Source organism: Vibrio sp. Isolate33 (assembly GCF_022397895.1).
GTDB classification, from domain to species: Bacteria; Pseudomonadota; Gammaproteobacteria; order Enterobacterales; family Vibrionaceae; genus Vibrio; species Vibrio pomeroyi.
The window spans coordinates 57672-115342 of sequence record NZ_JAKEUP010000013.1 but is presented as its reverse complement, the minus strand read 5'-3'; the positions used below and the strand labels follow the sequence as shown (position 1 = coordinate 115342).

Below are 57671 nucleotides of genomic sequence, written 5' to 3'. Positions count from 1 at the left end.
GCTCTGATTATCTCGAATAAGAAATAGAATTAAAAAAATCGTGATTTTGTTCAAAAAGAGGTGATTTTTTCTTCGCTCTTCTCTATAATCCTGCGACCTACCGTTACTGCGGGCCTCTAGCGATGAGTAAAATCACGTTATGCCAAGAGTTTTCCAACACTCGAAGGGGTGATGAATGGTAACTCTTAGACAGTGGGAATACGCGAGTATTCCTTAAGTGTAAATTTTTTAAATAGGTAATTATTAGCATGAAAACTTTCGTTGCTAAACCAGAAACTGTAAAACGCGACTGGTATGTTGTAGACGCTGAAGGCAAAACTCTTGGCCGTCTAGCAAGTGAAATCGCTTCTCGCCTACGCGGCAAGCACAAAGCAGAATACACTCCTCACGTAGACACTGGTGATTACATCATCGTTGTTAACGCTGAGAAAGTTGCTGTAACTGGTAACAAAGCTAAGGGTAAGGTTTACTACCGTCACTCTGAGTTCCCAGGTGGTCTTAAAACTATCACTTTTGAAAAGCTAATTGCTAAGAAACCAGAAATGGTTCTAGAACTAGCAGTTAAAGGTATGCTTCCACGTGGTCCTCTAGGCCGCGCGATGTACCGTAAGCTTAAAGTGTACGCTGGTACTGAGCACAACCATGTTGCTCAACAGCCACAAGTACTAGACATCTAAGGGGATTATGAAAATGGCAGAGAATCAATACTACGGCACTGGTCGTCGCAAAAGCTCAGCAGCTCGTGTTTTCATCAAACCAGGCTCTGGTGAGATCGTAATCAACAAGCGTAGCCTTGATGTTTACTTCGGTCGTCCAACTTCTCGTATGGTTGTTAAGCAACCTCTTGAGCTAGTTGAACTAACTGAGAAACTTGACCTTTACATCACTGTTTCTGGTGGTGGTATTTCTGGTCAAGCTGGCGCAATCCGCCACGGTATCACTCGCGCTCTTATGGAGTACGATGAAACTCTACGTCCTGCTCTACGTGCAGCTGGCTACGTTACTCGTGACGCTCGTTGCGTTGAACGTAAGAAAGTTGGTCTACGTAAAGCACGTCGTAAACCTCAATTCTCTAAGCGTTAATTTTTCTTTACGAAAAAGTACACGCTCCCAGTTTTATTACTGGAATTGTGGTTCAAAGCTCGGCTATATGCCGGGCTTTTTGTTTTTATACCCCCGCTAAACGCTTTCCCTCCCTCGTTTTATTTCCAAATTCTTATATTTTGAAAGCTTTTGTAACCCAATGTGCGCTTTGCCTCATGATTGTTACAAAAAGGTAGCTTTATCTTGTCAAAAAGTAGGGTTTTATTTATCATTTGCCGTCAATAAATAGAACTAAATACATATTTTGTTAGCCATGCTCTTTAATCGGAATAATTTCAATCCATAAGGAGCAAATGGGAGAATGTTTGGATGAGCAACGCGCCTTTAAATAACGGTCGCAGGCGTTTCTTAACCGCAACAACAGCCGTTGTTGGTGGTTTAGGAGCAGCTGCTGTAGCCGTGCCTTTTATTAAATCATGGAATCCGAGTGCCAAGGCGAAAGCTGCGGGCGCGCCGGTGGAAGTGGAAGTCAGTAAGTTGGAACCGGGACAAATGGTTCGTGTCGAGTGGCAAGGTAAACCTGTATGGGTTGTTCGCCGTGCTGAATCGGTATTAGAAAACCTAAAGTCTATTGGTGGTCAACTTCGTGATCCTCAATCTGAAGCTGAACAACAACCTGAATACGCACAGAACGAATTCCGTTCAATTAAGCCGGAATTCTTCGTTGCTGTTGGTTTCTGTACGCACTTAGGTTGTTCTCCAACTTACCTGCCAGATTCTTTTGCAGAACAAGTTCAGGGTGTTAAGTCTGGTTTCTTCTGTCCGTGTCATGGTTCGAAATTTGATATGGCTGGTCGAGTATTCCAAGGCGTACCTGCACCGTTGAACCTTGTTGTGCCAAAGCATATGTATTTAAGCGACACCAAGATCCTTATCGGTATTGACGAGGGAGATGCATAATGCAAGGACTACTAGACTGGGTTGAAAAACGTATACCCGCGATGAATGCTTACAAAAAGCACTTATCTGAATACCCAATGCCTAAGAACTTTAACTTTTGGTACCTTTTCGGTTCTTTGGCAATGTTGGTGTTGGTTAACCAAATCGTTACAGGTATTTGGCTAACAATGAACTACGTACCGTCTGGCGACGGTGCATTTGCTTCTGTTGAATACATCATGCGTGATGTGGAATACGGCTGGCTACTACGTTACATGCACTCGACGGGTGCTTCGGCATTCTTCGTTGTTATCTACCTGCACATGTTCCGTGGTCTAATCTACGGTTCTTACCAAAAACCTCGTGAGCTACTTTGGATCTTCGGTATGTTGATCTTCTTAGTGCTTATGGCTGAGGCTTTCATGGGTTACTTACTACCATGGGGTCAAATGTCTTACTGGGGTGCTCAGGTAATCATTTCTCTGTTTGGTGCGATCCCTGTTATCGGTGATGACTTAACGCTTTGGATCCGTGGTGACTACATCATCTCTGGTGCAACCCTGAACCGTTTCTTCGCACTGCACGTTATCGCGCTACCAATTGTTCTTCTGCTGCTTATCGTACTTCACGTACTAGCTCTGCACGAAGTGGGTTCAAACAACCCAGATGGCATCGAGACTAAGCTTCCGAAAGGCACAATGGGCGACGACTACAAAACTCAGTTCCCATTCCACAAGGATTACACTAAGAAATACGACATCATCGACTCTATTCCTTTCCACCCATACGGGACTGTGAAAGATATGGTAGGTGTTGCTGGTTTCCTATTCTTGTTCTGTTATGTGCTGTTCTTTAACCCAGAGATGGGTGGATACTTCCTTGAGCCGCCTAACTTTGAAGCTGCAAACCCACTGAAAACACCAGAGCACATTGCTCCAGTTTGGTACTTCACGCCGTTCTACGCTGTACTTCGTGCTGTTCCTGATAAGCTGCTAGGTGTAGTAGCAATGGGTGCATCTATTGTTGTGCTATTCCTACTGCCATGGTTCGACCGTTGTAAAGTGCGCTCTTACCGTTACCGTAGCAAACTGCATTTGATTAACATCATCCAATTCACAATAAGCTTTATTGCACTTGGTGTACTTGGTGCGCTTCCTGCAACGCCAACATACACGCTACTAGCTCAAATCTTTAGCTTAGGTTACTTCATGTTCTTCGTTCTACTGTGGTTCTACAGTAAAAATGAAGCGACGAAACCATTACCAGAAAGGGTGACATTCAAATGAAAAAGTGGATTGTAATTTTATTTGCTATGTTGCCGTCATTGGTGATGGCAGCGGGTGCAAACGTACCATTAGACAAAGCAAACAACGACTTAACAGATAAAGCTTCATTGCAAAATGGCGCTAAGATGTTCATGAACTACTGTTTTGCTTGTCACTCAACGCAGTACCAGCGCTATGAACGTGTTGCGAATGATTTAGAGATCCCTGTTGATCTAATGAAGGAAAACCTGATTTTCGACCCTGAAGCGAAAATCGGTAGCTTGATGGTTAACGCTATGCCTTCAGAGCAAGCGGCAAGTTGGTTTGGTGCTCCGCCACCTGACCTAACTTTGGTTGCTCGTGTTCGTGGTGCCGATTGGCTATACACGTACCTTCGTACTTTCTATGAAGATCCATCACGTCCATTTGGTGTGAACAACATTGTTTTCCCAAGTGTTGGTATGCCGCACGTTCTTGAAGAGCTGCAAGGTATCCCGACACCAATCTACGATACTCACATGGTAGATGGTGAAGAGGTAACTGTGGTTGTTGGTACTGAAACTGACGGTTCTGGTGAACTAAGTTCTGGTGAATACGACGAAGCGGTTCGTGACCTTGTTAACTTTTTGGTTTACTCTGGCGACCCAGTTCAACTTGAGCGTCACGCTATGGGTTGGTGGGTAATGGCCTTCTTAGTCATCTTCACTATCATCGTGATTTTGCTTAAGAAAGAGTATTGGCGTGATGTGCACTAATTGTGCTATAATACCGTGCTAATTCCCAAATTATGTTAATGTTCAATGGAGGCTTTAGGCCTCCATTGTTTTTATTTAAAGTGTACTGGAGGGCTCCATGGCTGTAGCTGCCAATAAACGTTCTGTAATGACTCTTTTCTCAAGTGCTTCTGATATGTATAGCCATCAGGTGCGCATCGTTCTTGCTGAAAAAGGCGTAAGTGTTGAAGTTGAGTTGGTTGATGAGAAAAATCTACCAGCAGAGCTTGTTGAACTGAACCCGTACAAATCAGTACCAACTCTTGTTGATCGTGAGCTTGCTCTATATGACTCAAAGATCATCATGGAATACCTAGATGAGCGTTTTCCTCATCCACCATTGATGCCTGTATACCCGGTTGCTCGTGGTAACAGCCGTCTAATGATGTACCGCATTGAGCGTAACTGGTATTCAGTTGCAGAGAAGATCGTTAAAGGCAACGCTGAAGAATCTGAAGCAGCTCGCGTTAAACTACGCAACGACCTACTGACTCTTGCTCCAATCTTCGCTGAGTATGAATACTTCATGAGCGAAGAGTTTAGCCTAATTGATTGCTACCTAGCTCCGCTACTATGGCGTTTACCTGAGCTTGGTATTGAACTGATTGGCCCTGGTTCGAAAGAACTTAAAGTTTACATGAACCGCGTATTTGAACGTGATTCATTCCTAGCTTCTTTAACTGAAGCTGAGCGCGAGATGCGACTCGTTCGCTAAGCGTTATGGATATTTCAAATATGACACCACGCCGTCCATACATGCTTCGTGCATTTTACGATTGGCTGGTTGATAACGAATTAACTCCACACCTTGTTGTTGAAGCAACATTACCGGGTGTGCGAGTGCCAGAAGAGTTTGTTCAAGATGGTCAAATCATTCTGAACATCGCGCCTCGTGCTGTTGGACAACTTGAACTGGGTAACGAAGCTGTGACGTTTAGTGCACGCTTTAGTGGTCGTCCACACTCTGTGATCGTGCCACTTTACGCAGTACAAGCGATTTACGCTCGTGAGAACGGTGCTGGCACCATGTTTGAACCTGAAGAGGCTTACATGGATGCGTTTGAAGAAGGGATTGAAGAAACTCCTTTTGAAGAACCAGAAAAAGGCCCATCTTTGAGCGTAGCAACGGCAGACGTAGATGCTGAAGAGCCTGACTCAGACCCTGAGCCACCTCGTCCAGCAAAAGGTCGACCAAGCCTTCGTGTTATCAAATAACGTTAGTTAAATAACGAACCCGAATAAAAAAAGCAGCGACTCGTCGCTGCTTTTTCTTTTTGTGCAATACGCTGCTTTCTACAAAGCTTCAGATAAAACGCTAATTAACAGCTGTCTCTTCTTCGCCATATTCAAACGCTCGGATCACCTGTTTTACACCGGAGACATTACGCGCCACTTCGGTTGCGATATCTGCATGCTCGCGAGAAACCAGTCCAAGTAGGAAGACTTCTGAATCCTCAGTAATTACCTTCACTTTAATACCATTTAACTCAGCATTCGCCAGTAGTGCAGATTTCACCTTAGTAGTAATCCAACTGTCGTTACTGATGGCACTGATCGACAATGGCTGCTTAACACGAACCTGATTGTGGATGCTCTCTACGCCAGCCACATCTTTAGCTTGGCTTTCAAAAGCACGGCGCTCAGCGTCTGTGGTCGCTTGTCCCATCAGCACTACTGAACCTCGGTAAGAGCTCGCTGTGATGCGAACATTGCCACGGTAAGGTTGTTTGTTGGTGATGGCCGCGACTTCAAATTCGATATTGTTGTCGTTCCAAATCTCTTTGGTGGTTCGAGTGTCCGTGACTAGGTTTGCAGTGGTTGCTGCACCAGCAATGAAAATGCCAGCACAACCAGATAGGGACAGTGTAAGTAGCGAAACACTAATCAGCTTAAACAGCCTCATAGAGGTTAATGATTTCATTGTGATGCTCCGTATATCACTCTTCGTGAGCTGGGAAGAGTACTTGATCGATTAAGTCACATAGGCAGTGCAGTGTCACCATGTGTACTTCATGAATGCGCGCGGTACGGTGTGAAGGGATACGAATCTCTACATCGTGTTCACCAAGTAAACCTGCCATTTCACCACCATCTTTACCCGTAAAGGCGATGATCGTCATGTCACGAGTTACTGCCGCTTCCATTGCCTTGATGATGTTCTTGCTGTTACCGCTGGTAGATATAGCTAACAGGATATCGCCAGTTTGACCAAATGCGCGTACCTGCTTAGAGAAGATCTCTTCATAGTGGTAGTCGTTAGCAACTGCCGTTAGCGTGGTGTTGTCTGCCATTAGCGCCATCGCTGGAAGGCTAGGGCGCTCGGTTTCAAAGCGATTAAGTAGGCACGACACAAATTGCTGAGCATTCGATGCCGAACCACCATTACCACAACAAAGAATTTTGTTTCCGTTAAGCAAGGTCGCAACCATGGCTTGAGCGGCATGCGTGATTGCGTCTGGCAGTGCTTCTGCAGCCGCAATTTGGATTTGAATACTTTCTGTAAAACTTTCTTTAATGCTGTCTAGCATGTTTATCCTTGGGTAATCGCGTTTTGAATCCAATTGATATTGTCATTCGGCCCTTCAATGGCAACGATATCAAATCTGAAATCTGTAGAGTGCACCGACAGGCCTTGCTGCATCAGCCAAACATTAGCTGTTTTGAGTAGCTTCTGTGACTTCTTGGCTGTCACCATTTCTGCGGCATGTCCGTAGCGGGTTTGCTTGCGGTATTTTACCTCGGCAAACACAATCGTGTTGTTATGGCGCATTATAAGATCAATCTCGCCACATTTTGCTATGAAGTTTTCTTGAATTAACGATAAACCGTGGTTAATCAGATAAGATTTTGCCACGGCCTCGTATTTATCACCCACCTGTTTGTGGGTGATAGTTGGTTTCGCTAAGAATGTTCGGCTAAAAAGCCCCATGCTCTGCCCAGCTGATTTCACGTTGAACAACACAGTTGTTGTCGATAGTGAGCACACCTGTTTCACCAGGAATGCTGTAACCCTGAACGGCCTTCATCTGTGGAAGAGCATCCATTAGGTAGTAAGCATCCATCCCAAGTGCTTGCAGACGTTTTTGGCCATTTGAGTATGAAGGCCATAGGTCGTTTAGCTCTTTGTTAAGTTCGTTCTTGTTCTCCACCAATAGTGGGATATCGCTGTAGAACACACCTGTCAGGTCTTCATACTGCTTGTCACCGCTGTTGCTGCGTGAGTTTGAGAACAGAGCAGGCTGGCTAGCGTCTGGGTTGATCGCCACTTCAATGAAAGGTTTGATCAGCGTGAGCTCTGAGTTTTTCGCCACAATGTAGACAGAATCGATGTCACGACGGCTACGCGGCTCAGTTTCTAGGTCAAGGTTAAGCAGACCATCCATCTGAGCAATACGTTGTTGGCTCTCTTGTAAGCCGAATACCTGATTCACATTACGCTGTAGTTGGCGCTTGTCTGAGAAGAAGCTGATTGCTACATCGTTGCTGCTGTATTTTTTCCACTCTTCTTTAAACGCTTGTTCAACGCGATCACCTAAACGTCCTTTTGGAGCAAGGATAAGCGGGTACTTGTAGCCTTGAGCAAAAAGGTGCTTCGCTGCTTGAGCGACCTCTTGTTCAGGCGATAGAGCGAGATAGCAAATATTGGTATCCGGTTCTAGCTGCGTTGGAATGTTCAGAGCTAGGGCTGGAATCGAATTCTCGTGGTTTTTCTGTGCTTGCTGAAGCTTAGTGATGTTGCTCTTAATCAGCGGACCAACGATGAAATCAACGTTGTTCTCTTCCAGTGTCGCTTTAATCTCAGCAGCACTTTGCACGTTGGTATCCATGACTGTCAGCGTTGCATCTTCTTCGCGTTCTTTGTCGTTCATCATCGCAAAGATGAAGCCATCACGTACCAGTTGTGCTTGCTTACCGTACTTACCCGTTAGCGGCAGTAACAGTGCAGTGCTGGTTGGCTTACTGATCTCTAGCGCCAAGATGTCGGTGATCGCTTGAGGTGTGTAAGTAGCAGCAGGGTGCTGAGGGTTCTCGGCTAACCAATCAGACAGGGTTTCCTGTAGGTTTGGAAGATTCGAGTTCAGCGTCTTCATGTAGATAGCCAGTTGTAACCAGCCTGAAAGCACATCTTCTGTCGGCGATGTTTTCAGTTCTAGAATCTCGTATTGAGAGTAGCTATTCAGGTTTTGCCAAATACGGTCGGCAGTTTGCTGTTGAAGCTCGTCGTCAGCCTCTAGGTACTCTGAATAGAGCACTAACTCACGGCTTGCCTCGAAATACTCACTCTTCATCTCTGAGATGTTCGCACGTAGCTCGTGATAATCTTTCCACTGTTCGTCAGGTAGCTTCCACCAAGGCTGGAAGTTCAGTTGGCTATAAGCTTGATCCGGCTGTGAGTTATTGACTAACAGCTGAGCGCGAGCTAATTGCCATTCCGCTTGTTGAACTTCAGTTAGCTCTTGTTTTGCTAAGCGTTTGATAAGCAATGTTGCTTGATCGGTTTTTCCAGCTTGCACAGAAGACTTAAGCGCCATGATTAACCAGTCGTTTTGTAGACTTCCTTTGCTACTATCCGCCTGCATCATGTAACTTTCAGTTGATTGCGCTGGATCTAGTGTAATATCAACGCTCGTTGGTGCTTGAGGACCTGAAGAACAAGCCGCCAATGTAATTGCTAATGCAATTGGAGTTAGTAAGCGTGGTACACTGAGTCTCTTATGGTTCATCGTTGCCATGAGTTCTTTAAATTCCGTATAAATTTGTATCTATATTAATCGTTGAAGTGATGGTAAACAAATGACAGATAACAAAACCTTGCTCACAGAGAGCCCAACTCTCTACATTGTGCCAACCCCAATCGGAAATTTGGGAGATATCACTCAAAGAGCAATTGAAATTTTATCAAGTGTCGATGTTATTGCAGCCGAAGACACACGCCACACGGGTAAGCTGCTTGCTCACTTCAATATATCAACCAGAACGTTCGCTTTACATGATCATAATGAACAAACTAAAGCGCAAGTTCTAGTCGAAAGGTTATTAGAAGGTCAGTCTATCGCATTAGTCTCTGATGCGGGTACACCTTTAATCAGTGACCCAGGTTACCATCTTGTATCACAATGTCGTCAAGCGGGTGTGAGAGTTGTGCCACTTCCTGGTGCTTGTGCAGTGATTACGGCATTGAGTGCGTCTGGTTTACCGTCTGATCGTTTCAGCTTTGAAGGCTTTTTGCCGCCAAAGAGCAAAGGCCGTAAAGATAAGTTCTTAGAGATCGCGAAAGCAGAGCGCACGTGTATCTTCTACGAATCACCACACCGCATTTCTGACTCTCTACAAGACATGCTTGAGATCTTAGGCCCAGACCGCGAAGTTGTATTGGCGCGTGAGCTGACTAAGACATTCGAAACCATTCAAGGATTGCCACTGGGTGAGCTTATTGAGTGGATTGAAGAAGATTCGAACCGTAAGCGCGGTGAGATGGTGTTACTAATTCATGGTCATCGTGAAGAAGCGAGCACAGAACTGCCAGACGAAGCGACTCGTACGCTGGGTATCCTAACTAAAGAGTTACCTCTTAAAAAAGCGGCGGCAATGACAGCTGAAATCTACAACCTGAAAAAGAACGCGTTATACAAGTGGGGGCTTGAGCACCTAGATGGTTAACGCTGAATAACTAGATAACTAAACAGTTAAATAGCTGCTCAGTGTATAAGTCGCTAGAGCGCTATTTCAAAGAAAGCTTGTGAGGAATGAGGGCAAACCCTTCATTCCTCTTTTTTTTGTCTATGTTGTGTGAAATTTATGCGTTTACTTAGCGGTTTGCAGCATATTTGTGATCTCGCTAGACACTGCACTCTAATCTCTATACAATCCGCCCTCGGAGTTGAACGGGTAATCGCTGCTTTGCTGATGTCCTTCGGGAGACTGACGTTGAGGTCCTTCGGGAAACTGACGTTGAAGTCCTTCGGGAGACTGGCAGAGGGGAGGAACGTCCGGGCTCCATAGAGCAGGGTGCCAGATAACGTCTGGGGGGCGCGAGCCCACGACAAGTGCAGCAGAGAGAAGACCGCCGATGGCCTCATTTCTTCGGAAGAGGCACAGGTAAGGCTGAAAGGGTGCGGTAAGAGCGCACCGTGCGACTGGCAACAGTTCGTAGCAAGGTAAACTCCACCCGGAGCAAGATCAAATAGGCCCTCACATTGCGTTGCTCGCGTATGGGGGCGGGTAGATTGCTTGAGCCTGTGAGCGATTGCAGGCCTAGACGAATGGTTACCGCCGCGCAAGCGGAACAGAACCCGGCGTATGTGTCAACTCCACCTATCTAAAGAACCCATCATTACTTAACGGTAGTGATGGGTTTTTTGCTTTATATTGACGTAAATTATTTAGATTTCCTTAGAATCCTTCATCCTGATATGAGCTTGGGTCAAAAATTCCCAAAGCCTATACACAATATGGTGGAGATACAGCGCGAAATCAGTACACTAAAACGTTAACAGAACAAATTATTGCCGAACTATTGGCTCAATCCACTCACTGAGAAGACTATGACAGAAGCATTCAAACATATTTCAGTATTGCTTAACGAATCTATTGACGGACTTGCGATCAAACCTGACGGTACCTACATCGATGGTACCTTTGGCCGTGGTGGTCACAGCCGTACAATCCTGTCTAAACTGGGCGAGAATGGACGACTCTTTAGTATCGACCGCGATCCACAAGCGATTGCAGAAGCACAAAAGATTGATGACCCTCGCTTTACGATTATTCACGGCCCTTTCTCAGGTATGGCTGAATATGCAGAGCGTTATGACTTAGTCGGTCAAGTGGATGGCGTTTTACTGGATTTAGGTGTTTCTTCACCACAGTTAGATGACGCTGAGCGTGGCTTTAGCTTTATGAAAGATGGCCCGCTTGATATGCGTATGGATCCAACGTCAGGCATTCCTGTATCTCAGTGGTTGGTTGAAGCGGATCTAGATGACATCACATGGGTTATTCGTGAGTTCGGTGAAGACAAACACGCTCGTCGTATCGCGAAAGGCATCATTGCTTATCAAGAAAACGAAGAGAACGAACCGTTAACGCGTACTGGCCAGTTGGCTAAGCTTATCTCTGATGTGGCTCCAAAAAGCTTCAAAGAGAAAAAGCACCCTGCGACACGTGCTTTCCAAGCATTCCGCATCTACATCAACAGTGAGCTTGAAGAGATCGATACAGCACTAAAAGGCGCGGCAAGCATTCTTGCTCCAGAAGGCCGTTTGTCTGTTATCAGCTTCCACTCACTTGAAGACCGTATGGTGAAACGCTTTATCCGTAAAGAGAGCCAAGGCCCTCAAGTTCCACATGGCTTGCCTTTGACTGAAGAGCAGATCAAAGCGCTAGGCAGTGCAGATCTTAAGCCAGTAGGTAAAGCGATTAAACCATCGAAAGGCGAAGTGGATGAGAATACTCGTTCACGTAGCTCAGTATTACGAATCGCAGAAAAGCTATAGTCAATGAAGACCTCCAAACCAAACTTAGCCAAGATAATATTTTTTGATTTGATCTCCGTGGGTAAAGTCCCATTGGTGCTTCTTATCTGTATCTTTGCGAGTGCGATGGGGGTCGTTCTTACGACACATATGTCACGTCAGGCGATCACGCAAAAAGATATGGCATTAGTGGAGCGAGAACAGCTTGATGATGAGTGGCGAAATTTAATGCTTGAAGAGACGGCTCTGGCTGAACATAGCCGCGTTCAAGCATCGGCAAAACGAGAGCTAGACATGAAACGTCCAGACTCTGACAAAGAAGTTGTGATCACACTGAAATGACCGGTAAAAAGGAAAAAGCACCCGCGAAAACCGTTAAGAAACCAACGACAGAGCGTGTGAAGAGCGAAAAGGATTCGGATCCCATTCTGATTAAATGGCGTTTTAACGTTGTTATTGCTTTCGTGTTTCTTGCCTTTGCTGCACTCGTAGGTCGTGTGGCTTACATCCAAATCATTGAACCAGATAACTTAATTCGTCAGGGCGACCTTCGCTCGGTACGTGTTAAAGCTATTCCTTCCGCTCGCGGTATTATCTCTGACCGCAATGGCGAACCGCTTGCCGTCAGTGTTCCGGTAGAAGCGGTATGGGCCGATCCTAAGACCATTTTCGATAAAAATGGCATGGCTCAGATTGATCGTTGGTATGCGCTAGCCGATGTACTTGGTCTAGAACGTCAATCGATGATCGATAAGATCTCTAGCAACAAATCCCGCCGATTTATTTATCTACAGAGACAAGTTAGCCCTGCGATGGCTAAGTATATTCGTGAGCTAAAGCTGGTGGGTATTGGTCTGAAAGCAGAGTCTCGCCGTTATTACCCTGCCGGTGAAGTCAGTGCGCACCTTATTGGTGTGACCGGAATCGATGGTCACGGGCTAGAGGGTGTTGAGCGTAGCTATGACAAATGGCTAACGGGTGAAGCAGGTAAACGTACAATCCGTAAAGACCGTTACGGGCGAGTGGTTGAAAACATTGCACTAGAAGAGCGTGAAGAGGGTAAGCCTCTTGAATTAACTATCGATCAACGATTACAAGCGATTGCCTACCGAGCGATTAAACAGGCGGTGGCCGATCATAAGGCGACTTCTGGCTCTGCGATTTTATTGGATGTAAAAACCGGTGCCGTTTTGGCTATGGTTAATGCCCCTTCTTACAACCCGAACAATCGTGCTGACTTACAAAGTTTTAAAATGCGTAACCGCGTGCTCACTGATGCGATGGAACCCGGCTCTACAGTAAAACCGTTTGTGGTTTTGGCAGCATTAGAGAACGGTACCGCAGACCCTGATATCGTTATTGATACTGGCAACGGCATTATGCAAATTGGTGGTAGCCGTGTACGAGACTCTTCTAAAGTGGGTAAGGCTGATTTAGCTTTGATTCTTAAGAAGTCGAGTAACATCGGTGTGGCGAAATTGGCACTTAACATGCCACTCGAAGCCTTACTTGGAATGTACAGCTCTGTTGGTCTAGGCGAGATGTCTGGTCTGAACTTAATCGGTGAAACCAGTGGTATTTTCCCGAATCGACGTCGTTGGTCTAAGTTTGAAATTGCTACCTTATCATTCGGTTATGGCTTGTCGGTTACGCCGATGCAGTTAGCGCATGCTTATGCGACGTTGGCCAACAAAGGCATGTATGAACCGATTCATATTATTAAGAGTAACGACCAAGACTTTTCTAAGCAGATCATCAAGCGCGAGAACGCGGAACTGGTTTTGAATATGCTAGAAGGGGTGACTCAAAAAGGCGGTACGGCAACGAGAGCTGCGGTACCCGGTTACCGAGTTGCAGCCAAAACGGGTACATCTCGTAAGGCTGAAGCGGGCGGATACAGTGATGAATACATTGCGATAACCGCAGGTTTTGCCCCTGTTAGTGACCCAAGAGTCGCGTTGGTTGTGGTGGTTAACGAGCCTCAAGGTGACCTTTACTATGGCGGTTCAGTCGCAGCCCCCGTTTTTTCTGAAATCATGAAGGGTGCACTGCAAATTCTCAATGTCCCTGCTGATGAAAACAAATTTCAAGAATAGAGCCAATCAGGATTCAATATGAGTAATAGCCTCACGCTGTCATCTTTACTTTCTCCTTGGGGGGACTTCAGTTCTTCTGAGCTAGATGCGATTGCTGTTGAGCAGTTGGAGTTGGATAGCCGTGCTATCAAAGACGGTGATATCTTTGTTGCCATTGTTGGACATGCCGTTGATGGTCGTCGTTTTATCGAAAAAGCCGTCGCTCAAGGTGCGAAAGCCGTTATTGCACAGGCTGGTGATGATAAAGCTCATGGCTTGGTTGAGTGGTTAAATGCCATTCCTGTTGTTTATGTAGCAGAGCTAGATTCAATTCTCTCTGAACTGGCTGGTCGAGTTTACTCTTTTCAAGCGACCAAACTGATTGGTGTTACTGGCACCAATGGCAAAACCACCATCACTCAATTGATTGCTCAATGGCTAGATCTAGTCGGTCAACGCTCTGCGGTAATGGGCACTACAGGTAATGGCTTCTTAGATAATCTAAAAACAGCGGCTAACACCACAGGCAGTGCGATTGAAATACAGCGCACGCTGAGTGAGTTGGCTGAAGAAAATGCCGTTTATACCGCGATGGAAATCTCTTCTCATGGTTTGGTTCAAGGCCGCGTAAAAGCGTTGGATTTTGAGGTTGGTGTATTCACAAACCTGAGTCGTGATCACTTGGATTATCACGGCACTATGGAAGAGTACGCACTGGCTAAGAAAAGCCTGTTTACTCAACATAAATGCAAGCATGCAGTGATCAATGTGGATGATGAAGTAGGTAAAGCATGGATGTCAGATTTGTCCAATGCAATAGCCGTTTCATTGCTTCCGTTGTCTGGTTACCAACAATCGGTGTGGGCATCTGATGTCGCTTATGCAGAAACCGGTATTCAGATGTCTTTTGATGGTAGCTGGGGGCAAGGTCAGCTTTCGGTTCCTTTAATTGGTCAATTCAACGCATCAAATGTACTGGTTGCTTTCGCGACTCTGCTTTCATTGGGCATCGATAAACAAATCTTGGTCGACACTGCATCTCAACTGCAACCGGTTATTGGTCGCATGGAATTGTTCCAAGTACCAAACAAAGCAAAAGTCGTTGTCGATTACGCGCACACACCAGATGCTCTAGAAAAAGCATTGGCAGCCTTGCGTGTACATTGTTCTGGAAAGCTTTGGGCTATCTTTGGTTGTGGTGGTGACCGCGATACAGGTAAGCGCCCAATGATGGCGGTAACGGCTGAGCAGTTCGCCGACAAAATTATTATTTCAGATGATAATCCTCGCAGCGAAGATCCTGCTTTGATTGTTAAAGACATGCTAGCTGGCTTAAGCGAACCTGAATCAGCATTCGTCGAGCACGATCGCTATCAAGCGGTTAAGTTTGCCCTAGAGCAGGCTAGCAGCAGTGACATTATTCTTTTGGCTGGTAAAGGCCATGAGGATTACCAAGTATTGAAAGACGAAACGATCCATTACTCAGATCGCGAGTCTGCGCTCCAACTTTTAGGTATTTCATAATGATTGATGTATCACTCGAGCAGATCTGCTCAGCGGTGAGCGGTCAGCTGATTGAGGCTGGCAAGTCGAGCAATAGTGTCATTAATGCGGTCTCTACTGACACTCGCACCGTTGAAGAAGGTGCACTGTTTGTTGCTCTAGTAGGTGAACGATTTGATGCCCATGATTTTTGTCATCAAGCGTTAGAGGCTAATGCGAGCGCGTTGTTAGTCGAACGAAAACTTGACCTAAATATTACTCAAGTTGTTGTTGAAGACACTAAACTTGCTTTAGGTCAGCTAAGTGCTTGGATTCACGAGCAATGTAGCGCCCCAACTATGGCTATTACAGGTAGCTGCGGTAAGACGACCGTTAAAGAGATGGTCGCAAGTATTTTACAACAACGTGGCAAGGTGCTGTTTACAGCGGGTAACTTCAATAATGATATTGGTGTACCGCTAACTCTGCTACGCAGTGAGCCAAGGGATGACTATGCGGTGATCGAACTAGGCGCTAACCATATCGGTGAAATTGCTTACACTACTCAGCTAGTGAAACCACAGGTTGCTTTGGTGAACAATGTCGCTGCGGCGCACTTAGAAGGTTTTGGTTCTATTGATGGTGTGAAACAAGCGAAAGGTGAAATCTTTCAGGGGCTTGCTGCTGGTGATACTGCTATTGTTAATCTAGAGAGCAACGGTGGTGACTTTTGGAATGACGTACTTGCAGATAAAAGCGTGCTGACATTTTCAGAAAGCGACAGTAAGGCGGATTACTTCGCTAAGAATATTCGCATTAATGAGCAAGGTGAAGCTTGCTTTGATATGCAGACACCGCAAGGTGCAATGGCAGTCGAACTTGGCATTATTGGTCAGCACAACGTGGCAAATGCGTTGGCGGCTGCAGCGTTAAGTATTCAATTTGGTGCGACGCTTGAAGAAGTAAAAAGCGGTTTAGCGAACCTTATCTCGGTTAAAGGTCGAGTTGAAGTTCAACAATTAAGTCAGAATATCAAGCTGATAGATGACAGTTATAACGCCAGCGTACCTGCAATGAAGGCCGCAGCAAAATTGCTGTCGAGCTTCAAAGGTCAACGTTGGTTGATTTTAGGCAATATGGCTGAATTAGGCGACGAAAGCCTTGCACTTCACCGTCAAGTCGGTGAATATGCTGCCCCATTCGCTTTTGAGCATGTACTCACTTACGGTGATGATACCAAGGTGATTAGTGAGGTCTGTAATGGGACTCACTTTGCAACGCATCAAGCGATGATCGCGCACATAGAGCAGCACTTAAGCTTGCCAGAAAACTCGTCACATACCTTGTTGGTAAAAGGCGCGAATAGTGCAGGAATGAGTAAAATAGCCGCTGCTTTAAAGGAGAACTTTTCATGATAATTTGGCTTGCAGAGCTACTACAGCCACACTTTTCTTTCTTCCGTTTGTTCGAATACCTATCGTTTCGTGCAATCGCGAGTATTTTGACTGCTTTATGTCTGTCGCTGTGGATGGGACCTCGTTTAATTGAGCGTCTGCAAATGCTACAAATTGGCCAAGTTGTTCGTAATGACGGCCCTGAATCTCACTTCAGCAAACGTGGTACGCCAACCATGGGCGGCGTGATGATCCTTGCTGCCATCATTATTACAGTATTGATGTGGGCTGATCTTTCAAACCCTTACGTTTGGGCTGTGTTGGTTGTTCTTGGCGGCTACGGTGCGGTTGGCTTTGTTGATGACTATCGTAAAGTCGTTCGTAAGAACACCGATGGCTTGATTGCGCGTTGGAAGTATTTCTGGCAATCAGCAATTGCATTGGTTGTGGCGTTTGCTCTGTATGCTCACGGACACGACACCGCTGCAACGCAATTGGTTGTTCCTTTCTTCAAAGATGTGATGCCACAGCTTGGTTTACTGTACATTGTACTAACTTACTTTGTTATTGTGGGTACCAGTAACGCGGTAAACCTAACGGATGGCCTAGATGGCTTGGCGATCATGCCAACGGTTATGGTTGCGGCTGGCTTTGCTGTTATCGCTTGGGCGACAGGTAACGTTAACTTCGCGGCATACCTACACATTCCATACATTCCATACACCTCTGAACTGGTTGTGGTATGTACTGCTATCGTGGGTGCTGGCCTTGGTTTCCTATGGTTTAACACTTACCCAGCACAAGTATTCATGGGCGATGTTGGCTCTCTAGCACTGGGTGGTGCACTGGGTGTGATTGCTGTGTTGGTTCGCCAAGAGTTGGTACTGGTTATCATGGGCGGTGTGTTTGTAATGGAGACCTTGTCAGTAATCCTGCAGGTGGGCTCTTACAAATTGCGTGGTCAGCGTATTTTCCGCATGGCACCGATTCATCACCACTATGAACTTAAAGGTTGGCCTGAGCCGCGCGTAATCGTGCGCTTCTGGATCATCTCAATGGTATTAGTACTGGTTGGCCTAGCGACACTGAAAGTTCGTTAATCCTATGCGAGCCTCTGTCATAGAGGCTCTTTAAAACTATTAAGAGCATCTTGTTTAAATGGAACGTTGGCAAAATATTCAAAATGTAGTGGTTGTGGGGCTCGGTATTACCGGGCTCTCTGTCGTTAAACATCTCGTAAAATATCAACCTCACACTCATGTGAAGGTCATTGATACGCGAGAACTACCGCCGGGCAGAGAGTCTCTGCCTGAATCGGTAGAACTGCATTCTGGAAGCTGGAATACCCAATGGTTGGCTGAGGCTGATTTAGTGGTAGCTAATCCAGGTATCGCCTTAGCAACCCCTGAAATTCAAGATGTTGTTCAAGTGGGAACGCCTGTTGTCGGTGACATCGAGTTGTTTGGCTGGGCGGTGAATAAACCGGTCGTGGCGATTACTGGCTCAAATGGTAAGAGTACGGTGACTGACCTTACTGGTGTGCTTGCTAAAGCGGCTGGCCTTAACGTCGGTGTCGGTGGCAATATTGGTATTCCGGCTTTAGACCTTCTTGAGCTTGATGTAGATTTATATGTTCTTGAGCTCTCAAGCTTCCAGTTAGAAACTACATCGAACCTGAACCTTGCTGCAGCAGCCTTTTTGAACCTGTCAGAAGATCACATGGATCGCTATCAGGGTATGGCTGATTATCGCGAGGCTAAGTTAAGAATCTTTAATAACGCGCAGTGTGCGATTGTAAATCGAGAAGACAAAGAGACTTACCCAGACCACACAATGCCATTGGTGACATTTGGACTCGATGATCAAGAGTTTGGTGTATCGACTACTGATGGCACTGAGTGGTTAATCGATAACGGTAAACCAGTACTTGCTACTCAAGATTTAACATTGGTTGGACGTCACAATGTGGCGAATGCGTTAGTCTCTTTAGCATTATTGAAGCAAGTTGGTATTGATTACAGCAAAAGCCTTGAAGCTTTGAAAGCTTACAATGGTTTGACTCATCGCTGCCAAGTGGTGGCTGACAAGCGCGAAATCAAATGGGTTAACGACTCAAAAGCAACCAACGTAGCGAGCACATTAGCGGCTCTGTCTGGTTTAGAGTACCAAGGTACTTTGTATCTATTGGTTGGTGGCGTTGGTAAAGGTGCTGACTTTAGCGAGCTTAAACTTGTATTGGCGCAACTAGATAGTGTTCAGTTGTGTTGCTTCGGTGAAGATGCTGCGCAATTTATGCCGCTGCATCCATCAGCACAAAAGTTCGAGACCATGCAGCAGATAATCGAATCTATCTCACCACAACTGGTGGCTGGAGATATGGTGATGCTGTCTCCGGCGTGCGCGAGCTTCGATCAATTTAATAATTTCATGGCAAGGGGTGATGCGTTCACTGAACTTGCTCATGAGTATGCCTAACGTGTTGAAGGACTAACATTCAGTGCAAAGAGTGAAAGAGATCAATCAATCTATTTGGCAGTGGCTCAACCGTGCCACACCAGAGGCGCTCTACGATCGTCAATTGGTATGGATTGCTCTTGGATTGATGCTGACGGGTTTGGTGATGGTAACGTCGGCTTCGTTCCCAATCAGTGCTCGTTTAACCGATCAGCCGTTTCACTTTATGTTTCGTCATGCCATCTTCCTTGTGTTGGCGTTAGGTGTGTCCAGCGTCATATTACAGATCCCGATGCAACGCTGGTTTCAGTACAGTATGTACCTACTGGGCTTGTCCTTCTTCTTGCTGATCGTGGTATTAGCGGTCGGTAAGTCAGTTAACGGTGCATCGCGTTGGATCCCTCTCGGCTTATTTAACCTACAGCCAGCCGAAGTCGCCAAGCTATCACTGTTTATCTTCATGGCGGGCTACTTAGTCCGTAAGCAAGACGAAGTGAGGAAAACCTTCTTTGGTGGTTTCGGTAAACCTATCATGGTGTTTGGCGCCTTTGCTGTGTTACTGCTCGGTCAACCCGATTTAGGTACCGTAGTCGTAATGCTGGTTACCCTGTTCGGTATGTTATTTATCGCCGGTGCCAAGCTTTCACAGTTTATTGCCTTGATGGTGGCAGGCATTGCCGCCGTTGTTGGTTTGATTGTCATAGAGCCTTACCGTGTTCGACGTGTGACCTCTTTTTGGGAACCTTGGAATGACCCGTTCGGCAGTGGCTACCAGTTAACCCAATCATTGATGGCGTTCGGTCGTGGTGATTGGATGGGGCAAGGGCTTGGCAACTCAATTCAAAAACTCGAATATCTACCGGAAGCACACACCGACTTTGTATTTGCTGTATTGGCAGAAGAGCTCGGTTTCGTTGGTGTTACCTTAGTGCTGATGCTGATCTTTAGTTTGGTGTTTAAAGCCATTCTTATTGGCAAAAAAGCCTTCGATAACGACCAAGTGTTCAGTGGCTATTTGGCTTTCGGTATTGGTATTTGGTTTGCTTTTCAAACGCTTGTTAACGTAGGCGCTGCTTCAGGTATTGTTCCAACTAAAGGTCTAACCTTGCCGTTGATCAGTTATGGTGGTTCAAGTCTTATCGTGATGTCGGTGGCGGTTTCTATGCTGCTGCGTATCGATCACGAATGCCGGATACAACAAAAAGAACAAGCCGACAATCAAAACGAATTAGTAGAATAAGAATCTAACGTGATGAATCAAAACAAAAAACTTTTAGTGATGGCTGGTGGTACTGGCGGTCACGTTTTCCCAGGGCTAGCGGTGGCTAAAAAGCTTCAGCAGCAAGGCTGGGAAATTCGCTGGCTAGGAACCGCAGACAGAATGGAAGCGGATTTAGTGCCAAAGCATGGTATTGAAATCGACTTCATCAAAGTGAAAGGCCTGCGCGGTCAAGGTATTAGCAAGCTAGTTAAAGCGCCGTTCCAGATTATCAATGCCATACTTCAAGCAAGACAGCACATCAAAGCATGGCAGCCAGATGTGGTGCTTGGTATGGGCGGCTACGTAAGTGGTCCCGGCGGTATCGCAGCATGGTTGTCTGGCATTCCAGTGGTACTGCATGAGCAAAATGCAGTGGCAGGTTTAACTAACCAATGGCTGTCTAAAATTGCTAAAAAGGTATTCCAAGCTTTCCCTGGTGCGTTTCCTACTGCGGAAGTGGTAGGTAATCCTGTACGTGAAGATGTGGTTGCCTTAGCTGAACCAGAGCAACGCATGGCGGAGCGTGATGGCGATATTCGCATCTTGGTGATGGGCGGTAGCCAAGGCGCTAAGATCCTAAATGATACCTTGCCAGTGACGATGGCGCAGCTTGGCGAAGGCTTCACAGTGATGCACCAAGCGGGCAAGAACAACCAACAACAAGTTATTGAGCAATACAAATCACATTCTGTAGATAATGTTCAAGTGACTGAATTTATTGATGATGTGGCGCAAGCTTATGAGTGGGCAGATCTATTAGTGTGTCGCTCAGGTGCATTAACCGTATCAGAAGTATCTGCGGCGGGTGTGGGCTCTATCTTCGTTCCGTTTATGCACAAAGACAGACAGCAAGCGCTGAACGCCGATCACTTAGTTGAATGTGGCGCTGCGTTAATGATTGAACAGCCTCAATTGACGGCTGATAAGCTAGCGAACACGATCGCTGAGCTTGATAGAAATGAATTAAAAATGATGGCAACAAAAGCTCGTCAAGCGGCCAAGCTTGATGCTGATGTGACCGTCGCTGAAGCGATTAAAGCTTTAGCAAAATAATGAGATTGAATTGATGACGATTGAACATACCCAAGACTTAGCGCAAATCCGTGCAATGGTGCCAGAGATGCGCCGTGTTAAATCTATCCACTTCATTGGTATTGGTGGTGCAGGCATGAGCGGGATCGCTGAAGTCCTGCTAAATGAAGGCTACCAAATTACAGGTTCTGATATTGCTCAAAACCCAGTGACTGATCGTTTAGTTAGCAAGGGCGCGACCGTTTACATTGGTCACCAAGCAAGTAATGTTGCCGATGCAAGTGTGGTGGTGGTATCAACCGCTATCAACGAAGAAAACCCAGAGATTATTGCAGCTCGTGAAGCGCGCACCCCTATTGTTCGTCGTGCAGAAATGCTGGCTGAGCTGATGCGTTTTCGTCATGGCATCGCTGTGGCAGGTACGCACGGTAAAACAACAACAACGGCTTTGGTTACACAGATTTATTCTGAAGCGGGCCTAGATCCAACCTTCGTCAACGGTGGTTTGGTGAAAAGTGCAGGCACTAACGCACGTTTAGGTTCGAGCCGTATCCTTATCGCTGAAGCTGATGAAAGTGATGCGTCATTCTTACATCTGCAACCTATGGTTAGTATTGTAACTAACATTGAAGCGGATCATATGGATACCTATGGCGGTGATTTTGAAACGCTAAAGCAGACGTTTATCGATTTCCTACACAACCTACCATTCTACGGTCAGGCTGTGATGTGTGTAGATGATCCTGTTGTACGTGAACTTATCCCTCAGGTGAGCCGCCAAGTGATTACTTACGGTTTCTCTGAAGACGCGGACATTCGCATTGAAAACTACGTACAAGAAGGTCAACAAGGCAAGTTTACGGTTGTACGTGAAGGCAAAGCGAACCTAGATATCACGTTGAACATCCCAGGTCGCCACAACGCATTGAATGCATCGGCTGCGATTGCGGTTGCGACGGAAGATGACATCAGCGATGAAGCGATTCTAAAAGCGATGGCGGGAACGGAAGGTACTGGTCGTCGTTTCGATCATCTTGGTGAGTACGAAACGGGTAAAGGCGTGGCGATGCTGGTCGATGATTACGGTCATCACCCAACGGAAGTGGATGTGACGATTCAAGCGGCTCGCAGTGGCTGGACTGACAAACGTCTCGTGATGATCTTCCAACCACACCGTTACAGCCGAACACGTGATTTATATGATGATTTTGCGAACGTTCTTGAACAAGTTGATGTCTTAATCTTATTGGATGTGTATTCAGCAGGTGAGAAACCGATTGCAGGGGCTGACGGACGTTCACTAAGTCGAACTATTCGTGGGCGTGGTAAGATTGATCCAATCTTTGTTGCTGATATCAACACACTGCCATCGGTTCTAGCGAACGTAATTCAAGGCGGCGACCTTGTTTTAACGCAGGGTGCAGGTGATGTTGGTCGTGTAGCTAAGCAACTTGAATCGCTACAATTAGACATTAATAAAATGCAGAACGCGTAACAGAATAGCGTCTACATACTGTGGTCGATCGCTCACTTCTTGCGATTGACCTAAAATTGACCAAAAATCTTATTATCAACGTTTGATAGTTTGATTTTGCTCAGTATAATTCATAGGTTAAAGTAAGTGCTTTTACCTCTATTACGAAGATAGGGAATAGAATTGCGAACCAACGACAGGGAATGCGGGCTTTGGTAGAAAGTACTTTTAGCGAAAACCGCCACCTATTCAGTTTACCGTCGCTCAAGAAACACGCCTTAGGCGGGTCTTTTTTTGTCATGGTATTGCTATTCATTGGGTTTCTTTTCTATACCACACTGACTTGGATGTGGGACGATCAGCGATTGCCTCTCTCCAAAATAGTACTTCAAGGCGACTTAACTTACGTAACCGCTGGTGACGTTCAACATGCCTTTGGCGAGCTTGAACACATTGGAACATTTATGTCGCAAGACATCGGCGTGTTGCAAGACAGTTTAGAAGCGTTACCTTGGGTATCTGTTGTCTCTATTCGTAAGCAGTGGCCAGACACAATAAAAGTATTTTTGACTGAGTACCATGCGGCAGCAATCTGGAACGGCAACATGCTGCTGAATGACGATGGTCAGGTGTTCAATGGTGATATCGGCCTCTTGAAGGGCGATAGAGTTAAGCTTTACGGCCCAGACGGCACCAGCCAAGAAGTGATAGAAAAGTGGCGACAGATAACCCCTTTGATTAACAGTCTTGGGTTAACCGTTACCTCGCTCGTTCTCAATGAGCGTCGCGCTTGGCAAATAATCCTAGATAACGGTATCCGTTTAGAACTAGGTAAAGATTCTTTAGATGAGCGTGTTGAACGCTTCATTTCGCTTTACAACGAGTTAGGTAGTAAGGCGAATCAAGTGAGCTACATCGACCTCAGGTATGATACGGGAGCCGCTGTAGGCTGGTTTCCAGAGCAAGAGTTAGAAGAGAGCACAGATGACTAAGACCGCAGATGACAACATAATCGTTGGTCTTGATATAGGCACTGCGACCATATCAGCTCTGGTTGGTGAAATATTGCCTGATGGTCAAATCAATATCATTGGTTCTGGGCAAAGCCCATCCAGAGGTATGGATAAAGGTGGTGTAAACGACCTAGAGTCGGTAGTTAAGTCGGTTCAGCGAGCTATTGATCAAGCAGAGTTGATGGCGGAATGCCAAATCAGCAATGTGTTTATCTCGCTATCGGGCAAACATATCGCAAGCCGAATTGAAAAAGGCATGGGTACTATCTCTGATGAAGAGGTGTCTCAAGACGATATGGATCGAGCGATCCATACCGCGAAATCAATTAAAATAGGTGATGAGCAGAGAATTCTGCACGTGATTCCACAAGAATTTACCATTGATTATCAAGAAGGGATTAAGAACCCACTTGGCTTATCTGGTGTTCGAATGGAAGTCAGCGTTCACCTAATTTCTTGCCATAGCGACATGGCGAGAAACATTATTAAAGCTGTTGAACGATGTGGTCTCACAGTAGAACAGATCGTGTTTTCAGGACTTGCCTCAAGTAATGCGGTAATTACTGAAGACGAGAGAGAGCTTGGAGTATGTGTGGTGGATATCGGCGCGGGTACGATGGATATTTCCATTTGGACTGGCGGCGCACTGCGACACACAGAAGTCTTTTCCTACGCAGGAAATGCAGTAACCAGTGATATTGCCTTCGCTTTCGGCACGCCAGTGAGCGATGCTGAAGAGATAAAAGTAAACCATGGTTGCGCTCTGAGTGAACTCGTAAGCAAGGATGACTCTGTTAACGTCCCAAGTGTTGGTGGTCGCCCATCGAGAAGTTTGCAACGACAAACTTTGTCGGAAGTGATTGAACCACGTTACACTGAACTTATGGGTCTCGTTAACCAAACTATTGATACGGTTCAATTACAGCTACGAGATGAAGGTATTAAACACCACCTTGCAGCTGGCGTCGTTCTCACTGGTGGAGCGGCACAAATTGACGGATTGGTAGAGTGTGCGGAACGTGTTTTCCGCAATCAAGTTCGAGTTGGTAAGCCATTAGAAGTTAGTGGCTTAACTGACTATGTTAAAGAGCCGTATCATTCTACGGCGGTTGGTTTACTTCATTACGCAAGAGATTGTCAGATCAGTGATGAAGGTGATTACAGCGAACCTAAGCGTTCAGCACCTTCTATGTCTGGTTTGTTTGGCAAATTGCGTAATTGGATACAAAAAGAGTTTTAACCTGAGTTGCAGGAAAAAACGGAGATAACACATGTTTGAACCGATGATGGAAATGTCTGACGATGCAGTAATTAAAGTCGTTGGAGTTGGTGGCGGTGGCGGTAACGCTGTTGAGCACATGGTACGTGAATCAATCGAAGGCGTAGAATTCATCAGTGTTAACACTGATGCTCAAGCACTTCGTAAAACAAGCGTGAGCAGCGTGATCCAAATTGGTGGTGATATCACTAAAGGTTTGGGCGCTGGTGCAAACCCACAAGTAGGCCGTGATGCAGCTCTCGAAGATCGAGAAAGAATTAAAGAAGTTCTAACTGGCGCCGATATGGTATTTATCGCAGCTGGTATGGGCGGTGGTACTGGTACAGGTGCTGCTCCAGTTATTGCTGAAGTTGCGAAAGAGTTGGGTGTGCTAACGGTTGCTGTTGTAACTAAGCCATTCAGCTTTGAAGGCAAAAAGCGTTTAGCGTTTGCTGAGCAAGGTATCGAAGAGCTTTCAAAGCATGTGGATTCTTTAATTACGATTCCAAATGAAAAGCTACTTAAAGTACTTGGCCGCGGCGTAACACTGCTAGAAGCTTTCGCAAGTGCAAATGATGTACTTAAAAATGCTGTACAAGGTATCGCCGAGCTAATTACTCGCCCTGGTATGATTAACGTCGATTTCGCGGATGTTCGCACCGTAATGTCTGAGATGGGTCATGCAATGATGGGTAGCGGTATCGCAAAAGGTGAAGACCGTGCTGAAGAAGCTGCTGAAACGGCAATTTCTAGCCCACTACTAGAAGACATCGACCTAGCTGGTGCACGTGGCGTTCTTGTGAACATCACAGCAGGCCTAGATATGCGTCTAGATGAGTTCGAAACAGTAGGTAACACAGTTAAGGCATTCGCATCTGATAACGCAACAGTTGTGATTGGTACTTCTCTAGACCCTGATATGACGGATGAAATCCGCGTAACTGTTGTTGCAACAGGTATCGGTACAGAGAAAAAACCAGACATTACTTTAGTTGCTGGTGGTAAAGCTAAGGTTGCACCAACTCCTCAACCACAGGTAGCGGCTCAAACTGCACCAAAAGTGGAAGAGAAAGTGGCACAGCCATTGCAAGAAAAAACTGAGGTTAAACCTCAAGTTAAGCCACAGCCAACAACGTCACCTGTTTCTTCAGGTACAGGCGCTAGCCAAAGTGCAGCACCTAAAGCTGAGAAAGAGAGTGGATATTTAGATATTCCAGCATTCTTACGACGTCAGGCTGATTAACAAACACCCAAAATTTGACTATAGTCGAATTAATGGTAAAATTCGCGGTCGGTAAATACTGACCGTGATTTGTAGCACTGATAACGAGGCAAGCAGATGATCAGACAACGTACTCTGAAAGAAATTGTGAAAACAACTGGTGTGGGTCTCCACTCTGGTCGTAAAGTCACACTTACTCTTCGCCCGGCAGCTGCAAATACAGGCATTGTTTATCGTCGTACAGATGTAAATCCACCTGTAGATTTCCCAGCTGATCCAGCATCAGTTCGTGACACTATGTTATGTACTGCTCTTGTTAATGACGAAGGCGTACGTATCTCTACAGTGGAGCACCTTAACGCAGCTCTAGCGGGCATGGGCATCGACAACATTATTGTTGAAGTAGATGCACCAGAGATCCCAATTATGGATGGTAGCGCAAGCCCATTCGTATATTTGCTACAGCAAGCGGGTGTAGAAACACTGAATGCAGCGAAGCGTTTTATTCGTATCAAAAAGCCTATCCGTTTTGAAGATGGCGATAAGTGGGCAGAGTTTGTTCCATTTAACGGCTTCCGTATGGACTTTGAGATCGACTTTAACCACCCAGCAATTGAATCTGATGAGCAACGTTTGTTGTTTGATTTCTCTTCACAAGGCTTTGTGAAAGAAATCTCTCGCGCTCGTACTTTCGGCTTCATGCGCGATATTGAGTACCTACAATCTCAAAACCTAGTACTTGGCGGTAGCTTCGATAACGCTATCGTTCTAGACGAATACCGAATTCTTAATGAAGAAGGTCTGCGTTTTGACAATGAGTTCGTAACTCACAAAGTACTGGATGCGATTGGTGACCTTTACATGTGTGGACACGCTATTATTGGTGAGTTCCGTGCATACAAATCAGGTCACGGCCTAAACAACCAACTACTACGTGCAGTACTTGCTGACGCAGAAGCTTGGGAATGGGCAACATTCGAAGAAGAAGTAGGCTCTCCTGTTGCATTTGCTGAGCCAGGAATGGTTCTAGCGTAATTGTTGTTTACAACAATATAAGATTTCGAAAACCAGGTCGTTGACCTGGTTTTTTTGTATCTATTTTCCAGATACAGTGTCGTCAACATCCGAAAGTTGACTACCAATGGGCTACAGTCTGGCTAATCCGTCAGCAATTAGAAAGAAAAGTTCCAAGCACATCAAACAAATGGGGTTATATATGGTCGTTGGTGTGAAAATTACTTACACTAAAGGGCATTAATTTTAACTCAAGCCTTGAAAACTCTACTCTCAAGTACAATATCAAAGATACTAGATTTATCTCAGTATCCTTGGTTAGTAACTGAAGACTAGTTCATAGCTAGTAGAGACTGACGGCATTTAAAATAGATCGCGGACGATCTGAGAACGAAGAGATTCCAAGCACATGATTACTAAGCTGCTGACAAAGGTAATTGGCAGTCGCAATGACAGAACACTGCGCCGCCTTAGAAAAATTGTAAAAGAAATTAATAACTACGAACCAACGTTTGAAGCACTTTCAGACGAAGAGCTAAAAGCAAAAACGGTTGAATTTCGTGAGCGCTTAGATAAAGGTGAATCGCTAGACCAACTTCTACCTGAAGCATTTGCTACGGTACGTGAAGCGTCTAAGCGTGTTTACGGCATGCGTCACTTTGACGTGCAAATGATTGGTGGCATGGTTCTAAATGCTGGCCAAATTGCAGAAATGCGTACTGGTGAAGGTAAGACTCTTACAGCAACCTTACCAGCTTATCTTAACGCCCTACCTAGCAAAGGTGTTCACGTAGTAACGGTGAACGACTACCTAGCGAAGCGTGATGCGGAAACAAACCGCCCATTATTTGAATTCCTTGGTATGACGGTTGGCGTGAACGTGCCAAACATGGCTCCGCCAGAGAAAAAAGAAGCGTACCAAGCAGACATCCTATATGGAACAAACAACGAGTTTGGTTTCGATTACCTACGTGACAACATGGCTTTCCGTGCTGAAGATCGTGTTCAACGCGAACGCTTCTTCGCTGTTGTCGATGAAGTTGACTCAATCTTAATTGATGAAGCTCGTACCCCACTTATTATCTCTGGCCCTGCTGAAGATAGCTCAGATCTTTACACGCGTATTAACACGTTAATTCCTAACCTTGAGCGCCAAGATAAAGAAGATTCTGAAGAGTACCGTGGTGAAGGTCACTATACCATGGACGAGAAATCGAAGCAGGTTCACCTGACTGAAAACGGTCAAGAATTTGTAGAAGAGCTAATGGTGAAAAACGGCCTGATGGAAGAGGGCGACACGCTTTACTCTCCAACAAACATCAGCCTATTGCACCATGTTAATGCAGCGCTTCGTGCACACGTATTGTTTGAGAAGAACGTAGACTACATCGTTACTGAAGATGGCGAAGTCGTTATCGTTGATGAACATACTGGTCGTACAATGCCAGGTCGTCGTTGGTCTGAAGGTTTACACCAAGCTGTTGAAGCTAAAGAAGGTGTGAAGATTCAGAATGAAAACCAAACGCTAGCATCGATTACTTTCCAAAACTTCTTCCGTCTATACGAAAAACTGTCAGGTATGACAGGTACTGCCGATACAGAAGCTTTCGAATTCCAGTCTATCTACGGCCTAGAAACTGTGGTTATCCCAACCAACAAGCCTATGGTTCGTAACGATATGCCAGATGTGGTTTATCGTACTGAAGAAGACAAGTTCAATGCGATCATTGAAGACATTAAAGACCGTGTAGCTGCTGGTCAGCCATCACTGGTTGGTACAGTTTCTATCGAGAAATCTGAGCTACTGTCTAACGCACTGAAAAAAGCAAAAATTAAGCACAACGTTCTAAACGCTAAGTTCCACGAAATGGAAGCTGAGATCGTTGCACAAGCGGGTACGCCAAGCGCGGTAACTATCGCAACTAACATGGCCGGTCGTGGTACCGATATCGTGTTAGGTGGCAGCTGGCAGGCACAAGTTGAGAAGCTGGATAACCCAACTCAAGAGCAGATCGATAAGATCAAAGCTGACTGGAGAGTAATCCACGATAAAGTACTTGAGTCAGGTGGTCTGCACATCATTGGTACTGAGCGTCATGAATCTCGCCGTATCGATAACCAGCTACGTGGTCGTTCTGGTCGTCAAGGTGATGCAGGTTCTTCTCGTTTCTACCTATCAATGGAAGACTCTCTGCTACGTATCTTTACATCGGATCGTATGGCTGGTCTTATCCAAAGTGGTATGGACGAAGGCGAAGCAATCGAATCTAAGATGCTTTCTCGCTCAATTGAAAAAGCACAACGTAAAGTTGAAGGTCGTAACTTCGATATTCGTAAGCAGCTTCTTGAGTACGATGATGTAGCCAATGACCAACGTAAAGTGGTTTATGAGCTTCGTGACGAACTGATGAGTTCTGACGACATCAGCGAAATGATCGAACACAACCGTGAAGACGTGTTTACTTCGGTTATCGATGAATACATTGCTCCTCAATCGCTTGAAGATATGTGGGATATCGCGGGTCTGCAAGATCGCCTGAAGAACGACTTCGATCTAGAGTTCGATATTCAAGGTTGGTTGGACGAAGACGACAAGCTTTACGAAGAAGCACTGCGTGAACGTATCCTAGGTATGGCGGTTGATTCGTACAAACAGAAAGAAGAAGTGGTTGGTGCTCAAGTACTACGTAACTTCGAGAAATCTGTAATGCTACAAACGCTAGATGGCCTTTGGAAAGAGCACTTGGCTGCGATGGATCACCTTCGTCAAGGTATCCACCTACGTGGTTACGCTCAGAAGAACCCGAAACAAGAGTACAAGCGCGAGTCGTTTGAACTGTTTGAAGGTCTACTAGAAGTACTGAAATCAGATGTTATTACCATCCTTTCTAAAGTTCGCGTTCAGCAACAAGAAGAAGTAGAAAAGATGGAAGCTCAACGTCAAGCTCAAGCTGAAGAAGCGGCGCGTCGTGCACAAGCACAACACGCAACGGCTGAAAATCAGTTAGGTGACGATGAAGCTGAACCAGCATCTCCACAAACGGTAGTACGTGATGAGCGTAAAGTGGGTCGTAACGAACCATGCCCATGTGGAAGTGGCAAGAAATACAAACAGTGTCACGGTAAAATTGACTAAGTTTGGTGAATCGTTGCTGTAACGGATGATTGCAGTGTCGGAGGTACTCACTTACTAACGTAAGCTCCGTACCTCCTCCTTGCACTCACCACGTCACAGCTTAGCTTCACACAAACTTATTGATATAAAGAGTCGCTTAGGCGGCTCTTTTTGTATGTAAATTTCATGGCTTACTTTGTTATACAAGGAAGTCGTCATTCCCTATAGCGAGGAACGAGCGTAATAGGGAATCTCGTTTAGTTAGGCTCACGTTGTTTTAGATCCCCAACTCAGTCGTTCCTCCTTGTTGAGGATGACGTATTCAGGGACTATGTGAGTTAACCGTTTTATTAAGGAACACCAACACATGAAAAGAATCCATATTGTAGCGGGCATTATCTTCAACCAAGATAAGTCACAGGTATTTATCACTAAGCGCCCAGACGACAAACACAAGGGCGGTTTTTGGGAGTTCCCCGGCGGCAAGGTAGAAGCGGGTGAAACCATTGAACAAGCGATGACTCGTGAGCTCGATGAAGAGATTGGCATTAAAGTGACTAAGCAGTCTTTGTTTGAGCACCTTGAGTTTGATTACACGGACAAGTCGCTTAAGTTTGACTTCATCCTTGTGACCGATTTTGAACAGCAGCCTTATGGCAAAGAAGGTCAGCAAGGTGAATGGGTAAGTCTTGAATCATTGAATCAATACGCCTTCCCTGAAGCAAATGTGCCAATTTTAGAGCGAGTGGTAAAAGAGTTTTCGTAATTGCTAGCCTGAGTTTGAGATTGTTGTTAGTTTAAAGAGATTAATCGAATGAACGTTGCTGCAAGAGAGAAGTGGTAACGGTAACCAAAACAATGGAGATATTCGCAGTGGTAAGAATTGCAATTGCAGGAGCAGCGGGCCGTATGGGTCGCAACTTGGTGAAAGCCGCTCATCATAATTCAGAAGCAAGTGTTGGTGCTGGCTCAGAGCGTCCAGAGTCATCTTTGGTCGGTGTTGATGTTGGCGAGTTATGTGGTGAAGGTCGTTTTGATGTCGCGCTAGTGGATGACTTGTCTAAAGCCATCGAAGAGTTTGATGTGATTGTCGATTTTACTGCCCCTGTTAGCACATTAGCGAATATTGAACTTTGTAAACGTCACGGTAAAAAGCTAATCATCGGTACGACGGGTTTCTCTGAAGAAGATAAACAGGTGATTGATGCGGCTTCAAAAGAGATGCCTATCGTAATGGCACCTAACTACAGTGTCGGTGTGAACCTTGTATTTAAGCTGCTAGAAAAAGCCGCGAAAGTGATGGGCGATTACTGCGATGTTGAGATCGTTGAGGCTCACCACCGTCATAAAGTCGATGCTCCTTCTGGTACAGCGATTGGTATGGGCGAAGCGATTGCTGGCGCGATGGGCAATGAGCTCAACGATGTAGCCGCATGGTCACGTGAAGGTATTACTGGTGAGCGTACGAAAGATGAGATTGGTTTCGCTACTATTCGTGCCGGTGACATTATTGGTGAACACACCGCTATGTTTGCTGATATCGGTGAGCGAGTCGAAATTACTCATAAAGCCACGGACCGAATGACTTTCGCTAATGGCGCAATCAAGGCTGCAGTCTGGTTAAATGATAAACCAGCCGGCTTTTATACCATGACTGATGTCCTAGGTTTGAATGACCTGTAAATAGATATTTATGCGCTGGCAATTGCCGGCGCTTTCTTTATTTGGTACATTTTCCTTCGTAATATCCCTTTTACAAACCTCCCTCTAGTTTCTTCTGATCGTCGATTTTTCCTTATTTAACTTTGTTTTTTAATGCTTATAGTGTGTTTTTTGTTTTAGGTCTTTAAATTACGATCTTTTCTCTTTGTATTTATCGATTGCGTTTTGTTGCTGATGTTTTTATCACTCTATGGTTGGCTAAAATGAGGGGTGAAAATTAGAAAATCGTAATATTCGGCCGAAATGAGCATGAAAGTTAAACTTTTGAAGCTTTGATGGCGTAAATTGAATTAGTCCTTACAAATGTTTAATTTCTTTTGCGTTAAATGTTGACACGTATCACGCACATCACTAAAATACCGCCAATTTGTCTAATTTCCATAAACACGCAGTTTCTGGTGTTGCAGGAAGGTAGATTTGCAAATTAAATCAATTTTAATGCATTTTTATTTCTGGAGGTTGTCTTGAAGAAGTCAGCACTACTCGTCCTAGAAGATGGGACAGTATTTCACGGTGAAGCCATTGGCGCTGTAGGTTCTGCAGTTGGTGAAGTCGTTTTTAATACCTCGATGACGGGGTACCAAGAAATCCTCACTGATCCTTCCTATTCTCAACAAATCGTTACCCTTACTTACCCTCACATTGGCAATACCGGAACCAATTCCGAAGACGAAGAATCTTCTTCAATCCACGCTCAAGGCCTTGTGATTCGCGATCTCCCTCTAATCGCTTCTAACTTCCGTAATGAACAATCCCTTTCTGATTACCTTAAGTCGCAAAACGTTGTTGGTATCGCTGATATCGATACTCGTAAGCTGACGCGTATTCTTCGTGAAAAAGGCGCTCAGAACGGTTGTATCGTAGCGGGTAACAATTTAGACGAAGCTTTGGCTCTAGCTAAAGCAAAAGAATTCCCTGGCCTGAAAGGTATGGACCTTGCGAAAGAAGTTACAACAAAAGAAGCGTATCAATGGAAACAGGGTTCGTGGACGCTTACGGGTGGACTTCCTGAAGCGAAAGCAGACTCTGAATTGCCATACCACGTTGTTGCTTATGACTTCGGTGCAAAACGAAACATCCTACGAATGCTTGTTGACCGCGGCTGCCGCCTAACGGTTGTTCCAGCTGAAACTTCTGCTGAAGAAGTACTGGCTCTGAACCCAGACGGTGTTTTCCTTTCAAATGGCCCTGGTGACCCAGAACCATGTACTTACGCAATTGAAGCGACAAAAGTGTTCCTAGAAAAAGGCTTACCAATCTTCGGTATCTGTCTAGGTCACCAGATTCTTGCTCTTGCGTCAGGCGCTAAGACAGTGAAGATGAAGTTTGGTCACCACGGTGCAAACCACCCGGTTAAAGATTTAGATCGTGATGTGGTGATGATTACTTCGCAAAACCACGGCTTTGCTGCTGACGAAGAAACCCTTCCAGAGACACTACGTGCAACGCACAAATCACTATTTGATGGTTCTCTACAAGGTATTCACCGTACAGACAAACCAGCATTCAGCTTCCAAGGTCACCCTGAAGCAAGCCCAGGTCCGGAAGACGCAGCGCCGTTATTCGACCACTTTATTGAACTAATCAAACAGCACACAGCGTAATTCGGAGTAGTAGACAATGCCAAAACGTACTGACATTAAAAGTATTCTTATTCTAGGTGCTGGCCCGATCGTTATCGGCCAAGCATGTGAGTTCGATTACTCTGGTGCTCAAGCTTGTAAAGCGCTTCGCGAAGAAGGTTACCGAGTTATTCTTGTAAACTCGAACCCAGCGACAATCATGACAGACCCAGACATGGCCGATGCAACTTACATCGAACCTATCCAATGGGAAGTTGTGCGTAACATCATCGCTAAAGAGAAGCCTGATGCAGTTCTACCTACTATGGGTGGCCAAACTGCATTGAACTGTGCTCTAGACCTAGAAAAGCACGGCGTTCTTGAAGAGTTCGGTGTTGAAATGATTGGTGCAACGGCTGACGCTATCGATAAAGCAGAAGACCGTTCACGCTTCGATAAAGCAATGAAAGCAATTGGCCTTGAGTGTCCAACTGCTGATACAGCGAAAACGATGGAAGAAGCTTACAAAGTTTTAGACATGGTTGGCTTCCCTTGTATCATTCGTCCATCGTTCACGATGGGTGGTACTGGTGGCGGTATCGCTTACAACAAAGAAGAATTTGAAGAAATCTGTCGTCGTGGTTTGGACTTATCTCCAACTAACGAACTTCTTATCGATGAATCACTTATCGGTTGGAAAGAGTACGAGATGGAAGTGGTTCGTGACAAAAACGACAACTGCATCATCGTATGTGCGATTGAAAACTTCGACCCAATGGGTATTCATACAGGTGACTCAATCACTGTGGCTCCAGCTCAAACGCTGACAGACAAAGAATACCAACTAATGCGTAACGCATCTCTAGCAGTGTTGCGTGAGATTGGTGTTGAAACAGGTGGTTCAAACGTACAGTTTGGTATCAACCCGAAAGATGGCCGTATGGTTATCATCGAGATGAACCCACGTGTATCTCGCTCTTCTGCACTAGCATCTAAAGCAACAGGTTTCCCAATCGCTAAGATTGCAGCGAAACTGGCTGTTGGCTTCACGCTAGACGAGCTAATGAATGACATCACTGGCGGCGCAACGCCAGCATCATTCGAACCAACAATCGACTACGTAGTAACTAAGATTCCTCGTTTTAACTTCGAGAAATTTGCAGGTGCTAACGACCGTCTAACGACGCAAATGAAGTCTGTTGGTGAAGTTATGGCTATCGGCCGTAACCAACAAGAATCTCTACAAAAAGCACTTCGCGGCCTAGAAGTTGGCGCAACTGGTTTTGACGAAATGGTAGACCTAGACGCACCTGATGCTCTAACGACTATCCGTCACGAACTGAAAGAAGCTGGCGCAGAGCGTATTTGGTACATCGCTGACGCATTCCGTGCTGGTATGTCGGTAGATGGTGTATTCAACCTAACGCAAATCGACCGTTGGTTCCTAGTTCAAATCGAAGACATCGTTAAGCTAGAGCAAGAACTGAAAGCGAAAGGCTTTGCTGGTCTGAACAAAGACGAGCTAAACAAGCTTAAGCGCAAAGGTTTTGCAGATGCTCGCCTATCTAAGATTCTAGGTGTAGCGGAAAGCGAAATCCGTCGTCTACGTGACCAATACGATATCCACCCAGTGTACAAGCGTGTAGATACGTGTGCGGCTGAGTTCTCTTCTGATACGGCTTACATGTACTCATCTTACGATGACGAGTGTGAAGCGAACCCAACAGACAAAGACAAGATCATGATTCTAGGCGGCGGTCCAAACCGTATCGGCCAAGGTATTGAATTTGACTACTGTTGTGTACACGCATCACTAGCACTACGTGAAGATGGCTACGAAACTATCATGGTTAACTGTAACCCTGAGACTGTTTCTACAGACTACGATACATCTGACCGTTTGTACTTCGAACCAGTAACACTGGAAGACGTACTAGCAATCGCTCGCGTTGAGAAGCCAAAAGGCGTTATCGTTCAGTACGGTGGGCAAACGCCACTTAAACTGGCTCGTGCTCTTGAAGCTGCTGGCGTACCAATCATCGGTACTAGCCCAGACGCAATCGACCGTGCAGAAGACCGTGAGCGTTTCCAAGTTGCTGTAGACCGTCTAGGCTTACTTCAGCCAGAAAACGCAACAGTAACAACAATGGAGCAAGCGGTTGAGAAATCTCGCGAAATCGGCTTCCCACTTGTTGTACGTCCTTCTTACGTACTTGGTGGTCGTGCGATGGAAATCGTATACGACGAGCAAGATTTACGTCGCTACTTCAACGAAGCTGTTAGCGTATCAAACGAATCTCCAGTACTACTTGATAGCTTCCTAGACGACGCTGTTGAAGTAGACGTAGATGCGATTTGTGACGGTGAACGCGTAGTTATCGGCGGTATCATGGAGCACATCGAGCAAGCGGGTGTTCACTCAGGTGACTCAGCATGTTCTCTTCCTGCATACACGCTAAGCCAAGAGATCCAAGACGTAATGCGTGAGCAAGTTGAAAAGCTAGCGTTCGAGTTGGGTGTTCGTGGTCTGATGAACACTCAGTTTGCTGTTAAGAACAATGAAGTGTACCTAATCGAGGTTAACCCTCGTGCAGCACGTACGGTTCCATTCGTATCTAAAGCAACTGGCGCGCCAATCGCTAAGATTGCCGCTCGTGTAATGGCGGGTCAATCGCTAGAGTCTCAAGGCTTTACGAAAGAAATCATCCCACCTTACTACTCAGTGAAAGAAGTTGTACTTCCATTCAACAAGTTCCCTGGTGTTGACCCACTGTTAGGTCCAGAAATGCGCTCTACTGGTGAAGTAATGGGTGTTGGCGCGACGTTCGCAGAAGCATACTCTAAAGCTGAATTGGGTTGTGGCAACATCTACCCAGAAGGCGGCCGTGCACTTCTTTCTGTTCGCGAAGGCGACAAAGAGCGTGTTGTTGACCTAGCATCTAAGCTATCTAAGCTTGGTTACCAACTAGACGCAACACACGGTACAGCGGTTATCCTTGGCGAAGCGGGTATCAACCCACGCCTAGTAAACAAGGTACACGAAGGTCGTCCTCACATTCTTGACCGTATCAAGAACAACGAGTACACGTACATCGTGAACACAGCTGCTGGTCGTCAAGCGATTGAAGATTCTAAAGTACTTCGTCGTGGAGCACTTGCTGAGAAAGTTAACTACACGACTACGCTAAATGCTGCATTCGCGACTTGTATGGCGCACACTGCAGACGCGAAGACGTCAGTAACTTCAGTTCAAGAACTACACGCACAGGTTAAAGCTTCTCAAGCTTAATCGTCTAAAGTGTATCGCTGTTAAGCGGATATAAATGCTCAAAGCCCACTCTCCGGAGTGGGCTTTTTTATGCCTGTTATCTAGCATGTGTTAAATGATGAAAATCAGGAATAGATTAGAATCTTGTGTTTCGTTGTTGATCGTTTGCTCACGGTGGTAACTTGTCGCTATACGAGAATTTAAGGCGTTGGGTATATGGAAATCACTCTGGAAATATTGGCTATCTTGTTTGTTGTTGCAACGGCAGCAGGCTTTATTGATGCAATGGCTGGCGGCGGTGGGTTGTTGACTCTACCTGCATTGCTCGCGGCTGGAGTGCCACCCACGCAAGCACTGGCGACTAACAAACTCCAGAGCTCATTTGGCAGTTTCTCAGCGAGTTGGTATTTCGTGCGTAACGGTATCGTTAGTATTAAGGAGATGCGCCTCGCTATCTTTTGTACTTTTATCGGTTCGGCTATTGGGGCAGAGTTAGTTCAATACATCGATGCGAGTCTTCTGACCAGTGTGATCCCACTGTTGCTTATCGCTATCTCTCTCTATTTCTTATTAGCGCCACAAACCAGAGCCTCTGAAGGTAAACAAAAGATCTCCGAGGCGATGTTTGCGCTATGTGTGGGCGGCGGTGTTGGTTTCTATGATGGTTTCTTTGGCCCAGGCACAGGCTCAATCTTCACAGTTTGTTTTGTAGCGATTGGTCATTTCTCATTAGTCGATGCTACGGCGCGAACTAAAGTATTGAATTTCACCTCGAACATCGCTGCACTGATTTTCTTTATTTTGGCTGGCTTGCCTATTTGGGAGTTAGGATTAGTGATGGCGGTTGGTGGTTTTATGGGGGCTCAGCTTGGCGCCAAAGTCGTGGTGACAAAAGGGCAGAAATGGATTCGCCCCCTTGTGATCGTAATGTCGATGCTAATGGCTTCTAAACTGCTTTGGGAACAGCATCAACAATGGATTCTATCAGTATTTTAACTCTCGGAGACTGATAGCTATTTGGTCTCACACAGATATGAATCGGTCGAATTAAGCCTGCTAATTCAGGGAAGCTATACAGGTATTGAGGCTCAATATTGAGTGTTTTTACGATAGAGAGCGGGATTAACGCTGGCCCAGTCCCGCCCAATGCAAGCTGCGCTGCTGCTGTGTAGGCATCCATCTCCATCAAGGGTTTTATGCCGAATTTTTCCAACACAGATAATTGATAAGAGTTAGCAGGGTTGGTCATATCGTTGGTAATGACCAATGGAGGAAGAGCCTTGAGTGACTGCTTACTTACAATGTAAAACGGCTCATCAAACAGGTGGAAGGTCATCAATCCATGATGCGGTGGCAATAAGCCTGCGCACAACCCTAGAGTTGCCTTGCCTGATTGCACTCGCTCTATGATTCTAGGTGTGTGGTTGGTGGTAATGGTGATGTATTTATCTTGCTGGATAAAGTGCCCCATCATCTCACCTAAATAGCCTGCGATCAGAGATTTAGAGCTGTCTAAGGTGATGAGAGTAGTATCTTCCAACTCTTGTTGTTCATAAATAAGACCGCGAAGCTCATTGAACGTGGGGCCGATACTCTCGATCAATGCAACCGCATCCGGCGTCAGTTTTATCTGTCGGCCACTCGGCTCGATGAGCTTTTTACCTAGTTTCTTTTCTAAATTCGCAATCCGTTTGCTGACCGCTGATTGGCTGATATAAAGCAAACTGCCGGTACGGCTCATCGTCTTTGCTTTACTCAATACCAATAGAGTTTCGATTCCTTCGAGTAGCATTTAGTAATATTCATGAAAGTTGGGAATGATTGAATCAAGTTACCTGAAACGACATTCATTCTCTAGTCTTGAGCTCATAGATATCACACAAGCTATGAACTTTGAACCAAGCTCGCGATGCGTTGACCAAAATAGAAAGCGGTTTTCAGGTCATTTGCATTAACGCTGTTGTTTGTTGAGGTTGGGGCTTCATCGACACTGGCAACCAAGCCAATGCTCGAACCTGTGCGATTCAGCCCTAGGTCGTCGATGTGTTTAGATACATCAAGCCCTGCCCAAATCATGCCATGTTGGCAAGCTAGAGTGAAAAAGCTGAGTAGGGTTTGTTGTTGCTCTCCGTTGAGGCTGCCACCTGTGGTAAAGCCTGCAGCAAGTTTGTTTCTCCATGATTTCTTACCGTAGGTATCACTGGTCGCGTCCATAAAGCTTTTAAACTGAGCAGCGGGTGACCCCATGTAAGTTGGCGCGCCAAAGACAATCGCATCGCAGCTGTCTAATGCTGTGAGCTTATCGTCATTGTCATACCTTCCTTCAATGATTTCAGACGAGAGAACCTCGATGAGCAGTGCCGAGCTAGGCAGTTGAGAGTTTACTCCCTCTGCGATGAGCTCTGCTACTTGCTTGGTTGCCCCACATTTAGAGAAGAAAACAATTCCAATTTTATTACTGCTCATCCTTAAACCCTCGTAGTTAGCATTAGTAAGTAAATATCTTTATAAAGTCATTTGTTTACTAATATAGTCTGGTAATTAGATAAGTAAACAAAAAACATTATTAACTGGATTGGAATTTGGAAACGAGAGAGGGACTTTGGAAAGTGAAATTGAGGAATTCGTATTTAATGACAGATGTTTATGAGTGAATTAGAAGATGAAGTAGAATTAAAAAAGGCCCCTTACGGAGCCTTTTATCAATTGTGTAGCGCTAGCTTATTTGATGGCGAACGTCGGTAGCGATAAGTGCCAGCGAATAGCCCCAAGCCTAATCAGCAGTGTTGAGAATACACCGGCTAAAAATGCTGTTTCTGAGTCGTGGCCCATGCTGATTGCCATGGTGTGGAAAGCACCACCAATAATACAAGCGGTCGCGTAGACCTCACTTCTTAAGATCATCGGCACTTCACGAGCAAGCACGTCACGGATAATACCGCCACCACAACCGGTGATGACACCCATGATAATGGCCACCAATGCAGAGTCTTGGTAAATCAGTGCTTTTTCTACACCAATACCCACGAATACCGCTAGGCCTATTGCATCACATACTGGCAGTATCCACCAAGCCAGACGTTTGGGGCGTCTTACAATGATCATAGTTAGCAAGCAGGTAATGATGATTACCCAAAGGTAGGTGGTGTCAGTGATCCAAAACACTGGAGTTGCACCCAATGCCATGTCACGAATTGTACCGCCGCCAATTGCGGTTACACTGCCTAGAACGGCTACGCCAAAGGGGTCCATCTTAAGACGGCCTGCGACAAAAACGCCTGAAATAGCAAAGATGGCGGTGCCAAATAAATCGATAATATAAAGCAGCATGGAGTCCATGATACTGGTGCTCTTATAGTTAAAATTGTAGGGACAGGTCGGTGGCGAATTGTACGAAAAAACGCAGCAAAAAGTTAGTGATTTTGCCTAGCTCTATCGAAGAAATCGCACACTTGTTGGATCGCTTGCAAAGTTCTGGTTGTCGGGCGATTAATCCAATCTGAATTGAGTGACCAAATCTGATCTTGAGCGACAGCTGGGATCTCTTCTTCCCAAGTTTGCCACATGGTTCCGTTCTCGATTGCGTGCTGAGACGTGAAGATCACTTCAGGTTTCTTAAGTACAACTTGTTCGATGCCAACTTGCGGGTAAGGGGAGGCGCTGTCTTCAAAAATATTGTGACCACCACAAAACTCAAACACCTCACTTGGCCAATGCCCTTGAGCCACAGTGATGATCGGCTTTTCGCTAAGCTGATAGAAGTAGTTTACAGGTTTGGCGTCTTTATATTTTAGTCTTAACGCGTTGAGCTGTTCTTTGTATTGCTTGGCATTATTTTCACCGATACTCGGATCGCTTGCGTACTGGCTGAGTTGTTCAATATTGGTCGCGATACTGTCTAGGCTTTTGGTTTTTGAGTAGTAAATATTGAAACCAAACTGCTCTAATTTCGCGAGTTCTCTAGGCGGGTTGCCTGCAGGCCACGCAAGAATCAGATCTGGCTGCAGTGCGATGATTTTCTCAACCTTGATGCCTTGATAGTTTGCCACCTTCTCAAGCTTATCAGCCTCTGGTGGGTAATCACTTCGCTCGCTCACTGCGATAAGGTTGTCACCTAGGCCAGCGCTGTATGCAAGCTCGGTTGCGTGAGGAGCGAGGCTGATGACACGTTCGGCCGTCACGACTTCTGTCGCAAGTGAAGTGGGTGCCCAAAAACTGAAGCTGAGACTGAACGCGAGGGCTGTACATCGTGTAACAAGTTGAGAGGGTTTCACTTTAAATCCCTTGGTGAATAATGAGTAAGGCTAGGCTTTGTAAGAATATCCAGATAGCGATGCGACCAAAAAGCAGCTTTTGAACTTGAGATAAGTGCAGCGCTGATGGGGCGATTCTGCCGCCTAATTTTGCACGAATGGCTTTGGTGTTGTCATAAATGGCAGGGCCACCCAGTGATAACTCCAGCTTGTTCCCTACGGCTGTAATTAACCATGCTGGACCGGGTAGAGGCCAAGAGCGACTCTGAACGAGCATCATCTTAAATGTGTGAGACGCTTTATCACCACAGACGATCATCAAGGCAAACAAGCGCATTGGTATAAATTCTAGGATAGCGACGATCTTGATTGCCGTTGAGCCGAAAGGAGAGAACTGTTTACGGCTTGGTGACCAAGCTCGAGCTAACTCGACAATCAGGCGATACATCAATGCGGCGATACCACCACCGATGGCGTACCAGAACAGCACACAAACCACGTTACGAGCGTAACCCATAATGATGGTTTCTGTAGCGGCTTTGCCTAGGCCAAGTGATGAAAGTGATTCGGTCTGACGATTGACAATTGGATCCAGTAACTGACGAGCGGCAGCTTTATCTTCTCGACCAAGTGCCTTGATCAACTGATTAGCCAGCTTTTCATTGTTACGCCAATCAATGGCGAGTAATAGCAGTGCTAACTCAAATAGCTGAGATTGCCAAACCAAAGGTTGTAAGGCCAACAGAATAACCAGAGTCGGTAATACCATTAATCCCCAGGCTAACGTGCCCGAGATTAGGCTTTGGGAATAGTTTTGGTTGTTATTAACCTTGCTTGCTAAAAGCTCAGCAAACTTATGCCATAAGGTCGTGGGGTGTGCGGCATGAGGGATAGGTAAAATTAAATGAAAAAGCAGTGCTCCCCACATTACAAGGAGCACGCCATTTGCAAATACCTGATCAAACAGTGTTTGCATGTCTAGTCGCTTACTTTAGTAGGGCAACCATTTTGATAACCATTTCAGAAGAGCTTTGTGCTGCTAGTGGCAAGAACTCTTCGAAGCTCATTGGTGATTCTTTATCTGCAACGTCAGAGATTGCACGCACAACCACGAATGGAACTTGGAATTGGTGACAAGCTTGAGCAATCGCAGAAGCTTCCATCTCTACAGCAACCACTGATGGGAAGTGCTTACGGATGAACTCTTGGCGTTCAGCGGTGCAAACAAATGCGTCGCCAGTACAGATCAGGCCGCGAACAGCGTGCTTATCTTCCATTTGAGATAGCGCTTGTTCAGCCACTTGCATCAGTTTGTAGTCAGCTTTGAATGCTGCAGGTTGACCTGCCATTTGACCGATTTCGTAACCGAAAGCCGTAACGTCTGCATCGTGGTGACGAACTTCAGTCGAGATAACGACATCGCCAAGGTTCAGTGTTGAATCAAAACCGCCAGCAGAGCCAGTGTTTAGAACGACATCTGGTTGGTATTCGCTTAGTAGGATTGAAGTACCAACGGCTGCTGCTACTTTACCAATGCCTGATTGAAGCAAAACAACGTCAACACCATTTAGCTGACCAGAGAAAAAGGTACAACCGCCTTTATTAACTTCAGTAATGTCTGAAATTGCTGCTTTTAGGATCGCAACTTCTTGCTCCATTGCGCCAATGATGCCGATTTTCATGTGTAGTCTCTTAATAAAAATATTTAAACAGTAGAGCGAAATTGTAGCATGGATGAGAAGTGTCGAGCGACAACCCTGAGGCACTTCTCATCCGAATAGCTGCGATTTATCTACGTATTCTTTTATCTATTTGATTAGGCCTTCGCTTTTTAGGTTTGCACGAAGTTGTTCAGCACGTTTTCGGTTCACACCAAAATCAGAATGACCAGTACGAGACTCAGAACGCACGATCAGTTTGCCATCGGTGATTTTAAGTTCTAAGTCATCGACAAAGCGCATGATGCGAGAGGTACATTCGACACGCAGGTAATCTTCGGTTTTGTTGGCCGTTTTCGCGCCCGGCAAGGTCAGAGCAACTTGCTCAATGGCATCAAGGCTTGCTGAATCTGATAACTCAAACGCGGCCAATGTATGCTGCTCACGGTCATCTTGAGTTGATACGCAGTTTGGTTTGTCTCCACAAGGTGATGAAGTTCTGTCTTTCATGTCCGTGATTCCTTGGCTGCATGCGGTTAACGTTAAAAGTGATAGCGAGAGGAGAGCGGCTTTTTTCATAGTGTTTCCTATGGCTTGTTTTTAATTCTAATTGTAGTTATCGGTATTGGCTTATTTGTAATTCTTTTACGTATTTTCGTTATGCTTGTGATCAAACGTGTCGAATTGAAAAAAGGATCCATGCTTGGATCCTTTTTTTATAGTAACGGCTTGAGTAATAAAGGAAACCTTATACTAGGGCGTGTTGACCTTTCGTGGTTAAATTTTGTTCGAGATAAAAGCGTTTTAATCGCGGCGAGGGGGAAGTAGCCTAGTCACTCTAAGCAAATCTCCCTCAACAAAGAGTAAAACGCTTTTAGCCGAACCCTTCGGGCAGCGTTTGCTGGTCATTTCTACTACGTTATCGGCTTCTCATGTAGGCTAGCTACACATCGACGCCTCTGCCTTGTATAAATGCCCAGCAACTCGCTGCAAAAATCAGCTCGAAAGATCAACACGCCCTGGTCACACTTCTAGGTAATCTAATATCCCTTCCGCGGCTTTGCGGCCTTCATCGATAGCGGTCACTACCAAGTCAGATCCTCGAACTGCATCGCCACCTGCAAAGATCTTGCTGTTGGTGGTTTGGTATTGAAACTCTTGTTGTCCGGGAGCCTTGATTCGTCCCCATTGATCAAGCTCGACACCGAAAGGTTCTAGCCATTCCATAGCATGGGGTTGGAAACCAAATGCCATGATCACTGCATCGGCTTCAAGAACATGCTCACTGCCTTCGACAGGTTCTGGACGACGACGGCCTGCTTCATCAGGTTCACCCAAAGCGGTTTTCACGACTTTTACACCAACCACATGACCAGCGCTGTTAAGCTCTAAACCAATAGGTTGGAGGTTGAACTTGAACTTTACACCCTCTTCACGTGCATTCTTCACTTCACGGCGAGAACCCGGCATGTTGGCTTCATCTCGGCGGTAAGCACACACAACATTAGCTGCATGTTGGCGAATCGAGGTTCTTACACAGTCCATCGCAGTATCACCACCACCAAGCACGACTACTTTCTTGCCTTGCATGTCGATGAACGGAGTTGGGTTTTCTAAATCCATTACCTTGTAGGTGTTAGAAATTAGGAAAGGCAGAGCATCATAAACGCCCGGTGCATCTTCGTTATCTAAACCCGCACGCATGTTTTTATAGGTGCCGACACCTAAGAAGACAGCGTCGTAGTCATCGACCAATTGCTGAAGTTGTACATCTTTGCCGACTTCGGTATTCATTTGGAACTCAACGCCCATCTCGCTAAAAATACGGCGACGATTTTCCATGATGCCTTTCTCAAGCTTGAACGATGGAATACCAAACGTCAGTAGGCCACCGATCTCTGGGTAGCGGTCAAATACAACAGCTTTTACGCCATTACGAACTAGGATGTCAGCCGCCGCTAGACCTGCAGGTCCCGCACCGATGATCGCGACCTTTTTATCGGTCCATTCAACGTGAGACATGTCTGGCTTCCAACCCATCTCGAAGGCTTTGTCGGTAATGTACTTTTCAATATTGCCTATGGTTACCGCACCAAAATCATCATTGAGGGTACAAGAGCCCTCACACAAGCGGTCTTGAGGACACACTCGACCACATACCTCAGGCAGGCTGTTGGTTTGGTGAGACAATTCAGCGGCTTCGATAATACGCCCTTCATTGGCAAGCTTAAGCCATTGAGGGATGTAGTTGTGAACAGGACATTTCCATTCACAGTATGGGTTACCACAGTCTAAACAACGGTCTGCTTGCGCTTTCGCTTGTTGTTTGGTGAAAGGTTCGTAGATCTCTACAAACTCAATCTTACGTATCTTGATTGGTTTCTTCGCTGGGTCTACGCGATTCACATCAATAAATTGGTATACATTCTGGCTCATTATTGGCTCCTTCCAATTATTGCGCTTGAACACGAAGTTCAGCTGAGCTGCGGCTTTGGTGGCCGAGCAAGGTGTTCAGATCCGCCGTCTTCGGCTTCACTAGGTAGAACTTCGGAATCCATTCATCAAAGTTCGCCAGAATAGCTTCAGCGTGTACTGAGCCTGTTTCTTCTAGGTGTTCTGCAATTAAGCCACGCAGATGTTCTTGGTGGATAAATAGGTCAGACAGAGAAAGTGCCTCGACCGATTCGTTATTTACTCGACCTTGGAAGTCTTCATTCTTATCCATGACATAAGCAAAACCACCGGTCATACCCGCGCCGAAGTTGACGCCAGTTGCGCCAAGAATGGCAACAATACCGCCCGTCATGTATTCACAGGCGTTGTCACCCGCACCTTCAATGACCGCAACCGTACCTGAGTTACGTACGCCAAATCGTTCGCCAGCAGTACCTGCTGCAAATAGTTTGCCTCCAGTTGCGCCATACAGACAGGTGTTACCTATGATGGTCGCTTCGTTACAAGTAAATGCGGTGCCTTGGTGAGGCTTGATAACCACTTTGCCGCCAGCCATGCCTTTGCCAACATAGTCATTGGCATCGCCTGTTAGGTAAAGCTCTACGCCACCTGCGTTCCAAACTGCAAAAGATTGGCCTGCTGTACCATCGAGGTATAACTTGATTGGTGAACCTGCCATCCCTTGGTTGCCGTATCGCTTAGCAATTTCGCCAGAGATACGTGCGCCAATCGAACGGTCTGTGTTGATCACGTTGTAGTAAAGGCTGGTGGACTGTCTTTTCTCGATCGCATCGAGTGCATCATCCAGAATCTGTTGGTTGAGTTGCGCCTTATCAAATGGTGCGTTTGGCTCAGTCCAAAATAGTGGGTGACCTTCTGGAGAAACTGGAGCTTCGAGTATTGATGAGAGATCGAGTTTGCTCTGTTTCGCTGTGAGACCTTGAACAGCTTCAAGCAGATCAGTGCGACCAATCAGGTCGGTGAGTTTTTCTACGCCAAGCTCTGCAAGGTATTGGCGAACTTCATCGGCTAGGCCAGTAAAGTAGTTCACCACCATATCTGGTAGACCTTTGAAGTATTCGCGGCGCAGTGTTTCATCTTGAGTCGCAACGCCTGTCGCACAGTTGTTTAGGTGACAAATTCGTAGGAACTTACAGCCCATTGCAACCATCGGCGCTGTACCAAAACCAAAGCTTTCAGCACCTAAAATCGCGCCTTTAATCACATCGAGACCAGTTTTCAAACCACCATCGACTTGCAGGCGGATCTTATGACGTAGCCCATTAGCAACCAATGCTTGCTGGGTTTCTGCTAACCCTAGCTCCCAAGGACAACCTGCGTATTTCACCGAAGTCAGTGGGCTTGCCGCGGTACCGCCATCGTAGCCAGAAATAGTGATCAAATCGGCGTAGGCTTTTGCTACACCTGTCGCGATCGTACCAACACCCGGTTCAGACACTAACTTCACTGAAACCAAGGCTTTAGGGTTGACCTGTTTAAGGTCGAAAATCAGCTGCGCTAGATCCTCGATAGAGTAAATATCGTGGTGTGGAGGAGGGGAAATCAGAGTGACACCTTGAACTGAGTATCTCAGTTTGGCGATTTCTGCCGTCACCTTATGGCCTGGCAGCTGCCCTCCTTCACCGGGTTTCGCACCTTGCGCGACTTTGATTTGCAGAACATCCGCGTTGGTTAAATAGTGCGGAGTCACGCCAAAACGACCAGACGCTATCTGTTTAATACGCGAGTTACGGTCGGTACCAAAGCGTCGTGGATCTTCACCGCCTTCACCAGAGTTTGAGTAACCACCCAAGCGGTTCATCGCCATCGCTAATGCTTCATGCGCTTCTGGGCTTAGAGCACCAATCGACATCGCTGCCGAGTCAAAGCGCTTAAAGAGGTCACTACTCGGCTCGACTTGTTCAAGTGTTAGTGGTTTATCGGCTTTTTTAAGGCTCATTAAGTCACGTAACATCGCGGCAGGGCGAGCATTTACCTGCTTAGCAAAAGATAGGTAATCCGAAGTTTCGCCAGTTTTAACTGCGGTTTGCAGTGTGCCGACCACATCTGGGTTATAGGCGTGGTATTCACCGCCATGCACGTATTTCAGTAAACCACCGTGCTCGATTGGTTTACGCTTAGTCCACGCTTTACGCGATAAGTTATAAATATCTTGTTGGAAATCGCTAAAGCTTGCACCTTGGATTCTTGTAGTAACTCCGCGGAAACAGAGCTCAACAACATCGGAATGTAGGCCAACGGCTTCGAAAAGCTGCGAACAGCGATATGAAGCAATCGTAGAGATACCCATCTTCGACATGATCTTATACAGACCTTTGTTGATGCCGTTTTGGTAGTTTTGCATCACGGTGCGATAGTCTTTGTCTAAGGAGCCATCATCCAACATTTTACCTAATGCTTCATAAGCCAAGTATGGATAAACCGCGGTCGCACCGAAGCCAAGTAGCACTGCGAACTGGTGTGGGTCACGAGCAGTTGCTGTCTCAACCACGATGTTGGCATCACAACGCAGGTTGGTATCAGCAAGTCTTGTTTGAACCGCACCAACCACCATGGCTGCAGGGATTGGTAGTTTGCCTTTTTCTAAACCTTTGTCCGACAGCACAACCAAAACCGCACCCTCGCGGACTTCTTGCTCTGCACTATCACATACCGCTTTGATCGCTTGTTCAAGGTCTTGATGGTTAGGGTCGTAGTGCATGCTGAGAATGACATGACGGTAATGCTTTTGACTTAACTGCAGAAGCTGCTGCATGTCCGAGTAAAGCAGTACTGGTGAATCAAACGTGACACGATAGGCGTGACCGTCTGTCTCACAGAACACATTCATCTCTTTACCAATACTGGTCGCCAAAGACATCACGTGTTTTTCACGCAATGGATCGATCGGAGGGTTGGTGACCTGTGCAAACTTCTGACGGAAGTAATCAGTAACCAGACGCTCTTTTGAAGAGAGCACAGCCATTGGTGTGTCGTCGCCCATTGAGCCTACTGCTTCTTGTCCCATGTCACCAAGTACACGCAGTACTTGGTCTAATTCCTCGTTGCTCATCGCAAACTGTTTTTGGTAGGTCTTGAGCGTGTCATCGTCAAAGCTACGCTTACCGACTTGGTCATCTTGCAGCGCAGAAAATGGCGTTAACTTGTGAACGTTTTTTTCCATCCATTCTTTATATGGGTGGCGGCCTTTGAGGTCATTGTCGATCTCATTAGATTGCCATAGCTTGCCGCGGCGAGTATCTATCACCAGCAACTCACCCGGTCCAACACGGCCTTTTTCTGCAACTTCATCCGGTGCGTAATTCCAGATACCGACCTCAGATGCCAGCGTGATTAGATTGTCTTTAGTAATCACATAACGCGCTGGGCGCAGGCCATTTCTATCGAGGTTACATGCGGCGTAACGACCATCTGAAAGTACGATGCCAGCAGGGCCATCCCATGGTTCCATGTGTTTGGAGTTGAAGTCGTAAAAGGCACGCAGATCTGGGTCCATGTCTGGGTGATTTTGCCAAGCGGGCGGAACAAGCATACGCATCGCTCGGAACACATCCATACCACCGGCGAGGAACAGGTCGAGCATGTTATCTAGGCTTGAAGAGTCTGAACCTGTCTCATTCACAAAAGGTGCAGCGGTTTGCAAATCGGGAAGCAGCGGTGAAGAGAATTTATAAGCACGAGCCTTGGCCCATTGGCGATTACCTTCAATGGTATTGATCTCACCGTTGTGCGCCAAATAGCGGAATGGCTGAGCCAGTGGCCAACGTGGTTGGGTATTAGTTGAGAAACGCTGGTGGAACAGACATATTGCAGATTCCATACGTAAGTCTGCAAGATCGAGGTAAAATCGAGGAAGATCGGCAGGCATACATAGACCTTTGTAGACCATTACCTGTGTTGAAAGGCTACAAATATAGAAATCTTTGTCTTCGGTGATCTGCTTTTCAATTCTGTGACGAGCAATGTATAGGCGGCGCTCGATATCACGCTCACGCCAACCTGCAGGTGCTGAGATAAACACTTGTTGAATGTTTGGCACTGAGTCTTTTGCGATGGGACCCAAAACGTCGGTGTTAGTCGGCACGACACGCCAACCTGCGACGGTGAGTGTCTCTTGAGCGAGCTCTTTATTGACGATGTCTTGCGCGGATTGCGCTTTGATTGGGTCTTGGCTGAAGAAAATCATGCCGACAGCGTATTGTTTACCGAGGTTGAAGTTATTCTCTTCTGCGATAATTCTGAGGTACGAGTCTGGCTTCTGTAGTAATAAGCCACAGCCATCTCCGGTTTTACCATCCGCAGCGATACCACCACGGTGTGTCATGCGATCTAGGGCTGAAATAGCAGTTCTTACCAACTTATGACTAGGTTGGCCTTTCATTTGCGCTATTAAACCAAATCCACAGTTGTCTTTTTCAAGACTAGGATCATATAGAGCCATTGCAATTCTCCCTTTTGCTTCTCTGTCATCCAGACAGTAAATGACTAACTATTCATGTACTTGTTGTTTTTTGTAAACTGATAGTTTGCTTTAGCCAGTTAAAACGTTATTGGTTGTGTTAACAAAACCGATTGATTTTATTTTCATCAGCTTTACAACGTATAGCTAATTGTGTTTAAGGTCAAGTTCATGGTTAATTATCATGCATAAACGCGATTAGCCACTTAATAATCTAAAATAGTCGATGGATATCAATGAGATATGCAAGGTGAATGTTAATGATATTTAACATATACAACAGGGTGTTTTTGAAAACGCCGAAGACCAGATAGAAAAAAGGCTAGCATCGAGTGCTAGCCAAATATAAAAGTTAGGAAGGGTGTTGCTTTTCCTCTAGACTAACTTCATTGACGCTAGCCCGAGAAATATTATGCGGAAAGCATGAGTGAATCAGCTTTCGCTTCTAAGTTTGAGTTACCCATTAAGAAGTCATCAATAGCAATTGCACATTCACGACCTTCATTAATACAACGTACCACTAGAGACTGACCAGTACGCATATCACCAGCCGCGAAAACGCCTTTCTGGTTGGTTGCGTAACCTTCAGAAGCGACGTTACCGCGCTCGTCCAGTTTAATGTCTAGTTGAGCTAGCACACCTGTTGGCTCTGGGTGTAAGAAACCCATCGCTAGGAATGCCATATCACAAGGGATAACACGTTCTGTGTTCGCCACTTCATCAAAGCTTGGGCGCTCACCAGGTTTCGCATCTTGCCAAACGATGTCTGCGATACGTAGACCCGTCACTTGACCTTGCTCGTTACCGATGAACTCTTTAGTCAAGATGTTCCAGTGACGCTCACAACCTTCTTCGTGAGAAGTCGTTGTCTTCATGATCATTGGGTATTGAGGCCAAGGCATATTTGCAGGGCGCTTCTCTGGTGGGATCGGCATGATCTCTACCTGAGTAATGCTTGCTGCTTTATGACGGTTTGAGGTGCCTACACAGTCAGAACCCGTATCACCACCACCGATAACCACAATGTGCTTATCTTGAGCGTGAATCTCTTCTGTTTTTAGGTCTAGGTCGTTGGCACGACGGTTGTTTTGACCAAGGAATTCCATCGCAAAATGAACGCCTTTTAGCTCACGACCTGGAATTGGTAGGTCACGAGGAACCGTAGAACCACCTGTTAGTAGAACTACATCAAACTCTTGACGCAGTTGTTGAGCGTTAACATCAACACCGATGTGCTGGTTTACTTTAAACTCAACGCCCGCTTCAGCCATTAGATTAATTTTACGATCAATCACGTCCATACCCAGTTTGAAGTCTGGGATACCGAAACGCAGTAGGCCGCCAACTTTCTCGTCACGTTCAAATACCGTCACTGAGTGACCAGCACTGTTCAGTTGCTCAGCAGCGGCTAGGCCAGCAGGACCTGAACCGATAACAGCCACTGTTTTGCCTGTGCGAGAACGAGGTGTTTTAGGTTTTGCGTACCCTTCACGGTACGCAGTTTCTACAATTGTTTTCTCGATATTACAGATAGTGATTGGGTCTTGGTTGATACCTAGTACACAAGCACTCTCACAAGGAGAAGGGCACACACGACCTGTAAATTCAGGGAAGTTATTGGTTGAGCTTAGGATGTTCCAAGCCTCTTCCCAGCTGTCACGGTAAACCGCATCATTGAATTCTGGGATGATGTTACCAATCGGACAACCGCTGTGACAGAAAGGTACGCCACAGTCCATACAACGAGATGCTTGAGTATTGATCTTGTCACCAAACTCTTCGTTAAGTACGAACTCTTTGTTGTCTTCGATACGAACTGACGGGTCGAGCTTTTTTGGAAGCTCACGACCGTGTTCTAAAAATCCAGTAGGCTTACCCATTATACTGCCTCCACTTCTTCCGTTTGTGCTTGTTGTGCTTCAGCTTTACGCTTCTCAAGAACTGCTTTGTAGTCGCGTGGCATTACTTTAATTAGTGATGCAACACTTGCTTCAAAGTTGTCTAGGAAAGACTGAGCAACTTCACTTCCTGTGAATTCAACGTGCTTGGTTAGCATATCTAGTAGAAGATCTTTATCTTCTTGTTCAATTGGATCTAGGTCTACAAGTTCAGAGTTAAGCTTGGTTTCGAAGTCGCCCGCTTTATCCCAAACATAAGCGACACCGCCACTCATACCCGCAGCAAAGTTACGACCTGTTGAACCAAGGATAATAGCAACACCGCCAGTCATGTATTCACAACCGTGGTCACCAACGCCCTCAACAACAACCTTCGCGCCTGAGTTACGAACACAGAAACGTTCACCAGCCATACCGCGAATGAAAGATTCACCTGAGGTAGCACCGTAGAAACATACGTTACCAACCACGATGTTATCTTCAGCAACGATAGAAGATTTTGCATCTGGGTACAGTACCAAAGTACCGCCAGACAGACCTTTACCCCAGTAATCGTTCGCGTCGCCTTCTACTTCGAACTTAACGCCTTTCGCAAGGAACGCACCGAAAGATTGACCAGCACTACCGTGGAACTTAACGTTCATTGGTTGTGGTAAACCTTGGTCTTTGTAAACCTTCGATATTTCGTTAGACAGCATGGTACCCGCAGAGCGGTCCGTGTTGATGATAGGGAAGGTTGCATTTACAGCTTCACCTTTCTCAAGAGCAGGAATCGCAGCTTGGATCAACTTACGGTCTAGAACATCTTCTAGGTTGTGGTTTTGTTGTGTCTGGTTGTAGATACCATCTTCTTCACGAGCCTGCTCAATGTGCAATACAGGTGTTAGGTCTAGGTTCTTGTACTTCCAGTGGCCGATGTCGTCACGAACTTTAAGTTTGTGCGATTGACCCACCATCTCATCGATAGAGCGGAAACCAAGTTCAGCCATTACTTCACGTAGGCCTTCAGCCATGTATTGGAAGAAAGTCACTACGTCTTCTACGCGGCCGTCGAAACGCTCACGTAGAGTCTTGTTCTGTGTTGCGATACCAACAGGACATGTGTTCTTGTGACACTTACGCATCATGATACAGCCTTCAACAACCAATGCTGCTGTTGCTACACCCCATTCTTCCGCACCAAGTAGTGTTGCTACTGCAAGATCACGTGGTGTTTTCATCTGACCATCAGACTGAACAACGATACGGTTACGTAGGCCGTTTTTCAGTAGTGTTTGGTGCGTTTCTGCTAGGCCCAGTTCCCAAGGCAGACCAGTGTGACGGATAGAAGACATCGGAGATGCACCCGTACCACCATCAAAACCTGCGATAAGTACTACGTCAGCTTTCGCTTTTGCTACACCCGATGCAATCGTACCTACGCCAGCTTCTGATACTAGCTTCACGTTTACACGACCGTTGCGGTTCGCGTTTTTCAGATCGTAAATTAGCTGAGCCAAATCTTCGATTGAGTAAATATCGTGGTGTGGTGGTGGCGAGATAAGACCTACGCCCGGAGTTGAGTGACGCGTTGCGCCGATCCAATCATCAACCTTATCACCAGGTAGTTGACCACCCTCACCAGGTTTCGCACCTTGAGCCATCTTGATTTGCAGCTCATCAGCGTTAGATAGGTAGTAAGACGTTACACCAAAGCGACCAGAGGCCACCTGTTTGATTGCTGAACGTTCCCAGTCGCCGTTTTCTTTACGTTCGAAACGTGCTGGATCTTCACCACCTTCACCTGAGTTTGATTTCGCGCCAATGCGGTTCATCGCAACAGCCAGTGTTGAGTGAGCCTCATGCGAGATTGAACCAAAGCTCATTGCGCCAGTAGCGAAACGCTTAAGAATGTTCTCGATTGGTTCTACTTCTTCTAGAGGAATAGAGCCTGCAGGGTTTTTGATGAAATCAAGTTGGCTACGTAGTGTTGCTGCGTTGTCGCCTTGGTCATCGACTGCTTTTGCGTACTTCTTGAACTGACCGTAATCTTTGTTACGCGTCGACTCTTGAAGTAGAGAAATCGTTTCTGGGTTGAATAAGTGTTTCTCACCACGTTGTTTCCACTGGTAAACACCACCAACATCAAGGATTTGAGCTGGGATTTCACGAGCTGGGTAACCAACACGGTGGCGAACAAGCACTTCACGTGCGATATCGTCGATCGTTAGACCTTGGATACGAGAAACAGTACCTGTGAAGTATTTTTCAACCACTGATTTGCTTACACCAAGTGCTTCAAAGATTTGTGCACCGTGGTAAGACTGCAGCGTAGAGATCCCCATCTTGGAGAAGATCTTCAGTAGACCGCCGTTAACACCTTTACGGTAGTTATCGAAGAACTCGCGTGGGTGTACGTTTGGATCTAGCTTCTTAGTACGTTGCAGTTCAACAATCGTTTCAATCACTAGGTATGGGTTAACTGCGTTCGCACCGTAACCGATAAGCGTTGCAAAGTGGTGTGTTTCACGAGCATCACCCGTTTCAACAACGATGTCACACTTAGCACGTAGGCCTTTACGGATTAGGTGGTGGTGAACCGCGCCAACCGCCAGCATTGCCGGGATAGCTGCGTGGTTAGAGTTAACCGCACGGTCTGTCAATAGGATGATAGAGTAGCCATCAATGACAGCGTCTTCTGCGTATTGGCAGATACGCTTAAGTGCGCGCTCTAACTTACCTTGGTCGCCATTTGCCTGGAATACGATATCCAGCGTCTTCGCTTGAAGGTGCTCGTTATCGATTGCACGCAGCTTTTCTAGCTCAGAGTTAGACAGTACTGGAGACTCAAGCTCTACTTTTTGACAGTGCTCAGGTGTTTCAGCAAGTAGGTTCTGATCTTTACCTAGGTAAGTGTTCAGAGACATAACCATACGCTCACGAATCGGGTCGATCGGCGGGTTAGTTACTTGAGCAAACAGCTGCTTGAAGTAGTTTGAAAGGTGCTGCGATTGGTGAGAAAGAATCGCTAGCGGCCAGTCAGCACCCATTGCAGAAAGCGGCTCATAGCCTGTTTTCGCAAGAGGTAGAATGATTTCGTTTACTTCTTCAGAGCTCACACCAAACGATTGTTGTTTGTGCAGAAGCTTCTCTGGAGAAGGTTGGCTAAATTCGTTGCTCGCGTCTGGTAGCTTTTTCAAGCTCAGAAGGTTTTCTTCAACCCATTTCTCGTAAGGTTGTGCTTTCGCGATGCCATCTTTCACTTCTTCATCAGAAATGATTCGGCCTTGCTCAAGGTCAGCAACGAAGATACGGCCTGGTTGTAGACGACCACGGTACTCAACGTTTTCTGGTGCGATTTCAACAACGCCAGACTCAGACGCCATTACTAGGAAATCGTCTTTTGTCACTGTGTAGCGAGAAGGGCGCAGACCGTTACGGTCAAGTGTTGCACCTACTTGAACACCATCAGTAAAACATACAGATGCTGGGCCATCCCATGGTTCCATTACGTTCGCGTGGTACTGGTAGAACGCGCGACGAGTTGGGTCCATGTTTTTGTTTTCTTGCCATGCTTCCGGGATCATCATCATCAATGCGTGTGGCAGAGTACGACCAGACAGAACCAGAAGTTCAAGTGCCATATCGAAGTTTGATGAATCCGAGCTACCTTCCTGACAGATAGGCAGTAGCATGTCGATTTCAGCTTGTGTGAATAGATCCGATTCAAGGATCGCTTCACGCGCTTTCATCCAGTTTAAGTTGCCGCGAACCGTGTTGATTTCGCCATTGTGCGCGATGTAACGGAAAGGCTGAGCTAGACGCCAACGTGGGAATGTATTGGTAGAGAAGCGAGAGTGTACAAGTGCTAGAGCTGTCACCATGGTTGGGTTTTGCAGGTCTAGGAAGTACTGAGGAACTTGTTCTGTTGTTAGCTGACCTTTGTACACCAATGTCTTGTAAGACATAGAGTTGATGTAGAAGTCATCACCGATATTTGACACGCTTTCTAGGCACACACGAACGGTGTAGTTACGTAGAACATACAGTTTGCGCTCAAGCTCTTCTGGAGTAATACCAGGGCCGCCAGAGATAAATACGTGTTCAAATTGAGGTTCAGTGCTTAGTGGGTCAGCACCAATCATTGAGTTGTCAGTTGGAAGTTCACGGTAGCCGATAACTTCTAACTCTAGGCGTTGTGCATTGCGTTCTAGAATGTCACGACACTGTGCACGTTTGTGTTCATCTTTAGGGAAAAGTACAACACCAACACCATATTTTTCAAAAGATGGCAGTTTAATTCCAAGCTTTACGGCTTCTTCTAGTAAGAATTCGTGCGGCTTCTGTAGCAGGATACCTGCACCATCACCAGAACACGGATCGCAGCCTTGGCCACCACGGTGTTCCATACGTGCAAGCATATCGAGTGCTTGAGTTACTACATCATGAGATTTGCGATTCTTTAGATGCGCAACAAAACCGATACCACAAGCGTCATGCTCCAGTTCAGGAGTATACAGACCCTGTGAGTTCTGCTCTTGATCTACCATAGATACATCCTTCCAGTTAAATCTAGGCGCAACTTCTTTGTATAAAGTCAGCCTTGTCCTTTTATATTTATGGGTCTAAACCTGCCTATGCTGGCGGTTTGAATCCTTTCCGTATCTCGCAGGAAAAGTATTGCGAGAAAAACAATCCTTAGTGATATCCGTTTATTTTTAACCACAAACTAGTGGTTTATATAGGTGGGAGTTAGATATCACCGACTTATTAGCAAGTTTTCGTTGTAAGTAAATACTCAAAAATAGCCAATATGTGTAAGTATCCTACAATTTTGTCTAGGCGAATTGCAATGAAAGTTGACCCATGTAGACCATTTTTTTCGTTTTATTTTGAATTTTTTGTCTAACAAATGTGCAACATTAGGCAAATAGAGCCGATTTTTTGCATGTTTATTGATATTTGATAGGTTGCTCGCAAAAAGCCTTGAGTAAACTAATTGGTCGAATTTTGCAGGGATGTAATTTTTTTTCAAAAAAGACTGATATTCATTCTTATTTACTTGAGCGCTTTGAAAATATGCAATTACATGAGTTGGTCAATACTATCGGCCAAGATCTCCAACGTCGTTATGGCGAAAAGGTTCACAAGCTAACACTGCACGGCGGTTTTAGTTGTCCAAACCGAGATGGCACCATTGGCCGCGGAGGCTGCACTTTTTGTAATGTGGCTTCCTTTGCTGATGAACAAACTCAGGTTCAAAGTATTGCAGACCAACTAAAAGATCGTGCGGGTGAAATTGCTCGTGCTAAGAAGTATCTTGCTTATTTTCAGGCGTACACCAGTACTTATGCTGAGGTGCAAGTGCTCAAGAATATGTATGAAGAGGCACTAAAAGCACCGGGCGCCGACATCGTTGGGCTGTGTGTTGGTACAAGACCAGACTGCGTACCTGATGCTGTGTTGGATCTGCTCGCGGGTTACGTAAAACAAGGTTATGAAATCTGGCTGGAACTTGGCTTGCAAACGGCCAATGATAAGACCCTAAAACGCATTAACCGCGGACACGATTTTGCGGTGTATGAAACGATCACCAACCGCGCACGTGCGTTAGGTATCAAGGTGTGTACTCATCTTATTGTTGGCCTGCCAAAAGAGACCAAAGCGGACAATCTTGAAACTTTAGACAAGGTATTAGCGGTAGGAACCGATGGCATCAAACTTCACGGCCTTCATATAGTAGAGGGCAGCACCATGGCTAAGGCGTGGAAAGCAGGAAAGCTAGAAGCACCAAGCCTTGAAGAGTACATTGATGTTGCGACTGATATCATTCAGCGTACGCCTGCGAACGTGGTTTATCATCGTGTTTCATCAGCCGCGAGACGTCCAACTTTGCTCTCGCCTTTATGGTGTGAAAACCGTTGGTTAGCGATGACTGAGATTGGTCGTTCATTAGATAAAACCGGCGCACAAGGCATCCAAACAGGTTCAGCATTTGAGTACACGCTACCCGTTTTAAACGCAGCCAATTGATAGAAATAGGTGAAAGTAGGTAACAGCAGATAAAACCAACAAATAGTGGTAACATTTCCCTCACAGAATTTATG

Annotated in this window: 45 protein-coding genes and 1 other RNA gene (1 of these 46 only partly in view); 31 read left to right on the top strand and 15 right to left on the bottom strand. The window is 45.9% G+C overall.

Annotated elements, in window-relative coordinates:
- From zapE to sspB, 8 genes are all read left to right on the top strand, one after another.
- Nucleotide 1 carries a 1-nt sliver of a cell division protein ZapE gene (gene zapE / locus L1D37_RS17360; RefSeq protein WP_239848585.1) on the top strand. Its footprint begins 1103 nt before the window's first position, so just 1 of its 1104 coding nucleotides falls inside the window; its start codon lies off the left edge, out of view; only part of the stop codon is in view: it crosses the left edge, with 1 base visible at nt 1.
- Nucleotides 2-248: 247 nt separating this feature from the next.
- A complete protein-coding gene (gene rplM, locus L1D37_RS17355; protein WP_010434689.1) occupies nt 249-677 on the top strand; it encodes a 50S ribosomal protein L13 in 429 nt (142 codons plus the stop codon).
- 13 nt (nt 678-690) lie between these two features.
- The gene (gene rpsI, locus L1D37_RS17350) at nt 691-1083 is read left to right on the top strand and encodes a 30S ribosomal protein S9 (RefSeq protein ID WP_004740758.1); all 393 of its coding nucleotides are present in this window, start codon (nt 691-693) and stop codon (nt 1081-1083) included.
- A 330-nt stretch (nt 1084-1413) separates the two neighbouring features.
- Nucleotides 1414-2004 (top strand): ubiquinol-cytochrome c reductase iron-sulfur subunit, encoded by a 591-nt coding sequence (gene petA, locus L1D37_RS17345; protein ID WP_004740757.1) that lies wholly within the window; start codon nt 1414-1416, stop codon nt 2002-2004.
- On the top strand, nt 2004-3269 hold the full coding sequence (locus tag L1D37_RS17340; protein ID WP_239848584.1) for a cytochrome bc complex cytochrome b subunit: 1266 nt from the start codon (nt 2004-2006) through the stop codon (nt 3267-3269). The genes petA and L1D37_RS17340 overlap by 1 nt, the downstream gene beginning before the upstream one ends.
- Entirely contained in the window at nt 3266-4003 is a 738-nt protein-coding gene (locus tag L1D37_RS17335; protein ID WP_239848583.1) for a cytochrome c1, read from the top strand. The genes L1D37_RS17340 and L1D37_RS17335 overlap by 4 nt, the downstream gene beginning before the upstream one ends.
- Nucleotides 4004-4100: 97 nt before the next feature.
- Nucleotides 4101-4736 (top strand): stringent starvation protein SspA, encoded by a 636-nt coding sequence (sspA, locus tag L1D37_RS17330; RefSeq protein WP_017629359.1) that lies wholly within the window; start codon nt 4101-4103, stop codon nt 4734-4736.
- A 5-nt stretch (nt 4737-4741) separates the two neighbouring features.
- The gene (sspB, locus tag L1D37_RS17325) at nt 4742-5236 is read left to right on the top strand and encodes a ClpXP protease specificity-enhancing factor (protein ID WP_275665530.1); all 495 of its coding nucleotides are present in this window, start codon (nt 4742-4744) and stop codon (nt 5234-5236) included.
- Between the two features lie 100 nt (nt 5237-5336).
- Here the strand turns inward: sspB and L1D37_RS17320 are convergent, their stop codons facing one another.
- Genes L1D37_RS17320 through L1D37_RS17305 form a run of 4 tightly spaced genes read right to left on the bottom strand, consistent with a single transcriptional unit; the run spans nt 5337 to nt 8754 of the window.
- Nucleotides 5337-5942: a BON domain-containing protein gene (locus L1D37_RS17320; RefSeq protein WP_176680896.1), complete on the bottom strand. Its 606-nt coding sequence runs from the start codon at nt 5940-5942 to the stop codon at nt 5337-5339.
- Nucleotides 5943-5958: 16 nt separating this feature from the next.
- Nucleotides 5959-6549 (bottom strand): phosphoheptose isomerase, encoded by a 591-nt coding sequence (locus L1D37_RS17315; protein ID WP_010434705.1) that lies wholly within the window; start codon nt 6547-6549, stop codon nt 5959-5961.
- 2 nt (nt 6550-6551) lie between these two features.
- The gene (locus tag L1D37_RS17310; protein WP_123301480.1) at nt 6552-6950 is read right to left on the bottom strand and encodes a YraN family protein; all 399 of its coding nucleotides are present in this window, start codon (nt 6948-6950) and stop codon (nt 6552-6554) included.
- Nucleotides 6937-8754, bottom strand: a complete 1818-nt coding sequence (locus L1D37_RS17305; protein WP_239848581.1) for a penicillin-binding protein activator — start codon at nt 8752-8754, stop codon at nt 6937-6939. Before L1D37_RS17305 ends, L1D37_RS17310 begins: the two co-directional genes overlap by 14 nt.
- 61 nt (nt 8755-8815) lie before the next feature.
- Between L1D37_RS17305 and rsmI the strand changes: the two genes are divergently transcribed.
- The 22 genes from rsmI (at nt 8816) to L1D37_RS17195 (ending at nt 37838) form a co-directional block, all read left to right on the top strand.
- Entirely contained in the window at nt 8816-9682 is an 867-nt protein-coding gene (gene rsmI / locus L1D37_RS17300) for a 16S rRNA (cytidine(1402)-2'-O)-methyltransferase (RefSeq protein WP_017062903.1), read from the top strand.
- A 216-nt stretch (nt 9683-9898) separates the two neighbouring features.
- Nucleotides 9899-10338, top strand: an RNA gene (rnpB, locus tag L1D37_RS17295) — RNase P RNA component class A.
- 228 nt (nt 10339-10566) lie between these two features.
- Nucleotides 10567-11517 (top strand): 16S rRNA (cytosine(1402)-N(4))-methyltransferase RsmH, encoded by a 951-nt coding sequence (rsmH, locus tag L1D37_RS17290; RefSeq protein WP_017629354.1) that lies wholly within the window; start codon nt 10567-10569, stop codon nt 11515-11517.
- A 3-nt stretch (nt 11518-11520) separates the two neighbouring features.
- On the top strand, nt 11521-11838 hold the full coding sequence (gene ftsL, locus L1D37_RS17285) for a cell division protein FtsL (protein ID WP_048662657.1): 318 nt from the start codon (nt 11521-11523) through the stop codon (nt 11836-11838).
- Nucleotides 11835-13592 (top strand): penicillin-binding transpeptidase domain-containing protein, encoded by a 1758-nt coding sequence (locus L1D37_RS17280; RefSeq protein WP_239848580.1) that lies wholly within the window; start codon nt 11835-11837, stop codon nt 13590-13592. Before ftsL ends, L1D37_RS17280 begins: the two co-directional genes overlap by 4 nt.
- 18 nt (nt 13593-13610) lie before the next feature.
- Nucleotides 13611-15095: a UDP-N-acetylmuramoyl-L-alanyl-D-glutamate--2,6-diaminopimelate ligase gene (murE, locus tag L1D37_RS17275; protein ID WP_239848579.1), complete on the top strand. Its 1485-nt coding sequence runs from the start codon at nt 13611-13613 to the stop codon at nt 15093-15095.
- Entirely contained in the window at nt 15095-16468 is a 1374-nt protein-coding gene (gene murF / locus L1D37_RS17270) for a UDP-N-acetylmuramoyl-tripeptide--D-alanyl-D-alanine ligase (RefSeq protein ID WP_239848578.1), read from the top strand. The genes murE and murF overlap by 1 nt, the downstream gene beginning before the upstream one ends.
- Complete coding sequence (gene mraY / locus L1D37_RS17265; protein WP_048658030.1) at nt 16465-17547, top strand: phospho-N-acetylmuramoyl-pentapeptide-transferase; 1083 nt, start codon at nt 16465-16467, stop codon at nt 17545-17547. Before murF ends, mraY begins: the two co-directional genes overlap by 4 nt.
- Before the next feature lie 58 nt (nt 17548-17605).
- Nucleotides 17606-18922, top strand: a complete 1317-nt coding sequence (gene murD, locus L1D37_RS17260) for a UDP-N-acetylmuramoyl-L-alanine--D-glutamate ligase (RefSeq protein WP_239848577.1) — start codon at nt 17606-17608, stop codon at nt 18920-18922.
- 22 nt (nt 18923-18944) lie between these two features.
- Entirely contained in the window at nt 18945-20141 is a 1197-nt protein-coding gene (gene ftsW / locus L1D37_RS17255) for a cell division protein FtsW (RefSeq protein WP_017629347.1), read from the top strand.
- 12 nt (nt 20142-20153) lie between these two features.
- On the top strand, nt 20154-21215 hold the full coding sequence (gene murG / locus L1D37_RS17250) for an undecaprenyldiphospho-muramoylpentapeptide beta-N-acetylglucosaminyltransferase (RefSeq protein ID WP_239848576.1): 1062 nt from the start codon (nt 20154-20156) through the stop codon (nt 21213-21215).
- Between the two features lie 13 nt (nt 21216-21228).
- Nucleotides 21229-22689 (top strand): UDP-N-acetylmuramate--L-alanine ligase, encoded by a 1461-nt coding sequence (gene murC, locus L1D37_RS17245; RefSeq protein ID WP_057621970.1) that lies wholly within the window; start codon nt 21229-21231, stop codon nt 22687-22689.
- A 191-nt stretch (nt 22690-22880) separates the two neighbouring features.
- Complete coding sequence (locus tag L1D37_RS17240) at nt 22881-23660, top strand: cell division protein FtsQ/DivIB (protein ID WP_026084087.1); 780 nt, start codon at nt 22881-22883, stop codon at nt 23658-23660.
- Nucleotides 23653-24921, top strand: a complete 1269-nt coding sequence (gene ftsA, locus L1D37_RS17235) for a cell division protein FtsA (protein ID WP_010434747.1) — start codon at nt 23653-23655, stop codon at nt 24919-24921. Before L1D37_RS17240 ends, ftsA begins: the two co-directional genes overlap by 8 nt.
- Nucleotides 24922-24952: 31 nt before the next feature.
- Entirely contained in the window at nt 24953-26182 is a 1230-nt protein-coding gene (gene ftsZ, locus L1D37_RS17230) for a cell division protein FtsZ (RefSeq protein WP_017059291.1), read from the top strand.
- Nucleotides 26183-26278: 96 nt separating this feature from the next.
- Nucleotides 26279-27196: a UDP-3-O-acyl-N-acetylglucosamine deacetylase gene (gene lpxC / locus L1D37_RS17225; RefSeq protein WP_010434751.1), complete on the top strand. Its 918-nt coding sequence runs from the start codon at nt 26279-26281 to the stop codon at nt 27194-27196.
- A gap of 388 nt (nt 27197-27584) precedes the next feature.
- Complete coding sequence (gene secA, locus L1D37_RS17220) at nt 27585-30311, top strand: preprotein translocase subunit SecA (protein WP_176680905.1); 2727 nt, start codon at nt 27585-27587, stop codon at nt 30309-30311.
- 346 nt (nt 30312-30657) lie between these two features.
- A complete protein-coding gene (gene mutT / locus L1D37_RS17215; protein WP_215404590.1) occupies nt 30658-31056 on the top strand; it encodes an 8-oxo-dGTP diphosphatase MutT in 399 nt (132 codons plus the stop codon).
- A gap of 92 nt (nt 31057-31148) precedes the next feature.
- On the top strand, nt 31149-31973 hold the full coding sequence (gene dapB / locus L1D37_RS17210; protein WP_239848575.1) for a 4-hydroxy-tetrahydrodipicolinate reductase: 825 nt from the start codon (nt 31149-31151) through the stop codon (nt 31971-31973).
- A gap of 503 nt (nt 31974-32476) precedes the next feature.
- Complete coding sequence (carA, locus tag L1D37_RS17205) at nt 32477-33616, top strand: glutamine-hydrolyzing carbamoyl-phosphate synthase small subunit (RefSeq protein WP_048609692.1); 1140 nt, start codon at nt 32477-32479, stop codon at nt 33614-33616.
- 16 nt (nt 33617-33632) lie between these two features.
- On the top strand, nt 33633-36863 hold the full coding sequence (gene carB / locus L1D37_RS17200; protein ID WP_061019048.1) for a carbamoyl-phosphate synthase large subunit: 3231 nt from the start codon (nt 33633-33635) through the stop codon (nt 36861-36863).
- Nucleotides 36864-37058: 195 nt separating this feature from the next.
- Nucleotides 37059-37838: a TSUP family transporter gene (locus L1D37_RS17195; protein ID WP_102319698.1), complete on the top strand. Its 780-nt coding sequence runs from the start codon at nt 37059-37061 to the stop codon at nt 37836-37838.
- Here the strand turns inward: L1D37_RS17195 and L1D37_RS17190 are convergent.
- The 11 genes from L1D37_RS17190 to gltB (L1D37_RS17140) form a co-directional block, all read right to left on the bottom strand.
- A complete protein-coding gene (locus L1D37_RS17190; RefSeq protein WP_239848574.1) occupies nt 37789-38634 on the bottom strand; it encodes a LysR family transcriptional regulator in 846 nt (281 codons plus the stop codon). The two genes, L1D37_RS17195 and L1D37_RS17190, sit on opposite strands and share 50 nt — an antisense overlap.
- Nucleotides 38635-38726: 92 nt before the next feature.
- The gene (locus L1D37_RS17185) at nt 38727-39308 is read right to left on the bottom strand and encodes a flavodoxin family protein (protein ID WP_239848573.1); all 582 of its coding nucleotides are present in this window, start codon (nt 39306-39308) and stop codon (nt 38727-38729) included.
- A 255-nt stretch (nt 39309-39563) separates the two neighbouring features.
- On the bottom strand, nt 39564-40181 hold the full coding sequence (locus L1D37_RS17180; protein ID WP_048658038.1) for a TRIC cation channel family protein: 618 nt from the start codon (nt 40179-40181) through the stop codon (nt 39564-39566).
- 74 nt (nt 40182-40255) lie between these two features.
- On the bottom strand, nt 40256-41116 hold the full coding sequence (gene btuF / locus L1D37_RS17175; RefSeq protein ID WP_239848572.1) for a vitamin B12 ABC transporter substrate-binding protein BtuF: 861 nt from the start codon (nt 41114-41116) through the stop codon (nt 40256-40258).
- Nucleotide 41117: 1 nt separating this feature from the next.
- A complete protein-coding gene (locus L1D37_RS17170) occupies nt 41118-42071 on the bottom strand; it encodes a cobalamin biosynthesis family protein (protein WP_239848571.1) in 954 nt (317 codons plus the stop codon).
- A 10-nt stretch (nt 42072-42081) separates the two neighbouring features.
- Nucleotides 42082-42777: a 5'-methylthioadenosine/S-adenosylhomocysteine nucleosidase gene (mtnN, locus tag L1D37_RS17165; RefSeq protein ID WP_239848570.1), complete on the bottom strand. Its 696-nt coding sequence runs from the start codon at nt 42775-42777 to the stop codon at nt 42082-42084.
- 126 nt (nt 42778-42903) lie between these two features.
- On the bottom strand, nt 42904-43332 hold the full coding sequence (locus L1D37_RS17160; protein ID WP_239848569.1) for a DUF1499 domain-containing protein: 429 nt from the start codon (nt 43330-43332) through the stop codon (nt 42904-42906).
- 444 nt (nt 43333-43776) lie between these two features.
- Nucleotides 43777-45189, bottom strand: coding sequence for an FAD-dependent oxidoreductase (locus tag L1D37_RS17155; protein ID WP_145575403.1), 1413 nt, complete (start codon nt 45187-45189; stop codon nt 43777-43779).
- Nucleotides 45190-45205: 16 nt separating this feature from the next.
- Nucleotides 45206-49669 carry a glutamate synthase large subunit gene (gene gltB, locus L1D37_RS17150; protein WP_239848568.1) on the bottom strand — a complete coding sequence of 1488 codons (4464 nt, stop codon included), beginning with the start codon at nt 49667-49669 and terminating at the stop codon, nt 45206-45208.
- 428 nt (nt 49670-50097) lie between these two features.
- On the bottom strand, nt 50098-51567 hold the full coding sequence (locus L1D37_RS17145) for a glutamate synthase subunit beta (RefSeq protein WP_017630242.1): 1470 nt from the start codon (nt 51565-51567) through the stop codon (nt 50098-50100).
- Nucleotides 51567-56114, bottom strand: a complete 4548-nt coding sequence (gene gltB / locus L1D37_RS17140; protein ID WP_239848567.1) for a glutamate synthase large subunit — start codon at nt 56112-56114, stop codon at nt 51567-51569. The genes L1D37_RS17145 and gltB (L1D37_RS17140) overlap by 1 nt, the downstream gene beginning before the upstream one ends.
- Before the next feature lie 529 nt (nt 56115-56643).
- Here gltB (L1D37_RS17140) and L1D37_RS17135 point away from each other — a divergent pair.
- Complete coding sequence (locus L1D37_RS17135; RefSeq protein WP_239848566.1) at nt 56644-57597, top strand: TIGR01212 family radical SAM protein; 954 nt, start codon at nt 56644-56646, stop codon at nt 57595-57597.
- Nucleotides 57598-57671: the final 74 nt, after the last annotated feature.

Excerpts from the sequence above, each read along its gene's own strand:
- rplM (WP_010434689.1), top strand. The coding sequence starts at position 249 with ATGAAAACTTTCGTTGCTAAACCAGAAACTGTAAAACGCGACTGGTAT.
- rpsI (WP_004740758.1), top strand. The coding sequence starts at position 691 with ATGGCAGAGAATCAATACTACGGCACTGGTCGTCGCAAAAGCTCAGCA.
- petA (WP_004740757.1), top strand. The coding sequence starts at position 1,414 with ATGAGCAACGCGCCTTTAAATAACGGTCGCAGGCGTTTCTTAACCGCA.
- L1D37_RS17340 (WP_239848584.1), top strand. The coding sequence starts at position 2,004 with ATGCAAGGACTACTAGACTGGGTTGAAAAACGTATACCCGCGATGAAT.
- L1D37_RS17335 (WP_239848583.1), top strand. The coding sequence starts at position 3,266 with ATGAAAAAGTGGATTGTAATTTTATTTGCTATGTTGCCGTCATTGGTG.
- sspA (WP_017629359.1), top strand. The coding sequence starts at position 4,101 with ATGGCTGTAGCTGCCAATAAACGTTCTGTAATGACTCTTTTCTCAAGT.
- sspB (WP_275665530.1), top strand. The coding sequence starts at position 4,742 with ATGGATATTTCAAATATGACACCACGCCGTCCATACATGCTTCGTGCA.
- L1D37_RS17320 (WP_176680896.1), bottom strand. The coding sequence starts at position 5,942 with ATGAAATCATTAACCTCTATGAGGCTGTTTAAGCTGATTAGTGTTTCG.
- L1D37_RS17315 (WP_010434705.1), bottom strand. The coding sequence starts at position 6,549 with ATGCTAGACAGCATTAAAGAAAGTTTTACAGAAAGTATTCAAATCCAA.
- L1D37_RS17310 (WP_123301480.1), bottom strand. The coding sequence starts at position 6,950 with ATGGGGCTTTTTAGCCGAACATTCTTAGCGAAACCAACTATCACCCAC.
- L1D37_RS17305 (WP_239848581.1), bottom strand. The coding sequence starts at position 8,754 with ATGGCAACGATGAACCATAAGAGACTCAGTGTACCACGCTTACTAACT.
- rsmI (WP_017062903.1), top strand. The coding sequence starts at position 8,816 with ATGACAGATAACAAAACCTTGCTCACAGAGAGCCCAACTCTCTACATT.
- rsmH (WP_017629354.1), top strand. The coding sequence starts at position 10,567 with ATGACAGAAGCATTCAAACATATTTCAGTATTGCTTAACGAATCTATT.
- ftsL (WP_048662657.1), top strand. The coding sequence starts at position 11,521 with ATGAAGACCTCCAAACCAAACTTAGCCAAGATAATATTTTTTGATTTG.
- L1D37_RS17280 (WP_239848580.1), top strand. The coding sequence starts at position 11,835 with ATGACCGGTAAAAAGGAAAAAGCACCCGCGAAAACCGTTAAGAAACCA.
- murE (WP_239848579.1), top strand. The coding sequence starts at position 13,611 with ATGAGTAATAGCCTCACGCTGTCATCTTTACTTTCTCCTTGGGGGGAC.
- murF (WP_239848578.1), top strand. The coding sequence starts at position 15,095 with ATGATTGATGTATCACTCGAGCAGATCTGCTCAGCGGTGAGCGGTCAG.
- mraY (WP_048658030.1), top strand. The coding sequence starts at position 16,465 with ATGATAATTTGGCTTGCAGAGCTACTACAGCCACACTTTTCTTTCTTC.
- murD (WP_239848577.1), top strand. The coding sequence starts at position 17,606 with ATGGAACGTTGGCAAAATATTCAAAATGTAGTGGTTGTGGGGCTCGGT.
- murG (WP_239848576.1), top strand. The coding sequence starts at position 20,154 with ATGAATCAAAACAAAAAACTTTTAGTGATGGCTGGTGGTACTGGCGGT.
- murC (WP_057621970.1), top strand. The coding sequence starts at position 21,229 with ATGACGATTGAACATACCCAAGACTTAGCGCAAATCCGTGCAATGGTG.
- ftsA (WP_010434747.1), top strand. The coding sequence starts at position 23,653 with ATGACTAAGACCGCAGATGACAACATAATCGTTGGTCTTGATATAGGC.
- ftsZ (WP_017059291.1), top strand. The coding sequence starts at position 24,953 with ATGTTTGAACCGATGATGGAAATGTCTGACGATGCAGTAATTAAAGTC.
- lpxC (WP_010434751.1), top strand. The coding sequence starts at position 26,279 with ATGATCAGACAACGTACTCTGAAAGAAATTGTGAAAACAACTGGTGTG.
- secA (WP_176680905.1), top strand. The coding sequence starts at position 27,585 with ATGATTACTAAGCTGCTGACAAAGGTAATTGGCAGTCGCAATGACAGA.
- mutT (WP_215404590.1), top strand. The coding sequence starts at position 30,658 with ATGAAAAGAATCCATATTGTAGCGGGCATTATCTTCAACCAAGATAAG.
- dapB (WP_239848575.1), top strand. The coding sequence starts at position 31,149 with ATGGAGATATTCGCAGTGGTAAGAATTGCAATTGCAGGAGCAGCGGGC.
- carB (WP_061019048.1), top strand. The coding sequence starts at position 33,633 with ATGCCAAAACGTACTGACATTAAAAGTATTCTTATTCTAGGTGCTGGC.
- L1D37_RS17195 (WP_102319698.1), top strand. The coding sequence starts at position 37,059 with ATGGAAATCACTCTGGAAATATTGGCTATCTTGTTTGTTGTTGCAACG.
- L1D37_RS17190 (WP_239848574.1), bottom strand. The coding sequence starts at position 38,634 with ATGCTACTCGAAGGAATCGAAACTCTATTGGTATTGAGTAAAGCAAAG.
- L1D37_RS17185 (WP_239848573.1), bottom strand. The coding sequence starts at position 39,308 with ATGAGCAGTAATAAAATTGGAATTGTTTTCTTCTCTAAATGTGGGGCA.
- L1D37_RS17180 (WP_048658038.1), bottom strand. The coding sequence starts at position 40,181 with ATGGACTCCATGCTGCTTTATATTATCGATTTATTTGGCACCGCCATC.
- L1D37_RS17170 (WP_239848571.1), bottom strand. The coding sequence starts at position 42,071 with ATGCAAACACTGTTTGATCAGGTATTTGCAAATGGCGTGCTCCTTGTA.
- mtnN (WP_239848570.1), bottom strand. The coding sequence starts at position 42,777 with ATGAAAATCGGCATCATTGGCGCAATGGAGCAAGAAGTTGCGATCCTA.
- L1D37_RS17160 (WP_239848569.1), bottom strand. The coding sequence starts at position 43,332 with ATGAAAAAAGCCGCTCTCCTCTCGCTATCACTTTTAACGTTAACCGCA.
- L1D37_RS17155 (WP_145575403.1), bottom strand. The coding sequence starts at position 45,189 with ATGAGCCAGAATGTATACCAATTTATTGATGTGAATCGCGTAGACCCA.
- gltB (WP_239848568.1), bottom strand. The coding sequence starts at position 49,669 with ATGGCTCTATATGATCCTAGTCTTGAAAAAGACAACTGTGGATTTGGT.
- L1D37_RS17145 (WP_017630242.1), bottom strand. The coding sequence starts at position 51,567 with ATGGGTAAGCCTACTGGATTTTTAGAACACGGTCGTGAGCTTCCAAAA.
- gltB (WP_239848567.1), bottom strand. The coding sequence starts at position 56,114 with ATGGTAGATCAAGAGCAGAACTCACAGGGTCTGTATACTCCTGAACTG.
- L1D37_RS17135 (WP_239848566.1), top strand. The coding sequence starts at position 56,644 with ATGCAATTACATGAGTTGGTCAATACTATCGGCCAAGATCTCCAACGT.